The sequence below is a fragment of the Clostridium yunnanense genome (assembly GCF_016595795.1).
Classification (GTDB): Bacteria; Bacillota; Clostridia; order Clostridiales; family Clostridiaceae; genus Clostridium_AR; species Clostridium_AR yunnanense.
This window is the reverse complement of sequence record NZ_JAENHN010000008.1, coordinates 1-57,671: the sequence shown is the minus strand read 5'-3', so window position 1 is coordinate 57,671 and position 57,671 is coordinate 1. Positions and strand designations below refer to the sequence as shown.

The window sequence follows — 57,671 nt, the reverse complement described above, 5'->3', positions numbered from 1 at the left end:
CCTGACCTACCATATCAGCCCCACTCATAACTACAGGTATAGCTAACGCTTGTATTGGTGTAGCTTCAGTGAACCCCATATCACCTATAGCCTTTTTTATCTCGTCTGAGCAATTTAACTCATTAAATATCATTTTTTCCATTCAGTATCTCCTTTTAACTTATTCTAATTTTTTATTTATTTTACGTATTATAATTTATTGCGCACCAAAAAAGGTCGAACTAAAAAAATCCTTTCCATATCTAAGAGGATTTTTCAAGGCGACCAAAATTTCGTTTATACTCTTGAAGTAAATCGGAAAAAAAACCCAAAAACATGTTATAACATATTAATTCTTACGAGACTCTATTGTATCACATGGTTTATTCTCTGTCAAAGTATAAACATAAATATTAAGATTATAATATTTATTTTTAGAATTACATCCCTTTAATTTTAAGTAAGTTTTCATATTGTAGACCTAAAATTATAGTAGCCTTATGAAAATCTTCTATCATTCTCGAACTATTATTTTCATAGCATTCGAATATATTCTTTTTTCAGAAGTTTGTTAGCTCAAATTTTATATACATTATTTTCTTTATTAATTATTTGAAAAGTCCGCTGAATTTATACATTAAATCAGCGGATTTCAAATATAATTTCTAATTTAGTTTTTAAAATAAACCTACAATTTCTCCATTTTCAAGGATATCCATCTTATTTGCAGCTGGAACTTTAGGCAATCCAGGCATAGTCATTATATCTCCAGTCAATGCTACAATAAATCCAGCTCCATTTGATACTCTTATTTCTCTTACAGTTATTTCAAACCCTTCCGGTCTACCTAATAAAGAAGGATTGTCAGATAGTGAACATTGAGTTTTTGCCATACAAATAGGTAACCTATCTAATTTAAAATCTTCTAATTCCTTTATTTGCTTTTGAGCAATTGAGGTATAATTCACACCTTTTGCTCCATATATTTCTTTAGCAATAATATTAATCTTTTCCTTAATTTGAAGTTCTGAATCATAAATAGGACTAAAGTTTGATTGTTCTAACTCTATTGTTTCAACCACTTTTTTAGCAAGGTCAACTCCACCTTCTCCACCTTTTTCCCAAACTTCAGTAAGAGATACCTTAACATCTATGGAGTCACAAAACTCTTTTACAATTCTTATCTCTTCATCTGTATCTGAAATAAATTTATTTATTGCAACTATAACTGGAACTCCATACTTCTTAATATTTTCTACTTGTTTTTCTAAATTTTTAATTCCTTTTTCTACCGCTTCTATATTTTCTTTATTAAGATTATCTTTCTTAACTCCGCCATGGTGTTTTATCGCTCTAATTGTTGCTACTAAAACTACACAATTTGGCTTTAGTTTACCATATCTACACTTTATATCAAAGAATTTTTCCGCCCCTAAGTCTGCTCCAAAACCAGCTTCAGTTACAGTATACTCGCCTAATTTCATTGCTGTTTTAGTTGCAATTATTGAGTTACACCCATGTGCTATGTTTGCAAAAGGCCCTCCATGTATTATAGCTGGTGTATTTTCTAAAGTTTGAACTAAATTTGGTTTTATAGCATCTTTCATTAGCAACGCCATAGCACCTTGTATACCTATCTCTTTTGCATAAACAGGCGCCCCTTCTAAATTGTAAGCTACGAGTATATTACCCATTCTTTCTTTCAAGTCTTTTAAATCTTTCGCCAAACATAATATAGCCATTATTTCTGACGCTACTGTTATCATGAATCCATCTTCTCTAACAAATCCGTTTGCTTTGCCTCCCATGCCTATCACTATATCTCTTAACGCTCTATCATTCATATCCATTACTCTTTTGAAAATTATTCTTCTAGAATCTATCTTTAATAAATTACCTTGATGGATATGATTATCTATAGCAGCACACAGCAAGTTATTTGCAGTAGTTATTGCATGCATATCTCCAGTAAAATGAAGATTTATATCTTCCATAGGAACAACTTGTGAGTACCCGCCACCTGCCGCTCCTCCTTTCATACCGAAAACAGGACCTAATGAAGGTTCTCTTAAAGCTATCACAGCATTTTTCCCTATCTTATTCAACGCTTGCCCAAGTCCTACAGTAACAGTTGATTTACCTTCCCCTGCTGGGGTTGGGTTTATAGCAGTGACAAGCACTAATTTTCCAAATTTATTTTCTTCCTTGTTGTTAACAACATCAAGAGATATTTTACATTTATACTTTCCATAAAGTTCAATATCATCATCAGTTAACCCTAACTTTTCTGCTATCTTTATTATTGGTTCTATTTTCGCTTCTTGAGCTATTTCTATATCTGTTTTCATAATAAAATTCACTCCTTCAGTTTAATGTTCTTCAATATATGATTTTTTCTTTCAATCAAACCAACTAATATTAATAAAAAAATCACAACTTATACAACTAGAATATTTATACGTACCCCTAGTAACATAATATTATTATTTGCCATAGCATTATTAACATGTATATTATACCATTTTAAAATATAAAATAAATATAAATTCGAATGTTTTTATTTAAACCCTACGAATGATTCGCTAATATACATATTATTATCACAATATTATTTATAACCATACGTGTTATTAACTTTTTTAATTTTATTTCATCTTCTTTTTATAAGCACAACCACATCTAGTTTATAAATCCAGTTTTAAAATCAAAAATTAAGTATAAGTGCTCTTAATTGATTTTTACCACAAAAATATCTACAATTCATATAAAATAAGGTAACCACATTGTCTGCGGCTACCTTATTATTATTGTGCATTGTTAAATATTTCTTCAAACTCTTCAGCTTCAAGCTTTTCCTTTTCTAGAAGAGCTTGAGCCACTGCATGTAACTTACCAACGTATTCAGTAAGCAATGATTCAGCTTTTCCATAAGCCTCATCTATTAGACCTTTAATTTCTTTGTCAATTTTAGATCCAATTTCTTCACTGAAGTTTCTACTTCTTCCGATATCTCTTCCAAGGAAAACTTCATTATGGTCGGTTCCGAAGGATATAGGACCTACTTCATCACTCATACCATATTCCATCACCATGCTTCTAGCAATATTACTAGCTCTATCAATATCATTTTTGGCTCCAGTACTTATATCACCCATTATCAATTTCTCTGCTACTCTACCACCAAGAAGCCCTACCATTTCATCTTTTAATCTAGACTTAGATGTATAACTTCTATCTTCTGCTGGTAAATGCATTGTATATCCACCAGCCATTCCTCTTGGAATTATGCTTATTTGATGAACTGGATCCGCATTTGGTAATAGCTTAGCTACAACCGCATGACCTGCTTCATGGTAAGCTGTGAGTTTTCTATCATGTTCACTGATAACTCTACTCTTCTTTTCAGGACCAGCAATGACCCTTGTTATAGCTTCTTCCATTTCATCCATGCCAATTATCTTCTTACTTCTTCTTACTGATAGAAGTGCTGCTTCATTAGCTAAGTTTTCAATATCAGCTCCTGTAAATCCAGGAGTTCTCTTTGCTAAAACTTTAAGCTCTATATCATCAGATAAAGGCTTATTTCTTGTATGAACCTTAAGTATCTCTTCTCTACCTTTAACATCAGGAGCTCCAACTACAATTTGTCTGTCAAATCTACCTGGTCTTAATAGAGCTGGATCTAAGATATCTGGTCTGTTAGTAGCAGCTATCATAATGATTCCTTCATTAACTCCAAAACCATCCATTTCAACTAGCAACTGATTAAGTGTTTGTTCTCTTTCATCATGGCCACCACCAAGTCCAGCACCTCTTTGTCTACCTACAGCATCTATTTCGTCTATAAATATTATACATGGCGCATTTTTCTTTGCTTGCTCAAATAAGTCTCTTACTCTTGAAGCACCTACTCCAACGAACATTTCTACGAAATCTGAACCTGATATACTAAAGAACGGTACTCCAGCCTCTCCTGCAATTGCTCTTGCAAGAAGAGTTTTACCAGTTCCAGGAGGTCCAACTAAAAGAACACCCTTTGGAATTCTGGCTCCCATTTCTATATATCTCTTAGGTTGCTTTAAAAAGTCAACTATTTCTTCTAGTTCAGCCTTTTCTTCATCAGCACCTGCAACATCTTTAAATGTAACCTTCTTCTTATCTGGAGTAGCCATCTTAGCTCTACTCTTGCCAAAATTCATTACACCTCGGCTTCCGCCTCCACTTTGAGATTGTTGCATAAATATAAAGAAAAATGCTACAAATAAGAAAACCACTAAAACTGTTGGTATTATCTGTACCCATACAGATATATTTGTTGGAGGTTCAAACGCAACTTTTACATTTGGTTTATTATTATTAGCAAGTAATATATTTAATGTTTCAACAGGAACTACAGTATTAAAAGTTTTGTTATTGGTTAAGGTACCCTCAACAGTCATTTTATCCTGTTTCACTTGTATACTCTTAACTTGGTCACCAATCCACTTTTGTTGAAAATCGCTATATGGTATAGTACTTCCTGCTTCTGAACTTCTCACTAGAAAAAATGCAGAAACTACAACCATTATCATTACCACAACCCAGGCCGTTAAGCTAGAAACTTTTTTCATGATAGGCCCCCCTCTCTTACTAGTTACTATAAAATTTTACCATATGATTTTTTCTATTACAATATAGTTACATCACTTATTATATACTTCCTCTTTTAAAGAAGCTATAAACGGTAAGTTTCTATATTTTTCGGCATAATCAATGCCATAACCAACTATAAATTCGTCTGGAACTTCAAACCCATAATACTTCACATTAATATCTGTTTTTCTTCTTACTGGTTTATTAAGTAAAGATACTATTTCTATACTGTTAGCGTTTCTATCCTCAAAGTACTTCAATAAATAGCTTAGAGTAAGACCTGTATCAACTATATCTTCTACTATTATGACATCCTTACCAGCAACATCATTGTCTAAATCTTTTAAAATTCTAACAACTCCTGAAGTTTGTGAAGAATTTCCATAACTTGATACAGCTATAAAGTCTAACTCACAAGGTATTGATATATACTTTAATAGTTCAGAAGTAAATATCACAGATCCTTTCAGAACTCCAACTACAAGTAATTCTTTTCCCTTATAGTCTTCGCTTAAATTTGTTGCTATTTCTTTAACCTTGCTAATGATAGTATCTTCAGAAAACAGTACTTCTTTTATGTCTTCTCTCATGTTAACTATTCCCTTTCTATAAAACTTATTTGTAAAATATTTTTTGTATTCTTATTAACTTTAAATAAATCGCTTATCTTTAAACCTACAATCCAAGAAATTTGGTCATCAAAACAAACCAAAGGGATTTCATCTCTTAAATTATTAGGCACTTTATTATCAATGAATATATCTTTTATCTTTTTAGTGCCTGTCATACCTAAAGGTTTAATTTTATCACCATTTTTTCTATTTCTAATAATTATTTTTTGTTTTATTTTATCATAATCAAAATATTTGATTAAGTCACTACTATTCAAGTTAATTTTGTTATTATTCTGTTTCACCTGTAAAACAGCATCATAACTTAACCCATCTAATCTTAGATTTTCTACTTCCTTTTCATCAAGTTCTTGTTTAGATATTATAAATTCTATACTTCTGTGTCCCTCAAACTTTCTCATTGAGATAATTATATCTCCATAAGAATTTTCTGCAACTATATTATTAGGAAGATTTATGCTTTTTCCTGTTTTTCCTTTTTGTAATAGGATAATATCATAAATATGTTTCATTTCAAAATTATATGTAGCTCCAGAAACATAAAATATAGATTTTCTTATAAGCCTTGTCAATAACGCTTCATGTATATTAAAAGCCTCTTTATTTATTATTATAGTTCCTATTTTCTCTTTGCAAAACTTAAAATACATGTTTTCAGAACTTTTATCAATATACTCACTATCAACATTCGCTAATGAAGCAAGCCTATTAAGAGACTCCACAATGTCTTTATTAAAATTATTTTTTATAAAAGGAATCATTTCAAGTCTTACCTTATTTCTAGAATATATACTTTCTAAGTTAGTTCTATCAATTCTAGGATTAAGGTTATTACTTACGCAATAATTTTCTATCTCTTCTCTGGTTATGCAGAGTATAGGACGTATATATACGTCATTCCTCACTGGCCTAATGCCAACCAATCCATCTATACCCGTTCCCCTCATAACCCTCATCAATATAGTTTCTGCTTGATCATTTGCATTGTGAGCTATCGCAACCTTATTGAACCCTTCTTTTTTTATTATTTCGTTAAAGAATCCGTATCTCGCCTCTCTACCAGCCATTTCAGACGATATACCTTTTTCTTTCGCCATAGATTCAATATCTACTCTTTTTGTAAAACAAGGGATTCCAAAGTTAGCGCACATTTTTTCAACATAACTTTCATCTTCAAAGGAATCATCTCCTCTAAGCAAATGATTAACATGTGCCGCTCCAAGAGAAATATTAAGTTCCTGTCTCATCATGTATAAAACATGCAATAAGCAGACTGAGTCAGGACCTCCTGAAAAAGCAACCAAAACCTTATCTCCATTTTTTATCATATGATGTTCTCTTATAAAATTTATAACTTTATCATTCAAGTTAGAACACTTCCTAATCAAGTTTAATAACTTATTATAACATATCATTAAACTCTTATTAATATAAATTATTACAAATTCACTAAAACTTAAACAAATCGTATATTATTAATTAATACTTCTACTGATAATCACAACCAAAACCCTTACCATTTATACATAAAAACGACTATGAAACTAAATCAACATTAGTTTCATAGTTAGTATTCATTTTATACAGTTTTAATATCAAAATTGTATTTTGACCATAAATGATTTATTTTATTACTCATATAAATTACAAAAAGCGCTTGTACCTAGTATATCGCAAACACCTTGGATACTACTACTGTCATATCATCTTTTATCTTAGCACCACTTATTTCTTTAGCTTTATCTAATATTTCTAGAGAAAGCTCTTTAGGATTCTTATTATTAGTTGTACGTAAAAATTCAGTAAGCCATTGACAACTTCCATCGCCATCTTTACCATATAATATTCCATCACTTATGGTAACTATCAAATCTCCATTAGACACTTTTTTCTCTACAATATCAACATCTGTTGTATCCAGTATTCCAAAAGGCAATGTTTTTGATTTTACTAGTTCAACCTTATCACCTTTCTTGATAAAACTTTCCACAGCTCCAACCTTCATAAACTTAGCATTTCCTGTATATAAATCAATGTTTTGAAGATCCAGAGTTGCAAATTTTTCATCTTCGCTAAACTTCATAGACATTATAGAATTAACAGTATTTATGGCCGTTAATTCAGAAAATCCAACTTGTGTAAACTTTTCTATAAGTTCGACAGCTGCTTTACTCTCTGCACCAGCCTCAGGCCCAGATCCCATGCCATCGCTAACTAAAACCATATAGTTACCATCCTGAGTTTTTCCATAACTATAACTATCACCTGTGTACTTTTCTCCATCTTTACAAGCTATTGCCGCATATGATGATACATGATATTTAGGCGTTTCCTCAATATATACTGAACACTTATTAGTATTTGGATCTATAGAACAGCCATCTCCACCTATACTCATAGTCTTGCCTATAGATTTATTTATTACTGGTAGAACATCTTTTATACACACTTGTCCACCACCGCAACTATCCATAGTTACTTTTATATTTAATCTACCATTTTTATCGCTATAACACAAAATATCATCATACTTTATGCTTTCTTTATTCAATGCTCTTTTTATAGTTCTTTCTACATCATTGCATATAACTATATCTTTGCTAAAATCATCTATTAATTCCCCAATTGTGACCGCCATATTGTTTATATGACCTGCTAAAAGCTTTCTTCCCTCTCCAAGTCTTCTTTTAAGCATTTCATCTTGAATATAATTACCTACTATCTCTTCTGTATTCTTTACTAGAGCATATTTTTTGATACACTTTTTATCCAATTCTAACGGAAAACTTGATTTCCCATCCTGATTACTTCTTATCAATTCAGAGAATGAATTGTAAGTAGTATGCAATTCTCTCTTCCAACAAGTATATCTCATATCACAACTGCTACACACTCTGTCTGCTAAGTTTTCTATAAGTGCACTGCTTTTATTTTTCAACAACAACCTATCATTATCAACCAAATTATTTAGAGTAACTGATATTGTTGATAAAATTTCTGTAAAATCAACAAGTCTATTAGTAAACTCTTCTTTAATCTTACAAAAATGCAAATCACCTAAAGTATCCTGTTTTCTTTCATTATCTAATTCAAGAGATAACTTATTATAAAACTTAAGCGGAACTACACAAAATAATACTGCTACTATCAAAGCCTCTATAACCTTAAAATCATCAAATTTCTTCGAATACATTGACAGCACAAAATACACCACAATATAAGCGAGCATAGTAAACCATTTGCCTGTATCTTTAAATATACCAACCATTAATCCGCATATACTGTATACACTTATATAAAGCATCATATTATTAGTAGAAAGACCTACTATTATCCCCATTGCAACACCTGCTGCCGCTCCCACTGAACTGCCTAAAGAAAATGCTATTATTATTACAAAAAATAACGCAACTACATTTCTTATGCTAACACCAAAAAGTGCTACACTACCTATACCTGAAATTATAAGACAAAATAATAAGGCCATAGATATAAGTTCTTCACTTGTAAAAAAGTGATTTGTTTTTATATCATCTAGGCATGTTAGTGCATATTTTATAATATAATATATTGGATAAACTACAACACATTGCACTAACGATGTCACTATATTAATCCATAGACTTATATTAGAACTAAAAGCTCTATAAAAAATCATCGACAACATGAGCATCGAAAAACTCATTATCAAACTAACTTTCTCCTTCAACTTAAATGGAAGGTTAGTAAATATAGATATAATGGCTGCCGACAAAATGTAAATACCAATATTAGGCGTGCTACCTAGAAGAGTTGCGTATCCCAATAGAACTCCAACTGCAGCGATTATTCCTTCCTTCTTACTTTCTTTATTCAAAAACGACAGTATGAAAGCTATCCCGAAAGGAGATAACCCCTCTATACCCGCTCCATTTGCATTTATCGTTACTCTACTTATCAAAAAAGCTCCTATAAAATTAAATAGTAATCTATAAGGAGATCCTATAATCTTAAGTTCTTTCTTATCTTTTTTTCTATCACTTATTCTTTTATATGTAGTGACATCTACTCCATATTGCATTTGTAAACCCTCCTATTTTTCTAAAGCGTATTTTTATTATAGCAAAGTCATTTGGAAATATATGTCACTTGATGCTTGTTGAAAATATTTTTATTCGGACATTTATCACTGTATTTCTTTATATTATTTATATTGATTTTTACCTGACTTATTGTAAAAACACATTTCTATTACAATTAGCCGCACAAAGTTGCAAATATACATTTTCATAGAAAAACCTCCTTATTTGTCGTTGTAGAATAGTCCTTGGAAATTTATAAGGATATTTTTTATGCATATAATTACACCTTTAGTTTTTATGTCAAAAAAACAAAATTAAATACACTAATGAAAATAGACCTTTTATAAATACATCACTTCATATCTATACGATTTTATTTTATACCTTTCTCAATACATATAAAAAAGCTCGCTGAAGCGACCTTCTTCAGCGAGCTTTTTTAACGAATTTGCCTTTGCGAATATATATGGGGAAACTTACAGGCGAATAAGTTTTATTTTTTATATAACAAAAAAAGAACTCATATATTATGAGTTCTTTTGGTGCTGAAGACCGGAATCGAACCGGTACGATGTTTTAGCATCGCAGGATTTTAAGTCCTGTGCGTCTGCCAGTTCCGCCACTCCAGCAAGATGTATTTAATTCAAAATGGTAGCGGAAATAGGACTTGAACCTACGACCCTTCGGGTATGAACCGAATGCTCTAGCCAGCTGAGCTATTCCGCCATATTATGGTTGCGGGGGCAGGACTTGAACCTACGACCTTCGGGTTATGAGCCCGACGAGCTGCCAACTGCTCCACCCCGCGATATTATGGTGCTGAAGACCGGAATCGAACCGGTACGGTGTTTTAGCACCGCAGGATTTTAAGTCCTGTGCGTCTGCCAGTTCCGCCACTCCAGCGAGTATTGTGTTTAATTTAAAATGGTAGCGGAAATAGGACTTGAACCTACGACCCTTCGGGTATGAACCGAATGCTCTAGCCAGCTGAGCTATTCCGCCATGTTATGGTTGCGGGGGCAGGACTTGAACCTACGACCTTCGGGTTATGAGCCCGACGAGCTGCCAACTGCTCCACCCCGCGATATTATGGTGCTGAAGACCGGAATCGAACCGGTACGATGTTTTAGCATCGCAGGATTTTAAGTCCTGTGCGTCTGCCAGTTCCGCCACTCCAGCGAGTTTTTTTCTGTCCGCCTCTCAGCGACAAGTTTTATTATAAAGTATGATATGTTTACTGTCAACACTTTTTTATTTTTTTATATATATGTTTTAATAGTTTGTGTATTTTACAAAAGATACTCTATCCCATAATAGTTTAGATCTTAGTTATAGATGATAAAAACCGGATGTCTCCATCCGGCTTTTTCTATCTGAATACTTTATATTAACCTAAATTTTTTCTTCCCTTTGACTTGAACTCTTGATGTTTTTTTACATCAGCAAGTTTTTCTTCGCTATCTTTAAGGAACTTTGACATTATATCTTCAAAACTATTTGAAGAAGCCTTCTTCTTTTCTGAGCTCCAGTCAATCTCTGCAGGCTTAACTGATTTCTTTTGAACATTAGCTTGCTTTATTGAAAGGCTTATCTTTCCATTGTCATCTACTGATATAACTTTTACCTTTACCTTATCTTGCTCTTTTAGGTGCTGTCTTATATCTTTTACAAATGAATCTGCTACCTCCGAAATGTGTACAAGTCCAGTTTTACCTTCCACTTCTACAAACGCTCCAAAGTTTGTGATGTTAACCACTGTGCCTTCTAAAATGTTTCCTGCCATTAAGGTCATGTTAAAAATGTTCCTCCTTAAAATAATTAGAATAATTAAATCTATGTTATTTTTATAATAACCTATTTTGTAGAACTTGAATCATTACTTGTTAAAACTTTCTTTTCACCTGGTTTAATCATACCTAATTTCTCTCTAGCCATCTTCTCGCTATAAGCATCAGTTTTTGACATGTTAACTTCATCTTTTAATCTATCATTAACTGCCTTCACTTTATTAAGTTCTAATTGCCTTTCACTTACCTGCGTACTAATTTTGTGCATAGTAATTTCTTGTCTTATAAAACTAAATACAAATATTGATACAATTAGGAGTATAGCTATATTTTTAAGAGTAAATTTCTTTTTCATGACTAAAGCCCCTTCGATTTCCAAAAAAATTCATTTATACTCCTATTTTAATAACTATTCATTTTTTATTCAAGTTATTTTTTTATCTTACTACTTATTAATCCTATTCCTGAAGAATATAAGTTTAAATATATACGATAAGTTCTTAAAAAATATTCTAATACCTTTTCCTACAACTCTCTCAGCTTTCTTTTCAGTTTTGAGCACTTTCTTACTAAATAGCTTGATATAAATAAATGCCCCTATTATTATAAATAGATATACATACATCCCTAAGAAAGCGTAATTCACATAGAGAAGAAATGTAAATATTATTATTGCAGTTAATATCCAGAATAAAAAATCCTCTATAAAAACAATAAACTTAGGTGTTCCAATGCCTCTTACAGCTCTGTAAATGTCAAAAAGCACACCAGTTAACATTCCAGCTGCAAGGCTAAATATTACAATCTCAAATTGAATTTTTAATGGAAGCAGCATCATATCACCTACTTAAATATCTTCTTGAAGATATTTTCCTTTTCCTTTTTAACTTCTCCTGTATATATCATAGCTGATATTTTCCCTATTATAACTACATCTCCATTCTGTACATCTAACTTATTCATCTTAAGCCCCTCACCCTTTACTGTAAGCATGCCTAGACATGTATTTAATAATATTTTTTCTTCATCAAAACTTAGAACTTCCACAACTCCTGTCAAAACAATCTTCTTTCTATTTTCCAGTGCTAAGTTGCTCTTTCTTTCTTCAACTTTAAGCTCCTTCTTATTCTCCATAATATCCTCCTATATGTTTTTATAATAAAATATATGACTATAAATTTTGATATATTCAAAATGTAGCTATTTTATTTAAATACCTGATCATAAGTGACTACACTATTTTTATGTAGTTGCTATTATGGAAACTTGTATAGATTTATTATATAGAACTTATAGAAATTAATATCAACTCTGTGATAGTAAACTATTTAGACTCACTTTACATTTATAAAACAATATAAAATGACAAAAGGTCTCCTTGACTATTCGTCAAAGAAACCTTAAATTTCATCTTGATCTTCTTCACCTTCTAATATCTCATACATCTGCTTTGCATTTTCTTTTTTTACATGCTCCGCAATATTAGTTATCTTAGCTTTCAGTTTTTTGTTGGCAAACACTATTTCAATTACATCCTCTTCTTTTACCTCTGTAGAAGGTTTTGCAACTTTGCCATTAATAGATACTCTTCCGCCTTCGCATACTTCTTTAGCCACGGTTCTTCTCTTGATTATTCTAGATACCTTTAGATATTTATCTAATCTCATAATATATCTCCTTATAACTTTAAGAACCCGAGATACCTCGGGTCCTAAAATATATATCTATTACTTGTTAACTTTTTCTTTGAACTCTTTACCAGCTTTGAATACTGGAACTTTTGAAGCAGGTATTTGAATAGTTTCCTTAGTTCTTGGGTTTCTTCCTTCTCTAGCTGCTCTTTCTCTAGTTTCGAAAGTTCCAAAGCCAACTAATTGAACCTTTTCTCCATTTTCTAAAGCTTCTTGAACACTGTCAATGAAAGATTTTAATGCAGCTTCTGCATCTTTCTTAGTTAACTTACTCTTCTCAGCCATGCTTGAGATTAATTCTGCTTTATTCACTTTTACATCCTCCTTAAAACTCTTATGGTATGTTTTATGGTACCCTGATTATAATTATGTATTATAATCTACATTAACATATTATATAACCACTTTTTTATATAGTCTATAGTAAATTACTTATTTAACAGTACAAATATAATATGGTAATGATTGCTCACTCATGCTATATATTCTTCATAAAAGGGAAATTTCCTTCTTTGCCCCTAGTTTTTTTCAGTTTTTTTTGCTTTATTCCACAAATTATCCATTTCCTCAAGGGACATATTCTCCAAATTTTCTCCTTTTTTAGAGGCTTCTTGCTCAATATAAGAAAATCTTCTTATAAACTTTTCTGTTGTTTGAGTTAAGGCAAGCTCACCTTCTACCTTAAGGAATCTGGCAACATTAACACAGGCAAACAATAAATCTCCTACCTCTTCTACTATCTTTGCCCTATTTTCTCCATTATATACCTCTCTTATTTCATTTAATTCTTCTTCTACCTTAAGCATAGCGTCTTCTACCTTATCCCAATCAAACCCAACCTTTTTAGCCTTATTTTGCACCTTTGTGGCTCTGATAATTGAAGGTAAGGACTTTGCTATAGCCTTTAATTCATCTGTAATGCTTTCAAATCCCTTTTCCTCTTTCTTGATATCTTCCCATTTTTCTAACACTTCACCAGATGATTTTAATGATTGATTACTAAATACATGCGGATGTCTATTTATCATTTTCAAACAAATTCCTTGTACTACATCATTTATGTTGAAGTACCCTTCTTCCTTAGCAATAGAAGAATGGAATACTATTTGCAGTAATACATCCCCTAACTCTTCTATCATTCCAGCATCATCCTGGTTATCTATTGCTTCCAAGACCTCGTAACACTCTTCTATAAGAGCTTGTTTTAAACTTTCATGCGTTTGTTCTCTATCCCAAGGACATCCACCCTCACTTCTTAAAGTATCTATTATACCTACTAAATCATAAAAATCTTTTTTATTTTCCAAGTCCTTCGGTACATAGATTGAAGTTAAATAATCTATATCTTCCTGCATATCAATTTCATAAAGAGGCATTTTTCTTATACTTTCTTGATTTTTTATGCCTGCAGCTCTAACAAAATATACTTCTGTATCGTCATTAAATTCTTCTTGAAGCTTTAACTTTACTTCTGAAGCAATAAATTGGTTATATACCTGAGTTATTATAATCCCAGCCCTCTTATCTAGAATCTGGTTTTCAATATCAAATGCATCAACAATTTTAAGACCTTCCACAGGATCTATTTCTAACGCTTCCATCATTACATCAATGAAGCTAACTGCTGGTAAGACTTCATACGGAAGACCCTGCTCTTTGCACATGTTTACTAGATTTAAGACGGATCTTTCTGCCACTAAAGGATGCCCAGGAACAGCATAAATAATATCATTAAGTTTTTTATGTTGCTCAACTAAATCCAAAGCAATGCTTTCATACACTTGGTCAAATGTATCAGACTTCTCATAAGCATCATCATAAGTATTAAACTTTACTCCCTCATCAACTAAATACTGAACGGTAGGGTGCTTTTCTGTTCTAAGGAATACATTATCACACCCTTTTAATTCTCTTATAGCTCCTAAAGTTAAGGCTTCCTCAGATCCAGGTCCTAAGCCGATTATCTTGATCATGTTTTTTCTCCTTTTATCTATGTCTTTTTAAAAACTTACTTTTTATATAATCATATTTAAAGACACCAAGAATTACTATTAGTATTACATATATAATAATACCCAAAAAAACAGAAATCAAGCAAGCTATTCCATTACTAGACGTTCTATTAAATATATTAATATAGGTTATTAAAACTACTAATATCATTATAGTAGCTGCAGCTAACGGTTTCATCACTGCTGCGCCGTAATCTATTCTAACTTTAAGCTTTAAATGGAGATATATTAGATTTAGCATAGAAGCCGCTATATATGCCAATATTGAAGCTGCTACAGCTCCATATATATTTAACCACGATATCGGTATAAGATATAATGTCAATACTACCTTTATGAAGCATCCTATAAGAAGATTTATCACAGGCATAGCATAAGATCCAGTAGATTGCAATATAGCTGTGGTAGTTTGTGCTAATATTATAAATGGAATAGAAATAGCTAGATATTTCAGTATCTGATAGCCCTCATATCTTCCCGGAAATATAAGCATCATTACAGGCTCTGCTAAGAAATATAAGCCTAATGTACAAGGTATAGCTATTACCATTGACATTCTTATAGCAGAATCTACCTTAGAAGCAACTTCTCTTATATTTTTCAATATATAATTTTCTGCAATTATAGGTATTAAGGAAGTACTTAAAGCAACAGATAATGTTAATGGTATATTGACTATCACTGAAGCTTTACCTGTCAATTGAGCATAAAGAATAGTAGCTTGTCTATAATCAAAACCCGCGTTCAAAAGTTGTCTTGGCACTAATATAGAATCAATCAAACTAGCTATGGTTCCAACCGCACCACCTAAAGATATTGGTATCGCTATTCTAATCAACTTAGCAAGAAGTTTATCATTTGATTTTACTTTCCTTACCCCAAAGCTTTTCTTGACTTTAAAATACTTTCTTATCAAGTATATTCCACCTAAAAAACCTCCTGCAGCTGCACCAAAGGCAGCTCCACCTGCAGAATATTCTATTCCATAAGGGAGTAATATAACAGCTAGTCCAACTCCTATGACTACTCTTCCTATTTGTTCAATTATCTGCGAGATTGCAGATGGGTTCATATTTTGGAGTCCTTGAAAGAACCCTCTAAAAGCGGACATTATAGATATACATATAGGAGCAAAGGCAACTCCAATAATAGAATAATAAGATTTCGAATCCCATCTTAATGCTGACATTATAGGTTTAGCACCTAAGAATAAAAACAGCGACATGCCTGTCCCTAAAATTATCATTAAAATAAATGATTCTTTCATTGTTTGAAAGGATGTATCCAAATCTCCAACTGCATTACTTTCCGAAACCATCTTAGAAACCGCAACCGGAATCCCTGCTGCTATAGCTACATAAAACATATACAAAGGATAAGTCATTTGATAATATCCTATACCCTCGTCGCCTATAAGCATTATTAAAGGCCAACGAAAGAATATTCCTAGGAATCTTGTGAATATTCCAGCAACACCTAGTATTATACTTCCTTTTATAAGTGATTGTTTTTTCATAAAATACCTCCAAATTTTTTAACTACTTAATCTTTATTGCAAATTTGGAGGTATTATTACAGAATTTTTTATATCTAAATGAATAAATCTTTAAAACCTAGTCAATAATTAAAATGGTTTTGGGATGCAAGTCCTAGGAGATATTACTGTTCCATTTGTTTTCCTAGGAATGCTGCAGCTGTTTCAGCAAGCTTAATTTCTAAGTCTCCAAACTTTTCTCCAGCTTGTTTAGATAAAATCAAAACAGCGCCGATTGCATCCCCCTCTGATATTATAGGCGATACTACTTGACATGAATATTTATCTTCAGCTGTATCTTCACTATATATTGGTATTACTTTAGCCCCAGTAGCTCCTAAACATACGGTTTTTCTTTCATCCATTATCTTTTCCAATTCATTGCTTATCTTCTTTTCCATAAAATCTTTTTTAGAAGCTCCACTTACTGAAATGAAAGCATCTTTATCTGCTATTAAAACTATATGACCTATTGCTTGTTGAAGACTTTCTGCATATTCTTTGGAAAAATCTGTTAGTTCTCCAATTGGAGAATATTTCTTTAATATAACTCCACCTTCTCTATCTGTAAAAATTTCTAGAGGATCTCCTTCTCTAATTCTCAAAGTTCTTCTTATTTCTTTTGGTATAACTACTCTACCTAAATCATCAATACGTCTAACAATACCTGTAGCTTTCATTATTATATTTACCTCCTTATATATCTTTCACTTAAAACTTTCGTTATTATTATTTTTCAGAATAGAAATTTTATACATGCTTTGGCTATAATTATCTTTTTGTATAATTTCAATCCAATAAAGTAAAAACTCACATAAACTTGCGAAAACAAATTCATGTGAGTTTTATTATGTCATAAAGACCAAATTTTATTCAATTAATTAAAGCTTATCTTCATATATTTCAACTTTTAATTCTTTTTTCCATTCTTCATACTTAGCTTTGAATATTTCATTTTTCTTATTTGTCTCTAATGTCTCCTTAATCGAAGCCTTAACAGCTGATAACTCTTGAGTCTTTGATGTAGTTTGAATTCCAGTAACCTTTATTATATGCCATCCATATTGAGTTTTAACTGGACCTGATACTTCACCTTCCTTAAGCTTCTTTGCAGCTGCTAAAAAGTCCTTATCATAGTTTTGTGCATCAAAAGCAACGTATCCTAAACTTCCACCTGAGTCTTTTGTACCATCTGTACCATTTTTAGCTGCTAAGTCTTCAAACTTTGCACCTTTATCTAACTCTGCTTTTATAGCCTTAGCCTTATCTTCACTATCTACAAGGATATGGAACATATTTGCACCAGGTTGTTGTGTATATTGAGTTTTATTTTCGTTGTAGTATTTTTCTATGTCTGCATCAGTAATTTTTAAATCTTTAAATAGATGTTTATCAAAAACTGCTTGCATCTTTATTTGAGTAGTTAAATATTCTTTTAATGTATCTAATGTATAATTTGCAGATTTTAGAGCATTATTGAACTCTTCATCTGTTTTATAAACCTTCTTTATATCAGCAAGTTTTGACTCAACTTCCTTGTCTAACTCAGCCTTTTCGGGTATCAATTTTAAGTCAGCTGCCTTCTTTAAAACTACCTTTTCTTGTATAATTTGCTCCACTTGTGTTTTTCTTTGTTTCTTTAATTCAGCCTTAGCATCAGCATTCTTTTCCAGATCATTACCAAATTGTTGTTTTAATTGATCTATAGTAGCCTTCATTTTTTCATCAACACTACCAAGTGTGATTTTCTCACCATTAACAGTTGCTACTACAGTCTTGCTTATAGCTTCTGGCGTTTTTTGTATCATCTTACAGCCTGATAGTGATAATCCAATAACACCAATCAAAGCTATTGAAACTAATTTCCTTATGTTCTTCAAATTTCTTACCTCACTTTTCTTAAAATTAATTCCCCTTTATAACCAAAAATCAATAGACATAAATTAGTATATCAATTTATAACATTAATTTCAATTTATATTAGGCAATTTTATTCATTTATTAACATAATTTGGTTTATATAAATTATTTTTATTATCATTATACAGCTAATTCAGTTAATTTGCATTTAAATCCCAGTTATATTTAAACATTTTTATTTAAACCATCTAACATGTTTTTAAGCGCAGGTAATATATCCTCTCTTTTTATATCTTTTAGTTTATATCCAAAAGAAGGTTTATCACCCATTCTTATTATTATATTATTCTTATACTTCTCAAGCAACTTTTTAAATATATCCTTATCTACTTTATCTCTACTTTGGAATTGGAATAGAACCTCTCCATCTTTTTCTTTAACATCTTCTATCCATAAATTTCTAGCCTTACTCTTAATATAAGCTATATCCATGAGATTATATACCGGATCAGGAATTTGAGAAAATCTATCTTCTAACTCCTCTTTTACATCCATATAATCGTTTATACTTTCTATTGCTGCAATCTTTTTATATATTTCGATCTTCTGTAATTCATCTTCAATGTATTGAGAATCAATAAATGCATCAACTTTAATATCAATAGATGTTTCTATAGGCTCTTGCTCTATCTCACCTTTTATTATTTTTATTGTATCTTCTAACATCCTACAGTATAGATCATATCCAATGGTAGCCATATGTCCATGCTGGGCTGATCCCATCATATTTCCAGCCCCTCTTATTTCTAAATCTCTCATGGCAATCTTAAATCCTGAGCCCAGCTCAGTGAAATCTTTAAGGGCTCTCAATCTTTTTTCAGCTACTTCAGTTAATATTTTATCTTTTTTATATACAAAATAGGCATATGCTATTCTATTACTTCTTCCAACTCTTCCTCTCAATTGATAAAGCTGCGACAACCCCATCTTATCTGAATCATATACGATTATGGTATTTACATTCGGTATATCTATACCTGTCTCAATTATTGTCGTACATATAAGAACATTATATTCATTATTCATAAATGACATCATTTCATTTTCTAGTTGTCTCTCTGTCATTTGACCATGAATCACTATTGTTTTACATTCTGGCACAAGATTTTGAATATAGTCAGACATTTCCATAATATGTTCAACTCTATTATATACAAAGAAAACTTGCCCTCCTCTATTTATCTCCCTAAGAATGGCATCTCTTATAAGTTGATCATTTTGCTCTACTACATAAGTCTGTATAGGATATCTATCTTCTGGAGGAGTCTCTATTACCGAAATATCCCTTGCTCCAGTAAGAGACATATGAAGAGTTCTTGGTATAGGTGTAGCACTCAAAGTTAATACATCCACATTCTTTTTTATATTTTTTATTTTCTCTTTTTGCGTTACACCAAATCGTTGTTCTTCGTCCACAATAAGTAATCCCAAATCTTTAAATTGTATATCCTTTGATACTAACCTATGGGTTCCTACAAGAATATCCACATTTCCTTCTTTTACTGCCTGTAAAGTTTCCTTCTGTTGCTTAGATGTTCTAAACCTAGAAACCATATCTATTTTTATAGGAAAATCCGAAAATCTCTTCTTCATATTGCCATAGTGCTGCTCTGCAAGTATAGTTGTTGGAACAAGCAATGCAACTTGCTTACCATCCATCACAGCCTTAAATGCAGCTCTTAATGCAACTTCAGTCTTTCCATATCCTACATCTCCGCATAACAGTCTATCCATGATCTTTCCCGATTCCATATCTGCCTTTATTTCTTCTAATGCTGTCAACTGGTCTGGTGTCTCTTCATAAGGAAATTCTTGTTCAAACTGATTCTGCCACTGAGTATCATTTGAAAACTTATGTCCTTTTAAAGTGGTCCTAGTTGCATACAACTTAACTAAGTCTTGCGCTATCTCGTTTATAGACTTTTTCACCTTAGCTTTAGCTTTTTGCCAATCACTTGATCCAAGCTTGCTTATTTTAGGTGACTTTCCTTCACTACCAATATATTTTTGAACCAAATCTAATTGATCCACAGGAACATACAGTTTATCCCCTTTAGCATACTCTATATCCAAGTAATCCCTTTTATGACCACTAACATCAATTTGTTTAATTCCTTTATATACTCCAACACCATGATTAGCATGAACTACATAGTCTCCCAACTTTAATTCTGCAAAACTCTTTATTTTTGAAACGCCCTTTTGCTTAGGAGCTTTTCTCACTGATTTTCTTTTAGCTTCTCCAAACACTTCTTTATCTGATATAACACAAACCTTTAGATCTGTGAACTCAAATCCTTTTAATTGATTTCCAAAAGTTATTATAACTTCACCAAATTGTATCTCATTTATTATATCTTTATAAACACTCTCAATATCTCTATCTCTTAATGTGTCTACCAGCCTTTCTCCTCTAGGCCTCGTTCCTGATAATATAATAGTTTTATATCCATTTTTCTTCTTTTCTTTTATATCCTCTATCAACATATCAATTCTTCCATGATAGCTATTCAAGGTTACTTGAGAAAAAGGTATAGATTCAACATTTTCAATAAAATCGCTATTCTTAGCAAATGCATTTATTGTTATTAGTCTGGATGAATTAAACTTTTGTACTAAAATATCTTTGCCAAGTATCAAGTTTCCTTGCGACGGCAAAATATCTCCTCTTTCAAGGAATGAGGAGTAGTTCTCTTCAAATTCATATATAACACTATCTAATTTACCATTGCATCTTTGATCATCATCCATAATCATTATATAATCTTCAAAATAGTCAAACAAACTTGATACTTTTTGAAAGAAAAAGGGCAAATAACTATCAATTGTTTCAAAGGACCACGTTTCTTTAAGACTTTCTATATTAAATCTAATATTTGATTTTATCTTTGATATTATATCTTTGTCACTACCATCTCTAGATTTTATAAAATTTAATAATTCCTCATTAATTTTACTTATAGCCTTCTGTATAGTCTCATCATCTAGTATCACTTCTTTTGCTGGAAATATTTCTATTTCTTTAACTTTATCTATACTTCTCTGACTTTCTAAATTAAAAAATCTTATAGAGTCAATCTCATCACCAAAAAGTTCTATTCTATATGGCAACGCAGTATTAGGAGGATATATATCTAATATACCTCCTCTAACCGAGAACTGACCTTTCCCATCAACAATATCCATTCTCTCATATCCGCACTCTATCAATCTTTTAGAAAAGTCTTTAAAGCTTATCTCATCTCCAACCGCAATTTTAAAGGTATGACTTATGTATAAATCCTTAGGCGTATATACGGTTGCAAAGCTCTCAATTGATACTACTATTATCTTTTTTCTGCTATCTAAAATCTCTTTTAAAACTTTTAGTCTAGCCCATCTTAAATCTCCTGAAATAGCGTCAATATTATAAAAAACTATTTCTTTTGAAGGGAAGTAGTATACATCAGTAGTATATAGTGATAGGTCTTCGTATAAATTTTTAGCTTCAATATCATTATGAGTTATTACAACTATAGATTTATCACTATTTTCAAATATACCACTTATCAGATAACCTTTTCCTGATTCAGACACACCGTAAGTAGAAAAAGGATATCGATCTCTATCAATATTTGATTTAACTTTCTGAAAATTAGCACTATTATTCAACGGCTCCATTAGGCCATTTAATCTCATAGAAACACCACCTGTAATACATTATTATTCCGCTTTAAATCCATTAAATTTATTCATCGCTTCGCTAATATCATTTTTTACTATAACCTCAACAGCTTGAACAACAGCTGGTAACGTTTTTTCTAAGATCTTATTTTCTTCCTCACTGAACTTTCCTAAAACATGAGAAACGAGATCATGTTTAGGTTGTCCTACTCCAATTTTTATTCTTTGAAATTCTTCTGTTCCTAAATTTGCAATTATACTCTTTATTCCATTATGACCTCCAGCACTGCCTTTAGGTCTTATTCTAAGTTTTCCAACTTCCAAACTTATATCATCATACAACACTATGATTTCATCATTAGCTAACTTATAAAAATTCACCACATCTCTTACGCTTTCTCCACTAATATTCATATATGTTGTTGGTTTTAGCAGTATAACCTTACTATTATTTATAAATCCTTCACCATAGACACCTCTAAATTTTTCCCTATTTATTTCTATATTATACTTATTAGCAATATAATTAATTGCATCAAATCCTATATTATGTCTAGTATTAACATACTCTTTCCCAGGGTTACCAAGCCCTACTATCAAATACATACGTTTGCCTCCATTAGATGAATTTTATCTTTTACAGCGAGTTCACTTGTACATCTCTTATTTATATATAAAAATTTATATTTTGAATCTAATGCTCCAAGTGCTTTATTAAAATACAAGAAAACTCATCGAGTTTCAATTGTTAAAAACACGATTATTATTGCTCTAACTATCAATAATATTTTAATTATAAATCTAGATCTTATTTAGAACTAGTCTATCTCTATAATACAAATATAAAATAAAAAATGCAACAAAGCATGCATTTGCTACATATTATAGCAAGCATGCTTCATATCACAACTTTTGTAAAAGCTGCATAGTTAACTCTACTGTATTTTTTCCTCTTAGTACTTTACATGATATATTATCTCCAATATTATGAGAATTAATTACATCATTAATCTCAGTCAATGTTTTTATCTTCCTGCCATCCATCTCTATTATAATATCAAAAGGCTTGATTCCTGCAACATCAGCGCTTCCTTTAGGTACTATACTTTCTACATATACCCCTTCAATATCTTTATTTTGCTTAGATGTGAGACTCCATCCTCTAAATCCAAAGCTAACAAGTTTCACTTCATTATCGCTTATTATTGAATCTAGTATCTTCTTTGCATCTTGAATGTTTACAGCTATTCCTAGTCCTTGAGAAGAATATTTATTAGTTATAGGTAAATTATTTATTCCTATTACCTCTCCAAATACATCCGTCAAGACTCCTCCATTATTTTCTCTATTTATTATTGCATTAGTTTGAAATGTTCTAACAGCTTGTTTACCTAAGTCTGCACTTTCAACATTGAATCTTATATTGGTTGAAGTAATTATTCCAGATGCAACAAACCCTATATAATCATCCCCTATACAGTTGCCCAGAGCTATTACAATGCTTCCCTCTCTTACATCCGATAGATCTGATATCTTTACAGCAGGCAACTTATCTGAATCAATCTTAACCACAGCCAAATCAGTTGTTTTGTCGTATCCAATCATTCTACCTTGCTCAATCTTGATACCAAGACCTGCTCTTTTTACTAATATCTTATCAAATGTTGATATCGCGCTATAATTTGTTACTATGTATCCATCTTCTTTATATATTATTCCTGTTACATTTGTATAGCTATTTATATTAAAGTTTTCTTCTTTATTGCTTATACTTACTATAGAAGTAGAAACATTTGAAACAACCGAACTAATTTGATTATCCCCTGAAGTGTTGGAGGTTCCTCTAGTGTCTATAATTTGAAATATTGTTTTATTGCTATCCTTCAACTTTAGTCCATATTTTCTTTCAACAATGTAAGCACCTGATATAGCCCCTGCTACTGACGCAACCAAGATTATTATAATACCTTTTGTTAATCTCTTTATATTATTTCTTCTTTTATTTTCTTTAAACCTTATCATTCCTTCTAAACTATTAGTATCATCCTTTTTAGAAGATTTTTCGATGCGTATAGTTTTATCCTCCTTCTCCATGTAGCACCTCCTACGGTATTAAAACCATACAATTTATACTTTTTTCAGTGAAAATGTGAAAACTACTCCTTTTTCCGACGCCTTATTTTCTACCCAAATGTCTTCACCATGTAATGAAAGTATATGTCTAACTATAGGCAATCCTAAGCCAGTACTAATCTTATTTGTTCTAGATTTATCTGACTTATAAAATCTATCCCAAATATAGGCTTTTTCTTTTTCTGATAGTATAGGTCCATCGTTATATATACTAATTAATGCTTTACTGCCTTTTGATCTAGTGGTTATCTTTACATTACCACCTTCACTGCAATATTTAATTGCATTATCAATAAGATTATTTACTACCTGGATTATCCTATCTTTATCACCAGCTACATAAAGATTTTGCCCTTCTAATACCACATCTACTTTTAATTTCTTCTCTTTTATCTTTTGCTCAAGGCTTATGGTACAATGTTTAATTATTTCATTTATATTTATTTCAGAAACATTCAGTTTTAGCTTACCAGCTTCCATTGCTGATAAGTCAAGCAAATCATTTATAAGCCTTGTAAGTCTCTGTATTTCCTCGTAAGCTATACCCAAATAATACTTTTCCTTATCTATAGGAATGATACCATCCAAGATACCAGCAATAAATCCCTTAATGGAGGTTATTGGTGATCTTAATTCATGAGATACATTAGAAATGAATTCTCTTCTATTTTTCTCAACTTCCTCTAAAGACTCTGCCATTATATTAAACGAATCAGCCAATTCACCTATTTCATCCTTGGAACTTATATAAACCCTATTTTCTATATCACCTTTTGCTAATCTTTTTGCCCCAATATTTATCTTGGCTAATGGTATTATAAGCATTCTATTACACACGTAATATATTATTATGCTAGATAATATTAAAGCGATTAAAACGGATATCCATATAATTGCATAAACTTGCTTTAATTGACCTTTTATCTGCTCCAAAGGTGTAATCATAACTATAGCACCTTTAAAAGTATCTCCATTCATTACTGGTTTGTAATAAATGTATTGTGATTCCCCAAGCATCATACTATCTGTATTTCTCACTTCAATGGATATACCATTCTTAAGTTCATTAAGACTTTTACTATCTATAACTTGCATTCTCATTAAATTGCTCTTATCTTCACTATATGCTTTGACTATCCCATATAAATCTGTAACCAAAATATCAGATTTTATAGATTGACCACTATAATTTATAAATTTCTCCAATTCATTGAAAGTAATTTCCTGATCTTCAAACTTAGCTTTTTCTTTTGCTATTAAGCTAGCCTGTATATCCATCTGTTGCTTCTTTTGAGTAAAATGATAGTTTTCGAACCAAACAGATAAAACTATTGCTATTATTATTAAGCACCCTGCTATTATCAAAGTAAACGTTCCTAAAAGCTTAGAAACTAAACTGTTTCTTTTCATCTACTTCACCTCAAACTTGTACCCTACACCCCATACAGTTTCAAGCTGCCAATTAGAACCTCCATGTAATTTTTCTCTAAGTCTCTTAACATGAACATCAACAGTTCTAGAATCCCCTGGATAATCGTATCCCCAAACCTCACATAGTAACTGTTCCCTAGTAAACACTCTGTTTTTATTAGACGCTAGATAATATAACAATTCAAACTCCTTAGGTGGCATCTTTATCTCATTACTTTTATAAACAACATTATAAGAGTTTGCATCTATAACAAGCTCTGAAAAATATAAAGTTTCCTTGTTAGTTGAATCCACATTATATCTTCTCATTACAGCCTTTACTCTAGCAATCATTTCCTTAGGTTCAAATGGTTTTACAATATAATCATCTGCCCCAAGTTCCAATGCAAGTACCTTATCAAATGTTTCGCCCTTTGCCGTAAGCATTATTATAGGCGTTTCATGTTCTTTCCTAATCCACTTTAGAACATCAATGCCATCTATATGAGGTAACATCATATCTAATAACACTAAATCAGGTTTATAGTCTAAAAATAGTTCTTCTGCTATTCTTCCATTGCTAGCAACTCTAGTATCATAGTTTGCGCTCTGTAAATACATCTTAATTACTTCACATATATTTTCATCATCATCAACAATGAGTATCTTTCCTAATAATCCATCCATAACAAACACTCCTCATTTCTTTATATATTAAATTTAACACACTTATACTATTCTTTTATATATCTTTTCAAAAATGTTACAAATTATTTACTACATATATATTATTTAATTGAATTTTTCCAGTAAATACATCAATTATAGTAAGAGTTATTACAAAAAAAAGACACCATCTTATTTATTATTGCCAATAAATAGATAGTATCTTTCATCTACAAACATATCATAGAAGTATTTTTTTATTTATGTATAAATAAGCTTATCCTTCAAACAACTTACTTAATGGCTTGTCGTCATATATTCTATTTATAGCTTCAGCAATAAGTGGAGCTACTGATAATGACTTAAACTTATGTAAATCTTCTCTTTCAGGAAGAGCTATGGTATTCAGCATAACTAACTCTTCAATAGCTGAATTATTTATTCTTTCAAATGCAGGGCCTGAGAGAACTCCGTGTGTACAACAAGCATATACATGTGTTGCTCCTAAGTCTTTTAGAGCATTTGCAGCATTTGCTATTGTTCCTGCAGTATCGATCATATCATCTATAAGTATGCATCTCTTTCCCTTAACTTCACCAATTATGTTCATTATTTCAGAAACGTTAGCTTTAGGTCTTCTTTTATCAATAATTGCAATAGGTGCATGAAGTCTGTCTGCAAATTTTCTAGCTCTAGTTACGCTACCCAAATCTGGCGATACCACAACTACATCATCTCTATCTATTAATCCCTTTTCTATGAAGTACTTAGACAGTATAGGCGCTCCCATCAAGTGATCCACAGGTATGTTGAAATAACCTTGAATTTGCGCTGCATGTAAATCCATAGTTAACACTCTTTCTGCTCCAGCAGCAGTAAGTAAATCAGCTACCAATTTTGAGGTAATTGGATCTCTTGATTTTGCTTTTCTATCTTGTCTTGCATACCCGTAGTAAGGTATAACAGCTGTTATTCTTCCAGCTGAAGCTCTCTTAAATGCATCAATCATTATAAGTAATTCCATAAGGTTATTATTAACTGGAGCACTTGTAGATTGAACTAAAAAAACGTCAGCGCCTCTAACAGTCTCTCCAATATCCACCGAAATTTCTCCATCACTAAATGTACCTACCTTTGCAGTACCTATAGGTAATCCTAAAATACTTGCAATTTCGTGTGCTAATTGAGGGTGTGAATTTCCAGTAAATATTTTGATATTCTTTCCATGGGTTATCATATTGTGAAGACCTCCTTAAAATTTGGGGTAGCTAATAAAACTATTTTTTTAGCCCTTTTTTATCTACCCAACCTTCTATGTTGGTTTGCTTTGCTCTAGCTATAGCAAGACTTCCTTCAGGAACTTCTTTAGTTATAGTAGAACCAGCAGCTATATAAGTATTATTTTTAACTTCCACAGGAGATACTAAATTGGTATTGCAACCTATAAAAGAATTATCTCCTATGATAGTTTTGTTCTTATTCTTTCCATCATAATTTACTACTACGGTTCCACATCCAAAGTTGCAGTTTTTACCAACCTCAGCATCACCTATATAAGTCAAATGTGAAACTTTAGTATTGTCATCTATTGTGGATTTCTTTATTTCTACAAAGTCACCAATTCGCACTTTACTTCCAATCTTACTTTCAGGTCTAATATATGCGAACGGCCCAACAGTAGTCTCATCTCCTATTATACTATCTAATATTACAGAAGACTGTATCTCAACACTATTACCTATAGTACTATTGCTTATCCTTGAATTTGGATATAGTATACACTCTTCTCCTATTACAGCATTTCCTTCTATATAATTACCTGGGTAAATTATAGTATCCTGTCCAATTGAAACATCTGCACCTATATATGTGCTGTTTGGGTCAATCAATGTAACCCCGTTATCCATATGAAATTTGTTTATTCTATCCCTAAGTATATTTTCAACCTTAGCTAATTCAACTCTAGAGTTTACACCTATTGTTTGCTCAAACTCTGTGATCATTGCGCCAACCTTTTTGTTTTCGCTCTTGAATATTTCAATGATATCTGTAAGATAATATTCACCTTGAGCATTTTCATTAGATAATTTCTCCAATGCTTCGCTTAAGCTTTGTATATCAAAACAATACATCCCTGCATTAATTTCATTCACCTTAAGCTCTGCTTCATTACAATCTTTATGCTCAACTATCTTTTCTACACCTTTATCACTTCTTATAATTCTTCCATATCCACTTGGATCATCAATTACTGATGTCAAAAGTGTAGCATAATTATTTTCTTTTATATGGGTTTCCATAAGGTTTTCTACAGTACGATTGGTTATTAATGGAGCATCTCCTGTAAACACTGCCACAACACCATCTTTATTCTTAAAAAAGTCCTTTGCACATTTCACTGCATGCCCAGTTCCTAGTTGTTCTAATTGCATTGAGTAAGAAACTTCTCTGCTTGCTGTTCTTTCTTTAACAAGCTCAGCTCCTTTTCCTATTATTACATTAATATCAACTACTCCGGCATCTCTTATAGTATCAATAACATGGTTAACCATTTCTTTTCCAGCAACTTTATGCAAAACCTTAGGTAAGTTTGATTTTATTCTTTTCCCTTGACCAGCGGCTAAAATTATAGCACATTTATACATTAAATCACCTCTTTATGAGTTACATTGAATTAATAGCATATTCAATTATTTTAATAATCTGAGCTTAACGCCTATTATATTATATTTTAAATGAATCACTATTTCAACTTTTTATAAAAAAATCAAATATTATTAAGCAAAAAAATAAAAGGAAGTATCAACTTCCCTTTATCTACACTACTCAGCATCTTCAGTATCTGCTTCTAATGCCTTTTCATATTCAGTTAAAATAGCTTCTTGAATCTTTTCTCTAGTATCTGTATTTATTGGATGGGCTATGTCTTTGAATTCTCCATCTGGAGTTTTTCTACTTGGCATAGCAATAAATAGACCATTTTGACCTTCTATAACCTTTATATCATGAACTACGAATTCATTGTCAAAGGTTACTGAAACTATTGCCTTCATTTTTCCCTCAGCAGCTATCTTTCTGATTCTAACGTCTGTGATTTGCACTTCACTACACCTCCAGTTGCTTTATTGATTTATAAATTCTTCAAAAATTACTAAATTCCTCTTTTTTTAATTAAATTTTTTGAAAATTTTTTATTGTTTCTAAAATCAGTCTAATATATAACACCAATTATTATAGAACATATCATATATACATATGCCAGTTCCATACTTTAAAACTAAGTTAATAATTTATATTACACGTTAGATACAATATAGATTTAGATTTCACTTGGAATTAGTATATCTTTAATAATTATTATTCAATTCTATTGGAATAGAATAGATGGATTCATTACAACCTCACCAGTTTCCTCTACTCCTTTTAGCTCTGCTATTGCAACATAATTACTTATAAGTTTTTTGTTAGTACCTACGTTATCTACTAACACTCCTATACCAATTAGATTACTATCAAATTCTTTTAACAAATCAGTTATTCCTTTTGCCGTTCCTCCACCTTTCAAAAAGTCATCAATAAATATACATTTACTTCCTGTCTTTAATGATCTTTTCGAAAGAGACATTTGTTGTAACCTACCTGAAGATCCAGATACATAGTTAATAGTAACCGTTGGGCCTTCAGTGACCTTACTATCTCGTCTCGCTATTACAAGCTGAACGCCAAGGTTTCGCGCAACTTCGTATGCTAAAGGAATACCTTTTGTTTCCACAGTAACTACATAGTCTACTTCATCTTTATTGAAAAATGAAGATAAAATCAATCCTGCCTTACTGATTATTTCAGGATTATACATTACATCTGTCATGTATATAAAATTACCTGGGACTACCCTATTAGGATCTTTTAACATTTCACATAACCTATTTGCAAAATCCTTTTTTGCTGTTTCTCCTATTTCAGCTATATATCTGATACCACCAGCTGCTCCTGATATAGTTTCAACTCTTCCCATATACATTTTCTCTAAAAGTTCTCTCACTATCACTATATCCTCACTTATTGTGGACTTAGCTGCATTAAGCAATTCAGAAAACGTATTCAACCCAATAACTTTATTAGGATTTTCTATTAAATACTTAGTTATAGCTGCAATTCTACCGTTTCTACTTATCTTCTCCAAAATATCACCTACATCATATACTTTACGAATTATCTATATAAATTTTAATACTATCATTCATATTGTATTCAATATTATATCCAGAATCAATCTTTTTAACCATTTTATTATATATTGTACCCTATACGAACAAATTTATTGTAATATAATTGATGTTTTTGTAATCTTTAATCTAATTTTTTTGTATTTTATACAAATCCTATTAATTTTTCTATTAAATTCTAATATAATTAGATATATTAACCGATATATAAATATGTAGCTTTATAATTAATATTTTATGATTTTTTACGCTTACATAAAAAATATATAATTGCAAATCAAAATCAATTAATTCATTAAAGTATCAACTCAAAATATGTTGTCCATCGTTATTAAAGGAAGGGATCTAATTATGAAGATTGTTCAAGAAATCTCATCTCGTGAATTACAAAATGGTATGATTATAGCTAAAGATCTAGTTGTTAACAACTCTGTGCTTTTAACCAAAGGAACAGAAATTTCAGAAAATCTAGCTGAAAAAATAAAGGTTAATTTCCCACTTATACGCTTAGTGATTTATACGGAGACAAACCCTAATAATTCAGTTCTCTTTGAAACTCGAAATTCTGTTAAGAAGGTTAAAATAGAAGAGTCTTTCAACAGAATGTCTTCAGTCGCAGAAAATATTTTTAACTCTATCAGAGAAAGCGATAAGTTTAACATGTCAGAGGTAAGAGAAATATGCGATGGTGTAATGGATGAATTGAGCGAAACTGGCCTAGTCATAAAAAATATAATCGGCGAAAGAGAGGAAAACTTATATCTTACAAGACATTGCGTAAATGTTGCTGCTATAAGTTCTTTAATTGGCAAATGGCTTGACTTAACTAAAAAAGAAATAGTCTTCTTAACCTACTCTGCACTACTACATGATATAGGGAAGGCGAAGATAACCCCAAGTATACTTAATAAGAAGACCAAATTAACCAATGAAGAAATACATCAATGCCACTCACACTCTGCTCTAGGATATGAAATTGCTAAAAAGATACCTTACATAGATCAGTCAATACTCTTCGGAATACTATTTCATCATGAAAGAGAGGATGGATCTGGCTATCCACTTAAGGTAAAAGGATCACAAATACCTAAGTTTGCAAAGATAATAGCCATTGCTGATATATTCGACGCAATGACTTCTAATAGAGTTTATAAAAATAAAGAATGTGCACTTGTGGTTTTAGAGGAAATAAAAACTGAGATATTCGGGAAACTAGATCCAAAAATAGGGACAATCTTTATAAATAATATATTAAATTATTATATAGGAGAGTTAGTTTTACTTAATGACGGAACGATAGGAAAGATAGTAAAAATAGATCTAAATTCCATAACAAAACCTTGGATATCTATTAATGATGAAGTTATTAACTTAATGTCTAATCCAGATTTAAAGATAGTTGACCTTTTATAACATTATTAAGATTCAGCTAAAACTATATTTTGATTTTAGCTGAATCTTATATTTTACTTTATTGGTTCACCATTGAGATTTTGATACTGAGGAATATTTTTTGCATCTCCCTTATTGTTTTGATCTCTATGGAGTTTTTGTCTTCTTTTCCCATCATCAGTTACATTGTTTCTTATTTTATTAGACATTTTCATCAACTCCTTTCAAAAATATTTTTCATCAATACATCTCTTTTTATTCTTAGTAATATCTTTGAAATTAACCCTTATTTATAATATAAGATTAGTAGTTCCATCTATAATGCCCATCTATAGGGCACTTAAACCAAGAAAGCTTAACTTCACTAGCATTTGGATTAGTGTTATGAATAACATAAGGAATTCCGTCCTCGTCTCTTTTATCAGAAACTATAGCTACATGTTCATAATCTTGCAAAAAAACTACAATGTCACCTGGTTGCCATTGCTGTAAGTTTTCAGAATCTCTTTCCTTAAGTTCCGTAGTAACAGAAATGCATTTTTTCTGAAAAAACACATTTTGGTTTGGAACTCTCCTAAAATCTATATTAGGGTCTGGAGTTTGACCAACTCTTATATAACTCTTCTTGTTTTCTTTTATGTCCTTATCCATAAGAGTTTTCAAATCAACTCCAGCACCTTTCAACCCTCTCCATATTACATCTGTACAAACACCTTCACCTTCCGGAGGATATCCTCCATAATAATAATTACTTTTGTACTTTGTCTTCATTTCTACTTCCTTCCTTGCTGAACTCACTATATCAAGAGGATCTGCTATTCCATTATTATTTCTATCAACATTAGAATATTTGTCAGGCACCTTAAAATCACTTTTGAAGAAGAACTTTGTTAGGTTATTTTCTAATAACTCTTTATACTTATTTTCTATAAGATTAACAGCATAATACATGGAAACAATAGCTAAAATAATCAGTGAAATTAACATATATTTTTTAAATATGCTCAAATAAGTCACCTCTTTCAAAAACTATACGTAAAGGAAGTACACTTAGTATCACTTTATATGTTTATGTAGCAATAAATTTTTATACTTTTCGTATACAATAAAAAGAGCAGTTGACAAACGAACTAGTTTTGTTCATTTTGCAACTGCCTTTTTATATAGGTTCACTAAATCAACTATCAAATTAAGCTTGTTCAATATAAGAGCCCTTAACTACGCTTCTAGTAATTCATTAATCATAGTAAGGCTTTTGGAATACTTATAAATATATCCTTTATAAACTAATTCTTTATTAGGAATCTTTATTATATCATCACTTTTAATAAGCTCCGACTTTTTATCAAACTTATATATATTGCTATTTGATAATACTTGCGAAACAAACTGAGTGCAGAAATAATGATTTTTCCTCTTTATAGGTTTATTAAACCAAACACCAAATAGGCCTATAAAATTATACTTAAGTTCACTCTTAGAAGTAATAAACTTATTGATTTCTGATATAATTTGATCATATTGTTCTTCTGAAACCTTTATCCTGTAAATTATGCATTCACTATCTTTAAATATACTATATACACCTTCATATAAATTTTCTTGTACAAATCCTCCAGAAAAGGGATTTCTAGGCCTTGTTCTTCCGAAGGAATACATCTTAGTGAAAGTATCATCAATACTCAGCGAAGAGTGGGCATACTTGTTTTTTGTGATTAGGTATATTATCTTAGAAAGCCATGTTCCTGTCTTTGAAAAAACCAAATATATATATCTATCTTCCATAATTTATGCGCGATCTCCTTTACTTAGGTTTCATTAAATAAACCTTTCTAGGCTTTAATCTTTCAACTCTAAAAATTAAAAACATTGAATTTAAGTGTATCTACTATGAATTGTAATTATAAATATAATTATAAATATAAATTATTTAGAATTTATGTTATATATATTAATTATTTCTTAATTTTATAGACATGTATCACTTCATAGTAAAATGTAATATAAGCCATGGTCTACTTATGTATGGGGTCCATTTATGTGTTCTTGAGTTATGTACATCAGAAAAGCATGCGCCTATGTCATTCAACACATCTAACTTACTACTTGAAGTTAAGTTCCTATAATGCTTTACTCAAATCAATGTAATTAATATAAAATTCAATTTTTCAAACAGAGTTCTTTGAGAATTCAAAATTTAGAAAGATATCACCTTAATATTTAGATCACAGATAAGATTGTCTACTATAATAAATCATACATTATTATCTCATTAATAACAACAATTTGATTTTTTTAAATAACAGTAACATATTTAGCCTTTTTTCATAAAATAATTATGAATTATGTTTTCATACGTGTTCAATTTAAAAAAAATGTATATAATTATAGATGGTAACTTATAAAGGAGTTGATATCTTGTCATTTAATTTTATAAAAGATAAAAATAAAAAAGTTCATTTTATAGGTATCGGTGGGATAAGTATGAGTGGTCTTGCTGCTATTCTATTAAGAGAAGGATACAAAGTATCAGGATCAGATGCTAAAGAATCCGAAATAACAAACAGGCTTAAAAACGAAGGTGCAGAAATTTACATAGGGCATAATAGTGAGAATCTTAAGAATGTAGACTTGGTGGTATACACTGCTGCAATTCCTTCAGATAATCCAGAAATATTAGAGGCTAAGAGATCAAATATAGCATTAATGGATAGAGCTGAGTTCCTAGGTAAGATAATGTTAGGTCATAAGTATGGTGTTGCTGTAGCTGGTACTCATGGTAAGACTACATGTACATCTATGATTTCTCATATAACGTTAAAAGCAGATTTAGATCCAACTATATTGGTTGGTGGAGACTTAGATATTATAGATGGTAACTTTAAGATAGGAAATAGTGAATATTTCATAACAGAAGCATGTGAGTATAAAGAATCATTTTTAAAGTTCTCACCATTTATAGGTATTATATTGAATATTGATGCAGATCATCTTGATTACTACAGAGATATTGATCATATTCAAGAGACATTCCAGAAATTTTCATCAATAATTCCTGATGCCGGCTATCTAGTGGGTTATGCAGATGATCCTAGAGTAATGTCAGTAATGAACAATTCAAAATGTAATATTTTAACCTATGGAATAGACAGCGGTGATGTAACTGCAAAAAATATATCATTTGATGAAAATGGTTGTGCTACCTTTGACGTATTCAAAAATAGTACCAACCTATTTTCCGTTAGTTTGAATGTACCTGGAAAGCATAATATTTTAAACGCTCTTTGTTCAATATGCATTGGACTTATATTTGAATTGCAGCCTAAAGATATAATAGACGGGCTATTTGCATTTAGAAATGCTCATAAGCGATTTGAACTTAAAGGAAAAAAATCAGGTGTTACAGTAATTGATGATTATGCTCACCACCCAGTAGAAATCAAGGCAACGTTGAGCACAGCAAAGAATATACCACATAAATCAGTTTGTTGCGTCTTTCAACCACATACTTATACAAGAACCAAGAGTTTATTCAACGAATTTACTGAAGCATTCAATGACGCTGATGAACTGGTTCTTATGGATATCTATGCGGCTAGAGAAAAAAATACTGGTTTAGTAAGCTCAGATGAATTGGGAGATGCTATAAGATCTAAAGGAATATCCTGCGTGAATGTGCACTCTCACGAAGAAGCTGTTAATTACGTAAAAAATAAAGTTTCTAACGGAGATATTTTAATCACTGTTGGTGCAGGAGATGTTGTTAAGGTTGGAGAACTATTCTTAAAATCATAGACAATTTAAGTCATAATAGATATTTATAAATATAATAGAGATAGCCTACTTCAATTATTCGGCTCAAAATACTGTTTTCGCTAAAGCTACGGAGCTTTATTTTGATAACCTTCAATATGAAGTACTATCTCTATAGGTGTACCACTCAATAATGAAGCTTATATTTGTAAACTATCCTGTCAGAATGTATAGGAATTTTAAAAATAATTTTCATATTGAAATGGTACACCTTAAATTTTACAGTAGTCTGCTTTATGCCCTATCAATCTAGTTTAAATATCCTAAAGGCCACTTTCTAGAATGACGGGCTTATTTACAAGTTCATGTTTTCCGTTGACAATCGATACAGGGCTATTGTCTATAATATTATTATAAACCCCATCCCTCAAAGGTACTTCTATATTACCTTTTTTCTTTTCTAAGTTGAAAATACCCACTAATATTGAATCTTCATATTCATAAGATCCATATACTACACCATTCTCTAAATAATCAAGTGCATAAAATCCTTGTGCTACTATTTGCCTTTTCTTCAAAACCGCTAACCTTTTCATCAGCTCCATGTACTCATCATTTATATTATTCCACTGAATTTTATCCATATCAAATAAACTAGGACATTTATCATCTAGTACTTCTTGACCTGCATATATTAAAGTTGTTCCTTTTTGAAAGTAAAGAAAACCGGTCCAAATCTTTAATGTTTCTTCGTCAGGTATTAGTTTTTTTGCTCTAGGCTGGTCATGGTTTTCTAAAAATCTAAGCTTTACATAATTATCTGGATACATGGCATCCTGCATTTTCACTTTATCTATATAAGCTCTTAAGTCGTTATTTCCATTAAAATACCCCGTATATTCTACATTTACATCATAATCATAAGTTATATCAAACGCTTGATATATCTCGCTATCAGATAATCCTACAAATCCATTCTTTCTCATCTCAAGTAAAAAATGAGGGTGTACGGTCTCAGAAAGCCATATATGATCTGGATTCACTTGTGCAACCGCTTGCCTAGCAGACAACCAAAAGTCTAATGGAACTAGTGGAGCTACGTCACATCTAAATCCATCTACCCCTACTGATGCCCAATATTTTAAAGTTTCTATCTGATAGTTCCATAAATCTTTATTGTTATAATCTAAATCTACTATATCAGTCCAATCACCAACCTTATTACCCATTTTTCCATCAGGCTTCTTGTAAAAATACTCCGGATGATTGTCCACCAGCCATGAATCAGGTGAAGTATGATTATAAACTACATCTATCATACATAACATATCTAGAGAGTGAATCTTATCTATCAAGCGTTTAAAGTCTTCCAACGTTCCATACTCTGAATTCACACCTCTATAGTCCTTTATAGCATAAGGTGAACCTAAAGAACCTTTTCTATTTTTTTCTCCTATAGGGTGTATAGGCATGAACCAGACTATATCTGTACCTAATTCTTTTATCCTTTTAAGGTCATCTTCTACATCTTTGAAAGTTCCACTTTTACCATGATTCCTTACAAATACTGAATAGATAATCTTATTTCTTAAATTCTTTTTTGTATCTCTAGCCATATTTACCTCCTTAAAATATTAATGTAGTATATCAAAATATTAAACTATATAACTACTTTACTTCACTTTCTATAATATAGCAATATCGTTTACATTTATTTAATAACCGATTATCTTAGCTATTTTACTATACAACAAAAAGATCAGGCAACATTAATCCTGTCCCTGACCTAAATTTTCACATAATGGTTTTAAAGCTCTTCTTCTATGAATTTATTTATTTCGAGATCTAATTTAATCAACTTATTTTGATCTTCTTCTATTTTATATTGAAGTCTATTTGCACAACGTTCTACTTCCGCCCTTAGATTTTTAAGCTTATAATAGCTATCTTCAATCTTCGACTGCACTGCTATATCGGTAAATATATTATCAAAAAATATATCAAAGGTTTTAGTAAAAGAAGAGAAAGTAATAGTTTGTGAGATTTCATTTGAAACTACAGATACATCAGACAATTCTTTTTTAAACTTATCTACGAGGTATGGGATGTTATTAAGTTTAGCCTGAGCATCATCAATCTTTTGATGTTTTGCCATGGAGATGAACATACTGTCCATAAATATATCAGCTTTTCCCCAATTCATTGCACTGGATATACTTTCATTTGCATTGTCGATGGCTCCAAGTAATCTTTCGCCTGCAGAAATTGCTTCGCTTAGTTCTTTTATACTTGCAGAGAGATTTAATCTATCATTCTCCATAATATTTAATTTCTCTTTTGTTGCCCAACTTCCAAAGTTTTTCATATCAGCTTCTTTTTCTTCAATAAGATTTTTGTACTTAACAACTGCATTACTAACTACACTAAATTTTTCTTTAAGTAACTTTAAATCATCTTTTACAGCTTTTATTTTTTGCTCGCATTGATCAAATTTTATCTTAGCTTCAATATATTCCTGCTTCTCTTTATCTAATTTTTCTTCTTTGTTATGAAAAAGTAAAGCTAGGAAGTTTGATAAAGTTATTCCTTCAAATTTTTTTATATCCATTTCTTCTTTATGAAGTCTTGCTTTAATATCTTTTAGCTCTCTTTCATATTCTGTTAATAATTCTTCAGCTGAATTAATCTTTCTCTCAATATGTTCTTTTTCCTTAATTTCCTCTTTAGCGTTTCTTATTTTCTCATTTAACTCCCAATACATACCTAACACTCCAATACTTTTTATAATAAACTATCTTACTATTAGATCCTTAATTATACCTGGAATTTCTCTAATAGCACCATATATTTCATTGGCAACATATGCTTTAACTAATACTCCTTTATACGTAGCTGAAATCTTATTTCTCTTGCATAAAATCTGAGCTCTCCTAAGATGAAACTCATTGGATACCACCACTGCACTATTAAAGTTGTTTAACTGCATTATTTTAGATGTAAATTTTATATTTTCAGCAGTACTAGTTGACTTATCTTCCATGATTATTTTGTCTTCATCTATTCCTTTACTTAATAAAATCCTTTTCATTCCTTCTGCCTCAGAAATACTTTCTCCCTGTCCCTTTCCCCCAGAAACTATTATATATTTACCATAACCATTTTTAAAAAGTTCCGCTGCTTCTTCGGTTCTAGCTGTTAAGAAAGCACTTGGTGTCTCACCTCTTATTCTACATCCCAATACTACTATGGCATCACTCTTATCAGGTGTTGTAAAAAGTGGAATCCAAAATATAAATATTTCTACTGCTATAAACACTAATATAATTATAGAAAGAAACATCTTAATCCTCTTTTTCATTATTAATACTCCTCTCTTTATTAATAGTAATAATTTTCATTATTTGTGCATACAATTAACGGCAACTTATATAATAAAAATCCTTCGCTAATTTGCAATCTATATCTATATCACTTCATTGATAAAATTTATTTTTTTTAATTTTCTCACCAGAACGCATAATGTTTTTAAAAATAGATTTCAGATCGAACTGGTGCATCTTTGCTTGTATATTCAAGATTATATACGAAATTAAAAGTATAATAGTTATTTTTAGGTTACGTATTTGGAAAAGTTTAAAATATTGGTTTAAATTCTAAAACTCTACTATATGTTTATAGAAACTTTTGGATATTATTATAAATTTAAAAATATTGGAAAAAACCTTTGACACTTTCTGAGTAATCCGTATATAATGTTATTAAAGTAATTTCATTAAATAAATTTTAACGAAAAGGAGGTAGGACCATGTTGGTAGTAATGTTTAATTTTATGAACGGCAAATTTAGAAAATCAAATAACTTAATAACTATTAACAGTAGCCCTATCTCTACGAGTTTTATTGTCGAGTAATTATTGACAATTCAGAGCTTTGTATGTATTTAGGTCATGGGCTATTGCTCATGACTTTTTATATTGTGTTTTTATGCAAAAAAGGTCGTGGGATATCCATGGCCTTTTTTTGCATAAATGGGCATCATGTACAAACAAAAAAGGGGGGAATAGATTTGAGAAGAATCTTAAATTATTTATTTAAACACAAAGCTGTACTAATTGTAGGCACTTTGGCCATGATTATAATTATAGCTGTAGACAACATTACACCTTATCTTCAAAAGATAATAGTTGATAAAGTAATTACAGATAAACAGTATTCACTTTTATATCCAGCACTTGGAGGAATCCTAGCAATTACATTATGTAAGGCCCTTCTGGGATATGTTAAAGAATTTCTCTTTGACTTTATTGCAGCAAAAGTGCACAGAGATATTAAAAATGAATTATTCGAGCATATTCAAACTATGGAGTTTAAATATTTCGATAATATGAACACCGGTGAACTGATGTCTAGAATCGGTGAGGATATAGAAAACATCTGGCAAACCATTGGATTTGGTTTAAGACTTTTTGTAGAAAACATTATATATTTTATTATCGGTACCGTTATATTACTAGCATTAAGCTGGAAGCTTGCTATAGCATGTATCGTAATAATGATCCCTATAGGATATATGGCTATAAAATTAGAAAAAGAGTTTGGATCAGTATACAGCAACATAAGTGACCAAACAGCAGAAATTAATACAACAGCTCAGGAAAATATAGCTGGAGTAAGACTTGTAAAAGCCTTTACTAGAGAAAAACATGAAATTCTTAAATTCTTAAAAATGAACAGAACTTATTATGATTTAAATATGAATCAAGCAAAAATTGTAGGCAAGTACTTTCCTCCTATGGAGTTCTTAACAAATATCTCATTAATAATAATGATTATTCTTGGTGGTGTCTTTGTTATAAAAGGTGAGATAACAATAGGAACCTTAGTAGCATTCAGCGGTTACTTAAATTCCCTTATCTGGCCGATGAGAAACCTTGGCTGGTTAACTAATATGCTTGCTCAAAATCAAGCATCTGCAAAGAAAATTTTTGAGATACTAGATAGAAAACCTGATATTGCAAGCAAAGAAGATGCTATATCACCTGACGAAATAAAAGGAGCTATAACCTTTAATAATGTTAACTTCAAATATAATGATGAGTTAGTTCTTAAAAATGTAAATTTAGACATCCCTGCTGGAAGTACGGTAGCTATAATGGGTACTACTGGTGCTGGTAAATCATCCATACTCCAATTAGTTGGTAGATATTATGATGTAGCCTCAGGTGAAATTTTAGTTGATGGAATTAACGTTAAGGATATTGATTTAAAAAAGCTTAGAAGTAATATGTCTGTAGTACCACAAGATACCTTCTTATTTTCTGATACTATCGAGAACAATGTGAAGTTCGGAAATAAGAGTGCGTCAATGGAAGAAGTTATAGAAACTTGTAAAACTGCTTGTTGCTATGATTTTATATCTTCTTTCGAAGAAGGCTTCGATACTGAAATAGGCGAAAGAGGTATTGGTCTTTCAGGTGGTCAAAAGCAAAGAATATCAATTGCTAGAGCTCTTCTAAGAAAGGCTCCAATTCTTATCCTTGATGATTCTACATCTGCTTTAGACATGGAAACAGAATACGAACTTCTTAAGAATCTTAATGATAAAGAACAAAAAAGTACTACTTTTATAATTGCTCATAGAATATCCGCTGTTAAAAATGCTGATATGATACTGTTTGTTGAAAACGGTGAAATTAAAGAAGTAGGAAATCACGCTGACCTTCTCACTAGGAAGGGTAGATACTATGATATTTATTGTGAACAATTTAAAGATTTCGATTTAATTGAAAGCGAGGTGGTATAATGGCTAAAAACACAGTAAGTCGTGATGAAGAAGGAACGCAAAGAAGTAAAACTGAACTTACTATAAGGCTTTTAAAATATTTAAGTCCATATAAACTCAATGCAACAATAGTTATTATACTTCTATTATTTGTTATGATTTGTGGAATAATAAATCCTTATCTATTAAAGATAGCGATAGATAGTTATATTGGAGACAGTAATATAAAAGGTTTAATGTACATTGGTGCCCTACTACTAACATTGAATATTTTATCTATGATCGCTTCTAAAATAAGAATTGTTATGATGTCCGCAATAACCAATAATATATTGGTAAATATACGACATGAGCTTTATACTCATATTCAAAAATTATCATTTTCATTTTTTGATAATAGACCCGTAGGAAAAATACTAGCCAGAGTTATGGGAGATGTTAACGCTCTTCAGAACTTATTTAACCAAAGTATACAAACTCTTATCCCCGAACTAATGAGCTTAGTATGCGTTTCTATAATGATGCTTTTCCTAAACTTTAAGTTAGCACTGGCTGCTATTGCTATTTTACCTTTTCTAGCATTAGCAATGTTCTTTATAGAAATCCAATCTAGGAAAAGATGGGAAGTATATAGAAAGAAACGTTCAAACTTGAATGCATATAACCACGAAGATTTCTCCGGAATTAAAGTAGTTCAAGCTTTTGCAAAAGAAGGAGATACGCTTTCTAAGTTTAAAAACCTAGTAAACGAGCTAGTACGCTCTTTCGTTGCTGCTGTTAGATTTAATGACTTCTTCTGGCCACTAGTTGAACTTTCATGGGGTGTAGGTATTGTAATAGTATTCTATGTTGGATACTTATTAGTAAGATCTAACGATGTTACTATAGGTACTCTAGTAGCATTTTCAATGTATATAGGTATGTTTTGGAGACCTATCATGAATCTTTCAACCTTCTATAATACATTGATCACAAATTTCTCTGCTGCAGATAGAATATTTGATATTATGGAGATTGAACCAGACATTGTAAGTGCTATAGACTCTATAAAGATGCCTAAGATAAAAGGTTCCGTTGAATTTAAAGATGTGACTTTTGCTTATGATGAAGGTTCCGTGGTACTAAATAACGTGAATTTTAAAGTTACTCCTGGAGAAACTGTAGCATTAGTTGGTGCAACAGGTGCTGGAAAGACTACTATCGTATCTTTACTCAGCAGATTTTATGATCCTACCTCTGGTGAAGTACTAGTAGATGGAAAAAATATAAAAAATGTAGAATTAGAATCCTATAGAAGTCAGATGGGTATAATGCTTCAAGACACATTCCTCTTCTCTACTACTATTAAAGAGAATATAAGATATGGTAAACTTGATGCAACTGACGAAGAAGTAATTGCTGCTGCTAAAGCAGTAAATGCTCATGGTTTTATAATGAATATGGAAAAAGGTTATGATACCGAAGTTAATGAAAGAGGCTCAAGACTTTCCTTAGGACAAAGACAGCTTATTTCCTTTGCAAGAGCACTACTTGCTAACCCAAGAATATTGATATTAGATGAAGCTACTTCAAATATAGATACTCATACTGAAAAACTAGTTCAAAAAGGTATAGAGAAGCTTTTATTTGGAAGAACCTCCTTTGTTATAGCTCATAGATTATCTACAATAAGAGATTGTGATAAAATTATGGTAGTTGGTGATGGAAATATAAAAGAATGTGGAACTCACGATGAACTTTTAGCACTTAAAGGAATTTATTATAACCTTTATAATGCTCAATATAAGTTCTTAAATGAAGGAGCATAAAAATCGACTTAAATTTAGATTAAAAGTGGTGAGGATTTGTTATCCTCACCACTTTCTGTTAATTATAGCTATATAAATATATATTTATATAGCTACTTTACTCTATTTCATTATCCCTTCACCTAGTACTGAAAAGGCCTTAAGCATCATATATACCTTTATATCCATTTTATGATTAGCTTTAAGTATCTCTTTGGCCTCAAGCTGATCAATCATATGAACTTCGATATCTTCATCTTCCTCCAAGTAGTCGCTGCACACCTCTCCATCACAGTAACAATAAACTAAAGCTATGGATTCGTCCGTCATTCCTACTGAGACATACAAAGCTTTTATATCATCTTTATTTACAATATCTATTAAATTAAGGCCTGTTTCTTCATGAAGCTCTCTTCTTACTGCATTATTTATTTCCTCTTCACCATCTATAAGACCAGCCGGAAGTTCATATACATAATCATTGATAGGAACTCTAAACTGCCTTATCAAAACAAGTTTCTTACTCTCTTTATGCATAGCTATTATTATTACTGCATCAACCTTTTCATCTCTTTCTTTTTGTATCTGTAACCTTAAAGTTTCTAGGTCTTTTCTAGATGCTATAGTCCAACTTTTAGTATTACCTTTTTTATTTGTATATTCAGCATCATATAAACTGAGATATTTAGTCTCAGCTAATGTTTCTATATTATTAATCTTAGGTCTTAAATTTTTCATGTTATCACCTTCATTTAATAAATTTGGTCATTTATTTAAAATTACATATGTATAATTCTATATGAAAAAATATTCAATTTCAATTAACTTATAATAATCAATATTATTCTCAAATAATTTAGTTTTTTTATTTAGGCTTCCTGTATATAAACTTAATTCAATATAGATTCTATGTTATCTTAGGATTAATTCTATACATCTTATGTACTTTCACTACACACATATGAAAATTAAAGGTATAATTAGAAAAAAATAGATTTAACGAGATAGTATTATTCAACAGATTGTAAACCCTAAGAAACATTTAATTGTTATCCTAAACGCTTTTTGCGTTATTTAATACCACATAATATAATTACATCATGAGTTAAGTCTTTAAGAAAAGATAAATATTCATACATTATCTTATTATTAAAGTTTAGCAATAATAAAATTATTAAGGGGAGAGGTTTGTATGAACCACGAAACAATACTATTATTAATAAAAATAGGAATCGGAATTGTAGCTTTCTTTTTCTTAGTTTGGTTATCCGGTTTTAGGATTATTCCTAACTCCAAAGTAGCTATCATAGAAAAATGGTGGTCCTCAAAAGGTTCACTTAAAGAACAAATCATAGCATTAAACGGTGAAGCCGGATTTCAACCAGTTGTTTTAAGAGGTGGTATTCACTTTTTAAGTCCTTTAGTTTATAAAATCCATACAGTTCCACTAGTAACCATCCCTCAAGGAAAGATAGCTTACGTATTTGCTAGAGATGGTAAACCACTAGAACCAACTCAAACCCTTGGAACAATAATCCATGAAGGCAATAACTTCCAAGATGTTAGAGGCTTTATAACAAATGGAGGACAAAAAGGTCCTCAAAGAGGTATAATCCGTGAAGGTACTTATGCCTTTAACTTAGCACAATTTATAATAATAACAGAAACCAAGACTTATTACCTTCCAATGGGAAATGATACTGAGCAAAAAACTATTATGGAAATGGCACAAAAAATCAGTTCAAGAAATGGCTTTGATCCTGTAGTTATTCAAGGTGAAAGTGATCTAGTAGGTATAGTTACTATACATGATGGTCCTTCTCTAGGAAAAGACAATATAATCTGTCCTACTGTTGGTGATGAGCCTTCTGATCCAAATTATCATAATAACTTCCAAGACCCTGAAAAGTTCTTAGCTGCTGGAGGTTACAGAGGTAGACAATATCAAGTCCTTGCAGATGGTACTTACTTAATAAACAGATTGTTTGCCACAATTGAATATATACCTAAAACAGTTATACCTGTGGGTTATGTAGGTGTAGTTGTTTCATATACTGGTATGAAAGGAACTGATTCATCTGGAGATGATTACAAACATGGCGAACTAGTACAAAAAGGGTTTAGAGGAGTTTGGAGCGAAGGTCTTATGCCTGGTAAATATGCCTTCAACACTTATGCAGGAAGCATCATAAAGGTTCCTACTACTAACGTAATCTTAAAATGGATAAGCAATCAAAATGGTAATCATCGATATGATGAAAATCTTAAAGAAGTTAGCTTAATCACAAAAGATGCTTTTGAACCATCATTACCTTTATCTGTAGTTTTCCATATAGATTACAAAAAGGCTCCTATGGTAATTCAAAGATTTGGAGATATAAAGATGCTTGTTGATCAAACACTGGACCCTATGGTATCTGCATATTTCAAAAACATAGGACAAACCAAAACATTAATCGAATTAATACAACAAAGAAATGAAATACAGAATCAATCTTCTGTAGAAATGAAGACAAAATTCTCTCACTATAATCTAGAATTAGAAGAGGTTCTTATAGGTACTCCTACAAGCTCAAAAAATGATACAAATATAGAACAAATTTTAACTCAGCTTCGTTCAAGACAAATAGCTAAGGAACAACTTGAAACCTATTCAACTCAACAGGCAGCTGCTGAAAAAGAAAAGGAACTAAAAGAAGCTGAAGCAGTAGCTAAGCAACAAACCTCACTTACTGAATCAGATATCAACATCAAGATTCAAGAAAACCAAGGTAAAGCTGATCTTATGAAATCAAGACAAGATGCAGAAAAGATACAAAGACTTTCAGAAGCTGATGCCTACAAAGTTAAACAACAAGCTGAAGCAGAAGCTTATAGATTAAAACAACAAGCTGAAGCAAATGCATATCAAGTTAAACAACAAGCTGATGCAGAATCATTTAGACTTAGACAAACAGGTGACGCTGAAGCCTTTAAAATTAAAACAGTTGGTCAAGCAGATGCTGATAGAGAAGCTAGAGTTGGTATATCTAAAGCTATAGCTGCAAAAGAACAAGTAAATGCTTTTGGTGGTGCTCAATACAAAGTAGTCCAAGAGATAATGAATAACTTTGCTGATGCTATTAAAACATCTAAGATTGATATAGTGCCGAAGACTCTTATAACCTCTGGATCAAACGAAGGGGAAACAGGTCTTCACAATGCATTCGAAAATTTAGTTATGTTATTATTAAGTGATAAACTAACCTCTCAAGCTTCTAATGTTACTGAATTATCCGAGGAAGCTGAAATCTTAAAAAAAGAAATACTAAATAATGTTTCTCCTTCTGATATAAAAAATAATAAATAACATTAAGATAGACAAACTGCTTTTAGCAGTTTGTCTATCTTTTAAATTAAGTAGTATATTTTATTGCCTCATATACAACCGAACTTTTATTTTCTTCAGCTAATATATACAATTTGTTCATTGATTTAAATCTAGTTTCATCATCAAAATGTAAAACTATATATCTACTATCTTCTAACCTAACAATTTCTTCTCTTACTGTTCTAAATTTCTTTTCGTTTTTATGTTCTACAATTGATATAATTGCATTTATATCTTCTCTTTTAGATGGAGCAACTTCCCATACAGATTGTGTATCCTTTAAATTCAATTGCTTTCTTATCATCATTAAGTCCGACATAATATAGCTACTGTAAGCATTATCTTTGCTATTTAAAATTCTATCATCTATATAATTATTTATCTTAACTACATTCTGTGAAAAAGTTCCGGTTATGAGACCTGAACATTCATATACTTCATCAGTCATTCGTATCCAGAAGGTAGTTCCTGCAACCTTTCTGATCCTATGTTCAATTATCCCTAGCTCAGTTTCAAAATTTATATCTCTGTCTATTAAATCAAATATAAGCACTACCTTTTGAGCAAAATCCATTAAAACTACATATCCTTTAAATTTAACTTGATATACTTCACGTTCAACATTTTCAACTACCTTTAGAATCTCAGCTTTTACCCCTTCACTAAGTGAAAATAACTTCAAATTATTTACCCCCTTAAAATCAAACTACAATAATAGTTCATATCTTTGGTTATATTAATCTTTGCATTATCAATTCTTATGTACAAACGTATCACAAAATTTATATTCTTAATTATACTTTTAAATTTCATATGAGTTCTAAGGAATGTTTCCATTTAAAATTATGTACCATTAAACATACACAATATACATTATACATTTTTGTAAATCATATACAACATTTCTTTATGTTATTTTATAATTTATACCTTGTTTTTTTCAATCAACTTCAAAACAAGTAACTTTACAAGAAAATAATTTATAAAGAATAAATAATATTTCTATTTATATATTCATCTTTATAAATTATAATATATATATAATTAGTTATTAAATGAGTGTTTCCCAAGTTTTATCGAAAAATAGCAGTTCTATTATTACTAAAATGTTTTTATATAAATAGACATATATATCTTATGATCTATTTTAGCTTTAGACATTTAGGTAAGCGCTTTCACATTGTGTACTACTAATTAATTGACTAATGGATACAATATATAATATATTATTTTGCGAGGTGTTTTACTATGATAAAAAGAGTTATATGGGTTGTACTTGATAGTGTTGGCATAGGTGAGCTTCCTGATGCTGAAAAATATGGTGATGTAGGTTCAAACACACTTGGTCATGTAGCTGAATTTAACAACGGATTAAGACTACCTAATATGGAGAAGATTGGTTTAGGAAATATAACTGGTATGGTAGGTTTAAATAAGCACACTTCTCCAACAGGTTGCTATGGAAGAATTCATGAAGCTTCAAATGGAAAAGACACCGTTACAGGACATTGGGAAATGGTAGGAGTTAAATCAGAGATTGCCTTCCCTACTTATCCTGATGGTTTTCCAAAATCCGTAATAGACAAATTTGAAGACTTTACTGGAAGAAAGGTTATAGGTAATAAATCTGCTTCTGGTACAGAAATATTAGATGAACTTGGTGAAGAGCATATGAAAACAGGTGCTCTAATAGTTTATACTTCTGCTGACAGTGTATTTCAAATAGCTGCTCATGAAGATATAGTTCCTTTAGAAGACTTATATAAATACTGTGAATTCGCTAGAGAGATGCTTACTGGCGAGGAATCTGTAGCTAGAGTAATTGCTAGACCGTTTTTAGGCAATCCTGGCAGCTTTACAAGAACTCCTAATAGAAGAGATTATGCAGTTCTTCCTCCTCATGATACCTTATTAGATTTATTAGATAAAAAAGGCTTAAATGTAATGGCTGTAGGTAAAATCGAAGATATATTCTCTGGTAGAGGAATAACAGAAGCTATTCATACCAAGGATAATATGGACGGAGTTGATAAAACTCTAGAGTATATAAAGGAAGATAAAGATGGTCTTATATTTACTAATCTTGTTGACTTTGATATGAAGTGGGGCCACAGAAGAGATGCTAAGAGCTATGGAAAAGGTTTAGAAGATTTTGATGCTAGACTTCCAGAAATACTGTCTGCTATGAAGGATACTGATGTATTATTCATAACTGCAGACCACGGATGCGATCCTACCTTTAAAGGAACAGATCACACTAGAGAATATGTACCTTTCTTAGCTTATGGCGCTCAATTAAAGAAAGGATTTGATCTTGGCACAAGATTTGGATTCTTTGATATGGGGCAAACAATAGCTGATATATTTAATATTGGTGAGATAAAAAATGGTGTAAGCTTTCTAAACGATATAAAATAACAATTAATAATAATTAAACAATATTACTTGAGGTGAAATTATGGATTTAACAAAAAAAATACAAGATGCTTCTGAATTTATCTTATCTAAAAGCAAATATAAGCCGCAAATAGGACTAATCTTAGGATCTGGCTTAGGCGCTATTGCTGATATGATAGAAGATGCCGAATATTATAATTATAATGAGCTACCTAACTTTCCAGTCTCAACTGTAGAAGGTCATGCCGGCAGATTAGTAATAGGTATGTTTCAAGGAAAACAAGTGGTTGCTATGCAAGGTAGGTTCCATTATTATGAAGGCTATGCTATGGAACAGGTAACTTTTCCTGTAAGAGTTATGAAACTTTTAGGTATAGATACAATAATCGTAACTAACGCAGCAGGTGCTGTAAATACAAACTTTAAACCTGGTGATCTTATGATTATAAATGATCATATAAATCTTTCAGGAACTAATCCTTTGATAGGAAAAAATCTCGATTCATTTGGAACCCGTTTTCCAGATATGTCTGAAGCTTATAACGTTGAACTTATTAATAAAGCAAAGGAAGTTGCAAATTCATTAAATATAGATATAAAAGAAGGTATATACGCTATGTTTAGTGGACCAACTTATGAAACTCCTGCTGAGATAAGGATGGCAAGAATCTTAGGTGGTGATGCAGTGGGTATGTCCACCGTTCCAGAAGTAATAATAGCAAACCACAGCAAAATAAAGGTTCTAGGTATTTCTTGTCTTACAAATATGGCCGCAGGAATATTAAAACAACCATTAAGTCATGTAGAGGTAATGGAAACTTCTGCACTAGTGAGAGATAACTTCATAGCACTTATGACAAATATAATAAAGAATCTATAATAAAAAGCTTCTGAAAACATTGAAAGATCTAAGTTTTATATCTTGAAAATTTTATAATTTACTATACAGAAAAAAGGTTGATGGCTACAATTAATGCCATCAACCTTTTTGTTCATTGGGTGTTTTATTTATAAATCTATTGTATATATTTAGTGCATCGTTAAATTCATTGCCAACTTCTATTATATCTTGCGATACAAGATCTTTTTCATTCGCTTTAATTAAGTTTTCCAATCTCTCTCTAATATTAGTTATGTTGTTTAATAAAGTCTTCTCGTCCATCTAACTAACACCTCCATCTATATTTTTTACATTTAATGTAAAATTTAAACATAGCGGAGTAAGTTTTATTTTATATTATATTATTAAACCACAATTAAATCTTTCGGATAACTATTAAGTACTTCACATCCATCTTCTGTTACTAATACTAAATCTTCAATTCTAACACCAACATTATTATGAATATAAATTCCTGGCTCAATTGAGAATATCATACCTGGCTTTACTTCCTCTTTATTAACAGAGCTTACATCACCAAAATCATGTACTTCAATACCTATAGAATGCCCTGTTCTATGAGTGAAGTATTTTCCATAGCCATAGCCATCTATAACATCTCTAGCAGCTTTGTCTATATCACAAAATCTAGTGCCTGGTTTAACTTTTCTTATACCAGCCAAGTTAGCTTCAAGCACAATTTCGTAAACCTTTCTTGCTTCCTCAGAAGGCTCTCCACAAAAGAAAGTTCTTGTCATATCTGAACAGTAAAATTCATTTCTACAACCAGTGTCTATTATTATACTATCACCTAACTTTACCATAGATGAGTCTGTTTCATGATGTGGATCTGCCCCATTAGCACCATATGCTACTATTGGTGTAAAAGAAAACCCTTGAGTTCTTTCTTCTTCATATAGTTCGGCTAGTATGCTACTGATGGCTTTTTCACTTTTATCCTTTGAAAATCTGTTCACTATTTTGCCCATAACTCTATCATTTATAGCAGACGCTTTTCTCATAAGCTCAATCTCTTCTGCATCTTTAATTGTTCTTGCTTTGTCTATAATAGGTGATCCATTTACAAAGCCTGCTGCTGCACTGTTTTCCATAAGTCTAATCAAGAAATGTGCCTGCCAGTTCTTATCAATCCCTATAGAGTATGACTTATCTATAATATTGCATAATGCTGAAATTGGATCTTGCGTATCATTGTACCAAACCAAATCTACTCCTAAGTCTTCATGTAGAGGAAAAAGTTCATTGATTACAAGCTTTTTCTCACCTTTTGTATTTATATATAAAGCCAATAATCTTTCACCTGACTCTATCCATTTACCAGTGAGATAAAACACTGCAGCTGGTGAGGTTATAATCATCTGATGTAGATTCTCTTTGTTCATTTCTTCTAATATTTTATTTAATCTATTTTCTTTCATTCTGCTCTCTCCTTCTATAAATATGAAACTCTCATTTATATGTTTTTGCACTATGTTTATTTATATAGTAACTTGCGTATTTATTTTTATTTAAGCTACATATTAATTATATACAAAAAAGACTGGATAATCCATTAACTTAAATCATACATAGTATATATAGGTAGAATTTTGCATAATACTATATCTTCACATATTACAGGATTATATTCTCAAAAGATATTTTATTATCAGCCACTAATATGTTTTATATAATAACAATCTTTAACACTTTATTAATATTGAGCAAATGAAGATGTGAATATACATTAAGTGGTATAATATATTAATAGAAATATACTTATGTTTTTTAATTAGGAGGAAACTAAATGAGAATTGCAGTTATATCAGACATACACAGTAACCTTTATGCTCTTATTAGAGTTATTGAAGATATAGATAGCCAAAATGTAGACACAGTTATTTGCCTAGGAGATTTGGTTGGTTATGGTCCTCAACCAAATGAAGTTATAGCTATGGTAAAAAGAAGAGCTTTTTTATGTATAAAAGGAAATTACGACACATCTGTTGTCGACAATGGATTCACATATATACGAGATACAAATATAAATTCTTTTTCTCTACCTTGGACAGTAGATGAATTAAGAGCGTCGAATAAATACTATCTTGAAAATTTACCGGACAGTATCTCTTTAAAAATTGATAATAAAAAAATTCTTTTCGTACATGGAAGCCCAAATAAAATAGATGAGTACTTATATGAAAACAATCCTGATTTAGATACTATAGTAGAAAGAATCGATGAGGATATATTGGTATGCGCCCACACACATATACCTATGGTAAAGCAATTGAATAATAAGATGATAATAAATGTTGGTAGTGTAGGCAAGCCAAAAAATGGTTCTCCAGACTCAACTTATGCAATAATAGATATATCTAAAGGCAGAAGCGCTCGTGCAGAAATAAGAAAAGTAAGCTATGAATATAAAAGAATAATGAAAGATATGGAGATGAAGAAATTCCCTCCAACTTTAATACATTCTTATGAAACTGGTTATGAATAAATAGTTGAGCTAGGAACTCTATAAACTTCTCATCATAAAGCTTCAATTAGCTTGAAAAATCATTAAAATTTCTAGATTTAGTTAATTTAAAATTTATGTATTTTACTCTATAGCAAAAATGTGATCATGATATCTAATTATATATCATGATCACTTCGTTTAATCTCTTAGAACACCAACAATTCTTATATTACTCAGCAGTTGCTTGCTAAGTTTTCCTGAATTAAACTGTTCTGAAAGGTCAGTTCCTGGTCTAAAACCAGTAGCTACTATCTGGTTTAGTGCCTTCTCTCCGGTGATATCATAAACTGTTCCATTAACAGCTATGTAAGCAGGGTTATCGCCTACGCCATTATATGCGGATAATTCCTTCATTGTAAACTCTCTAGTTCTAAAAGAAAAAACTGTTTCTATAGTACCTTTTTTCAGTTGTTTTTCTGTATTCTTTTCCTTATAATACTCTAATATACCTTCAATCTGTATTGTTAACCTTTCAATATCCTTTATAAGTCCTAAGCTATTTTCTTTTGTACTTAGCAAAATCATTTTTTTATAAAAATTTATCTTATTATACTTTTGTAATAACAACTCTTCACTGGAACTAGTCATCAGCATTCCTCTTAAATATCAATATATCTGTATATTTTATGAGGGAATAATTGCATTTATTAAACTATTAGTGTAAAATAAATATTATTTAAGGGTTAAAGTGTTAAAATTACTAGGCTTAACCGGTTAAAACCGTTATATTAAAAGCACATTTGTGCTGTATTCAAAGTCATCTATTATGACAAATTAGATGGTACCGTGGAAATATAGCCTTTCGTCCATAATTATGGATTGATAGGTTTTTTTATTTTAGTGTTAAATGTAAACTATACCTATAAAATACAATAGAAACGTAAATAATATAATTAGAAAGTGAGGTCATATAATGAACACTACATTAGTTAGAGCTCTATATAGAAACACAGAAGAGCATATTGAAAAAAGTGTAAAAATTTCAGGTTGGATAAGAACATTAAGAGCATCAAATGCTTTTGGGTTTATAGAAGTTAATGATGGCTCATTCTTCAAAAATGTTCAAGTGGTATTTGATAATAAGATTGCAAACTTTAAAGATGTATCTAAATTACCGATAAGCTCATCAATTTCAGTTGTAGGTAAATTAGTGCCAACACCTGATGCAAAACAGCCTTTTGAAATACAAGCTGAAGAGGTAATAATAGAGGGAATGTCTTCTTCTGATTATCCTTTGCAAAAAAAGAGACATACTTTTGAATATTTAAGAACAATAGCTCATTTGAGACCTAGAAGTAATGCATTTTCAGCTGTATTCAGAGTTCGTTCAGTAGCTGCTTATGCAATACATAAGTTCTTCCAAGATCAAAGCTTTGTCTATGTTCACACTCCAATAATAACTGGTAGTGATTGTGAAGGCGCTGGAGAAATGTTTAGATTAACAACTATGGATTTAAACAACATTCCAAAAACTGAAGAAGGAAATATTGATTTCAGTGAGGACTTTTTCGGTAAAGAAGCTAATCTTACTGTATCAGGTCAGCTAAATGGAGAATCTTATGCTTTAGCTTTCAGAAATATATATACTTTTGGACCTACATTTAGAGCAGAAAACTCAAATACGGCAAGACATGCTGCTGAGTTCTGGATGATAGAACCTGAAATGGCTTTTGCTAATCTTGAAGATGACATGGAATTAGCAGAACAAATGCTTAAGTACGTTATAAAATATGTTATGGATGAATGTCCTGAAGAAATTGACTTCTTTAACCAATTCATCGATAAAGGCTTAAAAGAAAGATTAGACCATATAATCAGTTCTGACTTCGGAAAAGTTACTTATACAGAAGCAGTTGAATTACTTAAGAACTCAGGAAAGGCATTTGATTATCCTGTTGAGTGGGGTATAGACTTACAGACTGAGCATGAAAGATATTTAACTGAAGAAATATTCAAAAAACCTGTATTTGTAACTAATTACCCTAAAGAAATCAAAGCTTTCTATATGAGATTAAACGAAGATGGAAAAACAGTTGCTGCAATGGACTGTCTAGTTCCTGGTATCGGTGAAATCATAGGGGGAAGCCAGAGAGAAGAAAGACTTTCAATGCTTGAGTCAAGACTTGAAGAACTTGGTCTTAACAAAGAGGATTATTGGTGGTATCTTGAGTTAAGAAAATATGGTGAAACTGTGCACTCAGGTTTTGGTCTAGGATTTGAAAGATTAATAATGTACATCACTGGTATGTCAAATATAAGAGATGTAATTCCTTTCCCAAGAACTACTGGGCAAGCGGATTTTTAAGATAATCATATGTCAGTTTAAAAGAATCCCCAGCAGAACTTCTGCCGGGGATTCTTTTATTTATTTTCATTACTTTTTAAATTAGGTTTACTATTATATTATTTATTTTTATTTCCATTACCGTTGGTCTTATTTTCACTTGTATTCTTATTAGTTTTGTTATCTAAGCTTCCGTTATCTTGTTTTGTTTCCTTATTTAATTGATTTGAATTATTGTTTTTATTATTATTATCTTTTTTATTCTCATTACTATTTATATTATTTCCTTTATCAACTTCATTAGTAGATTTTTTATCTTCATTATTTGAAGGTTTATTTTCTTTATTCTCTGTTTTATTGTTTATAGAATTGTTATCCTTATTTAAATTATTGCCACTATTATTCTGATTATTTTGCTGATCTTTTTGCTTAATCTTATCTTCTCTTATCTCTTGTTTCTTTAATTCATTTATATCTTCATTAACTTTTTCAATATCAACAGTCCCCTTAACTGGTGTTATATTTATATCCGAATAGGAATCTATTAAATTCTCATTCTTAGCTTCACTTACAACCTCTTTTACCGCATCACCTAAAATCATATTATTAATCTTAGCTTTATCAATCATTGCTTTAAGTTTTTCATCATCTACTTTAACTTTAACTACCCTATTCCAACGATTAGCTTGTATCAATATCTTTGATTTTGCATCTAATTCAACAGCTTTTACAGGATTATAATAATCTATTATTCCAAAGGTAAATATCATTAAGAAGGTGGCAGCTAAAACCGCAAGCCTTTTTATTGTATTGTGACTACCAACAAGATTACCTTCATAGACTTCACCTTTTATAGGTAAAATATTAGAAGCTTTTACAAGCGCAAACTCTCCAGTCTCAGTTAGTAATATAACTTTACTTCCTTTTGTTTCAACGACTACTCCATTCTTCTTCATTATACTACTGCTCCTTCCTTCTTATATTTAGGTATGACTTGAGGTATATGTATTCATTACTAGAAAGTAGAATTATTAATGATATCATATATTTCCTCCACTTTTCTATAAACTTCCTATTCCTACCCGTAAGTTCAATAATTTGTACTATAGGTAACTTTTTCGTTTCATATAAAATATTCATTATTTCTTTATTTCTAGAGCACAACAGGGCTGCATTAAGCACATCTTCTCTAGTATCCTTATGACTAGGCGAACTTTTGGAAAGTTCATAGAAATTTATTTTAAATTCTTCCAGCTTCTCTCTATACATATTTATCTCTTCTAATCTACTTTTTTGCTCTTGTTCTCTATCATATTTATCCAAGGATATTGTATTATCTATATCTTTCATGCCTTCTTCTTCTTCAAAATACAAAATAGGCACATTCTTAGAATTTCTAAAGAAATCAATTAAAGAATTTCGTATCACTATCTTAGCGTAAGAAAAAAAATTCCCTTTTTCTTTAGAAAAATTATCGCATGCTTTATTAAAAGCCCCTATGGCTATGCTGAACTCTTCATCATTTCTCCTATCTAACTGCTTTTTACATATAAAAGAAGCAGTTTTATATATGAAACCTAAGTTTTCCTCTATAAACTTGTTCTTATCTTCAATCAAAAACTCTTCTATCATAGTTTTTCACCATCCTGCTTGAGTTCATAGTTTTTAAAGAGTTCTGTACTTATTTATACGTAAGAGCTTTAACTTTTAAGGGGGCAATTGCCTACCCCCCTAAAGCTTTTTTACGTGTCGTAAATTAATATGCAAGGCTAATTGCTAGCAAACAATTAATTATATCAAAATTTAGTCTTAAATAATATTATTTGAAATTAAGAGGAGAATTACTCATGAAGAAAAAATATGTTTTAGCATTATCATTAATATTTTCATTATCGTTTTCTGTTCCAGCTTTTGCAGCAGATACCAGTACTGACAAGACTACAGATTATAAATCTTATGCTGGATTAACACCAAACAGTATGTTCTATCCTTTAGATAAGGCAATAGAAAATATTAAGCTAAGATTCACGAAAGATCCTAATAAAAAAATAGAGAAATTACTAGAGATTCAAAAGGAAAGACTAGGAGAAATACAAACCTTAGTAGAAAAAGATAAGACAGACTTAGTTCCAACAGCTCTAGAAGGTTTGGAAGATGTGACCTCACAGACTCAAACAGAGGCAGCTAAAATTATCACTGATACCAATATTATAGGAGCTCCCACTGATTTAGATACCACAGTTAATGATACTAACGCCACTGCCGATACCCCATCAGAAGAAATCAAAGAAATAGATGTTATTGAGTCAACCAGTGATGCCATTGAAGATACTAATACAGCTTCTATTGAAATTCTTGATTCAATAAAAGATCAGCTACCTAAAGAAGCACAAGATAAATTAGCTTCAGTACTCGAAATGCAGAAGCAAAAGAAAGAAGCAGTTAAACAAATGGTAGCTGCTATACATGATCTTAACACCGCTAGAAAGCAACTAATAGAAGCAAGCAAATCCTTAAAGGATGCTACTAAATCAGGTGATTTAGATGCAATAGCTAATGCACAAGAAACATTAAATGTAGCTAATGATACTTTTACGCAAAAACAAACCGCTCTTGAAACAGCAAAGACAAATAAGCAATCAGTTATACATCAAGCAAAGGCAGGCAAAGTCACTGATGATACACCAGCTACAGAACCGACAACTTTAGATAATAATAGCACTGAAGATTCTTCTAATACACAAATTAATTCAACTAGTATTATTCCAAATGCACAAGCAACAGCTTCAACTGAAGACAACAAAGCTTCTACTACTGAAGTAAAAAAAGTAGAAGCTACTAAAAATAAAGAAACTAAAGCTACAGAAAAACAAGTAAAAAAGGCTGAACACTCGACTCAAGAAGATAATGCAACAAAGAATAAAGGCAAAAACAATTAATAACACATTTAATAAAATAATTTTACAAATACACACACAAACAATTAAAATAATCTACAAATACGCTCAAAAAAAGCACTACCTTAAATAGGAGGGCACTGAAAAACTTTAGTTTTTCAGGAGCGATTTATTTAAATAGTTTAAAAGTAGCTGATAAAACTAAGAGTTTTTAGTTTTATCAGCTGCTTTGTTTTAAAAACTGCTTAAGTTAATTG

At 31.0% G+C, this 57,671-nt stretch carries 47 protein-coding genes, 7 tRNA genes and 1 pseudogene (1 of these 55 running past the window's edge); 10 read left to right on the top strand and 45 right to left on the bottom strand.

Going from position 1 to position 57,671, the window contains the following annotated elements:
- From JHL18_RS02970 to purR, 32 genes and pseudogenes are all read right to left on the bottom strand, one after another.
- Positions 1 to 142, bottom strand: the 5' end (the start) of a protein-coding gene (locus JHL18_RS02970) for a DEAD/DEAH box helicase (RefSeq protein ID WP_200266147.1). Its footprint begins 1,532 nt before the window's first position; the window shows 142 of its 1,674 coding nt (coding positions 1–142); the start codon lies at positions 140 to 142; its stop codon lies off the left edge, out of view.
- Positions 143 to 656: 514 nt separating this feature from the next.
- Positions 657 to 2,327: a formate--tetrahydrofolate ligase gene (locus JHL18_RS02965; protein ID WP_200266146.1), complete on the bottom strand. Its 1,671-nt coding sequence runs from the start codon at positions 2,325 to 2,327 to the stop codon at positions 657 to 659.
- A 456-nt stretch (positions 2,328 to 2,783) separates the two neighbouring features.
- On the bottom strand, positions 2,784 to 4,589 hold the full coding sequence (gene ftsH / locus JHL18_RS02960) for an ATP-dependent zinc metalloprotease FtsH (protein ID WP_200266145.1): 1,806 nt from the start codon (positions 4,587 to 4,589) through the stop codon (positions 2,784 to 2,786).
- Between the two features lie 72 nt (positions 4,590 to 4,661).
- A complete protein-coding gene (gene hpt / locus JHL18_RS02955; RefSeq protein ID WP_200266144.1) occupies positions 4,662 to 5,201 on the bottom strand; it encodes a hypoxanthine phosphoribosyltransferase in 540 nt (179 codons plus the stop codon).
- Positions 5,202 to 5,206: 5 nt separating this feature from the next.
- On the bottom strand, positions 5,207 to 6,610 hold the full coding sequence (tilS, locus tag JHL18_RS02950; protein WP_200266143.1) for a tRNA lysidine(34) synthetase TilS: 1,404 nt from the start codon (positions 6,608 to 6,610) through the stop codon (positions 5,207 to 5,209).
- A gap of 296 nt (positions 6,611 to 6,906) precedes the next feature.
- The gene (gene spoIIE, locus JHL18_RS02945; protein WP_200266142.1) at positions 6,907 to 9,303 is read right to left on the bottom strand and encodes a stage II sporulation protein E; all 2,397 of its coding nucleotides are present in this window, start codon (positions 9,301 to 9,303) and stop codon (positions 6,907 to 6,909) included.
- Between the two features lie 541 nt (positions 9,304 to 9,844).
- Positions 9,845 to 9,933, bottom strand: a tRNA-Leu gene (locus JHL18_RS02940).
- A 20-nt stretch (positions 9,934 to 9,953) separates the two neighbouring features.
- Positions 9,954 to 10,030 (bottom strand) — tRNA-Met (locus tag JHL18_RS02935).
- Positions 10,031 to 10,036: 6 nt separating this feature from the next.
- Positions 10,037 to 10,112 (bottom strand) — tRNA-Met (locus JHL18_RS02930).
- A gap of 6 nt (positions 10,113 to 10,118) precedes the next feature.
- A tRNA-Leu gene (locus tag JHL18_RS02925) sits at positions 10,119 to 10,207 on the bottom strand.
- 22 nt (positions 10,208 to 10,229) lie between these two features.
- Positions 10,230 to 10,306: transfer RNA gene (locus tag JHL18_RS02920), tRNA-Met, on the bottom strand.
- Positions 10,307 to 10,312: 6 nt separating this feature from the next.
- A tRNA-Met gene (locus JHL18_RS02915) sits at positions 10,313 to 10,388 on the bottom strand.
- Between the two features lie 6 nt (positions 10,389 to 10,394).
- Positions 10,395 to 10,483, bottom strand: a tRNA-Leu gene (locus tag JHL18_RS02910).
- 208 nt (positions 10,484 to 10,691) lie between these two features.
- Entirely contained in the window at positions 10,692 to 11,096 is a 405-nt protein-coding gene (locus JHL18_RS02905) for a S1 domain-containing RNA-binding protein (RefSeq protein WP_183279279.1), read from the bottom strand.
- Positions 11,097 to 11,158: 62 nt separating this feature from the next.
- Positions 11,159 to 11,446 carry an FtsB family cell division protein gene (locus tag JHL18_RS02900; protein ID WP_200266141.1) on the bottom strand — a complete coding sequence of 96 codons (288 nt, stop codon included), beginning with the start codon at positions 11,444 to 11,446 and terminating at the stop codon, positions 11,159 to 11,161.
- A 90-nt stretch (positions 11,447 to 11,536) separates the two neighbouring features.
- Positions 11,537 to 11,929, bottom strand: coding sequence for a spore cortex biosynthesis protein YabQ (yabQ, locus tag JHL18_RS02895; RefSeq protein WP_338025437.1), 393 nt, complete (start codon positions 11,927 to 11,929; stop codon positions 11,537 to 11,539).
- A 5-nt stretch (positions 11,930 to 11,934) separates the two neighbouring features.
- Positions 11,935 to 12,225 (bottom strand): sporulation protein YabP, encoded by a 291-nt coding sequence (gene yabP, locus JHL18_RS02890; protein WP_200266140.1) that lies wholly within the window; start codon positions 12,223 to 12,225, stop codon positions 11,935 to 11,937.
- Between the two features lie 266 nt (positions 12,226 to 12,491).
- Entirely contained in the window at positions 12,492 to 12,758 is a 267-nt protein-coding gene (locus JHL18_RS02885) for an RNA-binding S4 domain-containing protein (protein WP_200266139.1), read from the bottom strand.
- A gap of 60 nt (positions 12,759 to 12,818) precedes the next feature.
- Positions 12,819 to 13,121, bottom strand: a pseudogene (locus JHL18_RS02880) (HU family DNA-binding protein); the annotation flags it as partial.
- Between the two features lie 179 nt (positions 13,122 to 13,300).
- The gene (yabN, locus tag JHL18_RS02875; RefSeq protein WP_200266137.1) at positions 13,301 to 14,755 is read right to left on the bottom strand and encodes a bifunctional methyltransferase/pyrophosphohydrolase YabN; all 1,455 of its coding nucleotides are present in this window, start codon (positions 14,753 to 14,755) and stop codon (positions 13,301 to 13,303) included.
- A 13-nt stretch (positions 14,756 to 14,768) separates the two neighbouring features.
- Complete coding sequence (locus JHL18_RS02870) at positions 14,769 to 16,310, bottom strand: putative polysaccharide biosynthesis protein (protein ID WP_200266136.1); 1,542 nt, start codon at positions 16,308 to 16,310, stop codon at positions 14,769 to 14,771.
- A gap of 143 nt (positions 16,311 to 16,453) precedes the next feature.
- Positions 16,454 to 17,008 carry a stage V sporulation protein T gene (spoVT, locus tag JHL18_RS02865; RefSeq protein WP_200266135.1) on the bottom strand — a complete coding sequence of 185 codons (555 nt, stop codon included), beginning with the start codon at positions 17,006 to 17,008 and terminating at the stop codon, positions 16,454 to 16,456.
- 201 nt (positions 17,009 to 17,209) lie between these two features.
- Positions 17,210 to 18,208 carry a peptidylprolyl isomerase gene (locus tag JHL18_RS02860; protein WP_200266134.1) on the bottom strand — a complete coding sequence of 333 codons (999 nt, stop codon included), beginning with the start codon at positions 18,206 to 18,208 and terminating at the stop codon, positions 17,210 to 17,212.
- A 205-nt stretch (positions 18,209 to 18,413) separates the two neighbouring features.
- Complete coding sequence (mfd, locus tag JHL18_RS02855; protein WP_200266133.1) at positions 18,414 to 21,926, bottom strand: transcription-repair coupling factor; 3,513 nt, start codon at positions 21,924 to 21,926, stop codon at positions 18,414 to 18,416.
- 24 nt (positions 21,927 to 21,950) lie between these two features.
- Positions 21,951 to 22,517, bottom strand: a complete 567-nt coding sequence (gene pth / locus JHL18_RS02850; RefSeq protein ID WP_200266132.1) for an aminoacyl-tRNA hydrolase — start codon at positions 22,515 to 22,517, stop codon at positions 21,951 to 21,953.
- A 297-nt stretch (positions 22,518 to 22,814) separates the two neighbouring features.
- A complete protein-coding gene (locus tag JHL18_RS02845; protein WP_200266131.1) occupies positions 22,815 to 24,005 on the bottom strand; it encodes a S1C family serine protease in 1,191 nt (396 codons plus the stop codon).
- Positions 24,006 to 24,038: 33 nt separating this feature from the next.
- Entirely contained in the window at positions 24,039 to 25,454 is a 1,416-nt protein-coding gene (locus JHL18_RS02840) for a HAMP domain-containing sensor histidine kinase (RefSeq protein ID WP_200266130.1), read from the bottom strand.
- Positions 25,455 to 26,141 (bottom strand): response regulator transcription factor, encoded by a 687-nt coding sequence (locus JHL18_RS02835; protein WP_200266129.1) that lies wholly within the window; start codon positions 26,139 to 26,141, stop codon positions 25,455 to 25,457.
- Positions 26,142 to 26,397: 256 nt separating this feature from the next.
- Complete coding sequence (locus JHL18_RS02830; RefSeq protein ID WP_200266128.1) at positions 26,398 to 27,357, bottom strand: ribose-phosphate diphosphokinase; 960 nt, start codon at positions 27,355 to 27,357, stop codon at positions 26,398 to 26,400.
- Between the two features lie 40 nt (positions 27,358 to 27,397).
- On the bottom strand, positions 27,398 to 28,765 hold the full coding sequence (gene glmU, locus JHL18_RS02825) for a bifunctional UDP-N-acetylglucosamine diphosphorylase/glucosamine-1-phosphate N-acetyltransferase GlmU (protein ID WP_200266127.1): 1,368 nt from the start codon (positions 28,763 to 28,765) through the stop codon (positions 27,398 to 27,400).
- A 177-nt stretch (positions 28,766 to 28,942) separates the two neighbouring features.
- Entirely contained in the window at positions 28,943 to 29,221 is a 279-nt protein-coding gene (gene spoVG / locus JHL18_RS02820; RefSeq protein ID WP_183279295.1) for a septation regulator SpoVG, read from the bottom strand.
- Positions 29,222 to 29,487: 266 nt separating this feature from the next.
- The gene (gene purR / locus JHL18_RS02815; protein ID WP_200266126.1) at positions 29,488 to 30,303 is read right to left on the bottom strand and encodes a pur operon repressor; all 816 of its coding nucleotides are present in this window, start codon (positions 30,301 to 30,303) and stop codon (positions 29,488 to 29,490) included.
- A gap of 394 nt (positions 30,304 to 30,697) precedes the next feature.
- On the opposite strand from purR, the gene JHL18_RS02810 reads away from it, so the two are divergent.
- The gene (locus JHL18_RS02810; protein ID WP_200266125.1) at positions 30,698 to 31,759 is read left to right on the top strand and encodes an HD-GYP domain-containing protein; all 1,062 of its coding nucleotides are present in this window, start codon (positions 30,698 to 30,700) and stop codon (positions 31,757 to 31,759) included.
- 53 nt (positions 31,760 to 31,812) lie between these two features.
- Here the strand turns inward: JHL18_RS02810 and JHL18_RS26155 are convergent, their stop codons facing one another.
- The 3 genes from JHL18_RS26155 to JHL18_RS02800 all read right to left on the bottom strand — a co-directional run bounded on the left by JHL18_RS26155 (position 31,813) and on the right by JHL18_RS02800 (position 33,523).
- Entirely contained in the window at positions 31,813 to 31,947 is a 135-nt protein-coding gene (locus JHL18_RS26155) for a clostri-philic family protein (RefSeq protein WP_261853048.1), read from the bottom strand.
- A 94-nt stretch (positions 31,948 to 32,041) separates the two neighbouring features.
- Positions 32,042 to 32,746, bottom strand: coding sequence for a DUF1287 domain-containing protein (locus JHL18_RS02805; RefSeq protein WP_243277769.1), 705 nt, complete (start codon positions 32,744 to 32,746; stop codon positions 32,042 to 32,044).
- A 210-nt stretch (positions 32,747 to 32,956) separates the two neighbouring features.
- Positions 32,957 to 33,523, bottom strand: a complete 567-nt coding sequence (locus JHL18_RS02800) for a hypothetical protein (protein WP_200266123.1) — start codon at positions 33,521 to 33,523, stop codon at positions 32,957 to 32,959.
- A 633-nt stretch (positions 33,524 to 34,156) separates the two neighbouring features.
- On the opposite strand from JHL18_RS02800, the gene murC reads away from it, so the two are divergent.
- Positions 34,157 to 35,533, top strand: a complete 1,377-nt coding sequence (gene murC, locus JHL18_RS02795; RefSeq protein ID WP_200266122.1) for a UDP-N-acetylmuramate--L-alanine ligase — start codon at positions 34,157 to 34,159, stop codon at positions 35,531 to 35,533.
- 281 nt (positions 35,534 to 35,814) lie between these two features.
- Here murC and JHL18_RS02790 read toward each other — a convergent pair whose 3' ends face one another.
- The 3 genes from JHL18_RS02790 to JHL18_RS02780 all read right to left on the bottom strand — a co-directional run bounded on the left by JHL18_RS02790 (position 35,815) and on the right by JHL18_RS02780 (position 38,849).
- Positions 35,815 to 37,107, bottom strand: a complete 1,293-nt coding sequence (locus JHL18_RS02790) for an alpha-amylase family glycosyl hydrolase (RefSeq protein WP_200266121.1) — start codon at positions 37,105 to 37,107, stop codon at positions 35,815 to 35,817.
- 191 nt (positions 37,108 to 37,298) lie between these two features.
- The gene (locus JHL18_RS02785) at positions 37,299 to 38,252 is read right to left on the bottom strand and encodes a hypothetical protein (protein WP_200266120.1); all 954 of its coding nucleotides are present in this window, start codon (positions 38,250 to 38,252) and stop codon (positions 37,299 to 37,301) included.
- Between the two features lie 30 nt (positions 38,253 to 38,282).
- On the bottom strand, positions 38,283 to 38,849 hold the full coding sequence (locus JHL18_RS02780) for a YdcF family protein (RefSeq protein WP_200266119.1): 567 nt from the start codon (positions 38,847 to 38,849) through the stop codon (positions 38,283 to 38,285).
- A 707-nt stretch (positions 38,850 to 39,556) separates the two neighbouring features.
- Between JHL18_RS02780 and JHL18_RS02775 the strand changes: the two genes are divergently transcribed.
- Together JHL18_RS02775 and JHL18_RS02770 are read left to right on the top strand one after the other, a co-directional pair.
- Positions 39,557 to 41,293, top strand: coding sequence for an ABC transporter ATP-binding protein (locus tag JHL18_RS02775; protein WP_243277768.1), 1,737 nt, complete (start codon positions 39,557 to 39,559; stop codon positions 41,291 to 41,293).
- Positions 41,293 to 43,080 carry an ABC transporter ATP-binding protein gene (locus JHL18_RS02770; RefSeq protein ID WP_200266118.1) on the top strand — a complete coding sequence of 596 codons (1,788 nt, stop codon included), beginning with the start codon at positions 41,293 to 41,295 and terminating at the stop codon, positions 43,078 to 43,080. Before JHL18_RS02775 ends, JHL18_RS02770 begins: the two co-directional genes overlap by 1 nt.
- 102 nt (positions 43,081 to 43,182) lie before the next feature.
- Here JHL18_RS02770 and JHL18_RS02765 read toward each other — a convergent pair whose 3' ends face one another.
- Positions 43,183 to 43,797, bottom strand: coding sequence for an NUDIX hydrolase (locus tag JHL18_RS02765; protein WP_200266117.1), 615 nt, complete (start codon positions 43,795 to 43,797; stop codon positions 43,183 to 43,185).
- 454 nt (positions 43,798 to 44,251) lie between these two features.
- On the opposite strand from JHL18_RS02765, the gene JHL18_RS02760 reads away from it, so the two are divergent.
- Positions 44,252 to 46,408, top strand: coding sequence for an SPFH domain-containing protein (locus tag JHL18_RS02760; RefSeq protein ID WP_200266116.1), 2,157 nt, complete (start codon positions 44,252 to 44,254; stop codon positions 46,406 to 46,408).
- A gap of 46 nt (positions 46,409 to 46,454) precedes the next feature.
- Here the strand turns inward: JHL18_RS02760 and JHL18_RS02755 are convergent, their stop codons facing one another.
- A complete protein-coding gene (locus JHL18_RS02755) occupies positions 46,455 to 47,111 on the bottom strand; it encodes a hypothetical protein (RefSeq protein WP_200266115.1) in 657 nt (218 codons plus the stop codon).
- Between the two features lie 566 nt (positions 47,112 to 47,677).
- On the opposite strand from JHL18_RS02755, the gene JHL18_RS02750 reads away from it, so the two are divergent.
- Positions 47,678 to 48,847, top strand: coding sequence for a phosphopentomutase (locus tag JHL18_RS02750; protein WP_200266114.1), 1,170 nt, complete (start codon positions 47,678 to 47,680; stop codon positions 48,845 to 48,847).
- Between the two features lie 40 nt (positions 48,848 to 48,887).
- Complete coding sequence (locus JHL18_RS02745; RefSeq protein ID WP_200266113.1) at positions 48,888 to 49,706, top strand: purine-nucleoside phosphorylase; 819 nt, start codon at positions 48,888 to 48,890, stop codon at positions 49,704 to 49,706.
- 99 nt (positions 49,707 to 49,805) lie between these two features.
- Here the strand turns inward: JHL18_RS02745 and JHL18_RS02740 are convergent, their stop codons facing one another.
- Together JHL18_RS02740 and JHL18_RS02735 are read right to left on the bottom strand one after the other, a co-directional pair.
- Positions 49,806 to 49,988, bottom strand: a complete 183-nt coding sequence (locus JHL18_RS02740) for a hypothetical protein (RefSeq protein WP_200266112.1) — start codon at positions 49,986 to 49,988, stop codon at positions 49,806 to 49,808.
- Between the two features lie 83 nt (positions 49,989 to 50,071).
- Positions 50,072 to 51,145 carry a M24 family metallopeptidase gene (locus JHL18_RS02735; RefSeq protein ID WP_200266111.1) on the bottom strand — a complete coding sequence of 358 codons (1,074 nt, stop codon included), beginning with the start codon at positions 51,143 to 51,145 and terminating at the stop codon, positions 50,072 to 50,074.
- A gap of 368 nt (positions 51,146 to 51,513) precedes the next feature.
- Here JHL18_RS02735 and JHL18_RS02730 point away from each other — a divergent pair, with 368 nt between their 5' ends.
- The gene (locus JHL18_RS02730) at positions 51,514 to 52,212 is read left to right on the top strand and encodes a metallophosphoesterase family protein (RefSeq protein WP_200266110.1); all 699 of its coding nucleotides are present in this window, start codon (positions 51,514 to 51,516) and stop codon (positions 52,210 to 52,212) included.
- Between the two features lie 159 nt (positions 52,213 to 52,371).
- On the opposite strand, the gene JHL18_RS02725 is transcribed toward JHL18_RS02730, so the two are convergent.
- Positions 52,372 to 52,821 (bottom strand): cytochrome b5-like heme/steroid binding domain-containing protein, encoded by a 450-nt coding sequence (locus JHL18_RS02725; RefSeq protein ID WP_200266109.1) that lies wholly within the window; start codon positions 52,819 to 52,821, stop codon positions 52,372 to 52,374.
- Positions 52,822 to 53,146: 325 nt separating this feature from the next.
- Here JHL18_RS02725 and asnS point away from each other — a divergent pair, with 325 nt between their 5' ends.
- On the top strand, positions 53,147 to 54,538 hold the full coding sequence (gene asnS, locus JHL18_RS02720) for an asparagine--tRNA ligase (protein ID WP_200266108.1): 1,392 nt from the start codon (positions 53,147 to 53,149) through the stop codon (positions 54,536 to 54,538).
- A gap of 98 nt (positions 54,539 to 54,636) precedes the next feature.
- Here the strand turns inward: asnS and JHL18_RS02715 are convergent, their stop codons facing one another.
- Positions 54,637 to 55,473: an anti-sigma factor domain-containing protein gene (locus JHL18_RS02715; RefSeq protein ID WP_200266107.1), complete on the bottom strand. Its 837-nt coding sequence runs from the start codon at positions 55,471 to 55,473 to the stop codon at positions 54,637 to 54,639.
- Between the two features lie 4 nt (positions 55,474 to 55,477).
- Entirely contained in the window at positions 55,478 to 56,149 is a 672-nt protein-coding gene (locus JHL18_RS02710; protein ID WP_200266106.1) for a sigma factor, read from the bottom strand.
- Between the two features lie 215 nt (positions 56,150 to 56,364).
- On the opposite strand from JHL18_RS02710, the gene JHL18_RS02705 reads away from it, so the two are divergent.
- On the top strand, positions 56,365 to 57,456 hold the full coding sequence (locus JHL18_RS02705) for a DUF5667 domain-containing protein (protein WP_200266105.1): 1,092 nt from the start codon (positions 56,365 to 56,367) through the stop codon (positions 57,454 to 57,456).
- Positions 57,457 to 57,671: the final 215 nt, after the last annotated feature.

Excerpts from the sequence above, each read along its gene's own strand:
- JHL18_RS02965 (WP_200266146.1), bottom strand. The coding sequence starts at position 2,327 with ATGAAAACAGATATAGAAATAGCTCAAGAAGCGAAAATAGAACCAATA.
- ftsH (WP_200266145.1), bottom strand. The coding sequence starts at position 4,589 with ATGAAAAAAGTTTCTAGCTTAACGGCCTGGGTTGTGGTAATGATAATG.
- hpt (WP_200266144.1), bottom strand. The coding sequence starts at position 5,201 with ATGAGAGAAGACATAAAAGAAGTACTGTTTTCTGAAGATACTATCATT.
- spoIIE (WP_200266142.1), bottom strand. The coding sequence starts at position 9,303 with ATGCAATATGGAGTAGATGTCACTACATATAAAAGAATAAGTGATAGA.
- JHL18_RS02905 (WP_183279279.1), bottom strand. The coding sequence starts at position 11,096 with ATGACCTTAATGGCAGGAAACATTTTAGAAGGCACAGTGGTTAACATC.
- JHL18_RS02900 (WP_200266141.1), bottom strand. The coding sequence starts at position 11,446 with ATGAAAAAGAAATTTACTCTTAAAAATATAGCTATACTCCTAATTGTA.
- yabQ (WP_338025437.1), bottom strand. The coding sequence starts at position 11,929 with ATGATGCTGCTTCCATTAAAAATTCAATTTGAGATTGTAATATTTAGC.
- yabP (WP_200266140.1), bottom strand. The coding sequence starts at position 12,225 with ATGGAGAATAAGAAGGAGCTTAAAGTTGAAGAAAGAAAGAGCAACTTA.
- JHL18_RS02885 (WP_200266139.1), bottom strand. The coding sequence starts at position 12,758 with ATGAGATTAGATAAATATCTAAAGGTATCTAGAATAATCAAGAGAAGA.
- yabN (WP_200266137.1), bottom strand. The coding sequence starts at position 14,755 with ATGATCAAGATAATCGGCTTAGGACCTGGATCTGAGGAAGCCTTAACT.
- JHL18_RS02870 (WP_200266136.1), bottom strand. The coding sequence starts at position 16,310 with ATGAAAAAACAATCACTTATAAAAGGAAGTATAATACTAGGTGTTGCT.
- spoVT (WP_200266135.1), bottom strand. The coding sequence starts at position 17,008 with ATGAAAGCTACAGGTATTGTTAGACGTATTGATGATTTAGGTAGAGTA.
- mfd (WP_200266133.1), bottom strand. The coding sequence starts at position 21,926 with ATGAGATTAAATGGCCTAATGGAGCCGTTGAATAATAGTGCTAATTTT.
- pth (WP_200266132.1), bottom strand. The coding sequence starts at position 22,517 with ATGTATTTGATAGTAGGGCTTGGTAACCCTGGGAAAGAGTATGTTAAT.
- JHL18_RS02845 (WP_200266131.1), bottom strand. The coding sequence starts at position 24,005 with ATGGAGAAGGAGGATAAAACTATACGCATCGAAAAATCTTCTAAAAAG.
- JHL18_RS02840 (WP_200266130.1), bottom strand. The coding sequence starts at position 25,454 with ATGAAAAGAAACAGTTTAGTTTCTAAGCTTTTAGGAACGTTTACTTTG.
- JHL18_RS02835 (WP_200266129.1), bottom strand. The coding sequence starts at position 26,141 with ATGGATGGATTATTAGGAAAGATACTCATTGTTGATGATGATGAAAAT.
- JHL18_RS02830 (WP_200266128.1), bottom strand. The coding sequence starts at position 27,357 with ATGATAACCCATGGAAAGAATATCAAAATATTTACTGGAAATTCACAC.
- glmU (WP_200266127.1), bottom strand. The coding sequence starts at position 28,765 with ATGTATAAATGTGCTATAATTTTAGCCGCTGGTCAAGGGAAAAGAATA.
- JHL18_RS02810 (WP_200266125.1), top strand. The coding sequence starts at position 30,698 with ATGAAGATTGTTCAAGAAATCTCATCTCGTGAATTACAAAATGGTATG.
- JHL18_RS26155 (WP_261853048.1), bottom strand. The coding sequence starts at position 31,947 with ATGTCTAATAAAATAAGAAACAATGTAACTGATGATGGGAAAAGAAGA.
- JHL18_RS02800 (WP_200266123.1), bottom strand. The coding sequence starts at position 33,523 with ATGGAAGATAGATATATATATTTGGTTTTTTCAAAGACAGGAACATGG.
- JHL18_RS02790 (WP_200266121.1), bottom strand. The coding sequence starts at position 37,107 with ATGGCTAGAGATACAAAAAAGAATTTAAGAAATAAGATTATCTATTCA.
- JHL18_RS02785 (WP_200266120.1), bottom strand. The coding sequence starts at position 38,252 with ATGTATTGGGAGTTAAATGAGAAAATAAGAAACGCTAAAGAGGAAATT.
- JHL18_RS02780 (WP_200266119.1), bottom strand. The coding sequence starts at position 38,849 with ATGAAAAAGAGGATTAAGATGTTTCTTTCTATAATTATATTAGTGTTT.
- JHL18_RS02770 (WP_200266118.1), top strand. The coding sequence starts at position 41,293 with ATGGCTAAAAACACAGTAAGTCGTGATGAAGAAGGAACGCAAAGAAGT.
- JHL18_RS02765 (WP_200266117.1), bottom strand. The coding sequence starts at position 43,797 with ATGAAAAATTTAAGACCTAAGATTAATAATATAGAAACATTAGCTGAG.
- JHL18_RS02760 (WP_200266116.1), top strand. The coding sequence starts at position 44,252 with ATGAACCACGAAACAATACTATTATTAATAAAAATAGGAATCGGAATT.
- JHL18_RS02750 (WP_200266114.1), top strand. The coding sequence starts at position 47,678 with ATGATAAAAAGAGTTATATGGGTTGTACTTGATAGTGTTGGCATAGGT.
- JHL18_RS02745 (WP_200266113.1), top strand. The coding sequence starts at position 48,888 with ATGGATTTAACAAAAAAAATACAAGATGCTTCTGAATTTATCTTATCT.
- JHL18_RS02740 (WP_200266112.1), bottom strand. The coding sequence starts at position 49,988 with ATGGACGAGAAGACTTTATTAAACAACATAACTAATATTAGAGAGAGA.
- JHL18_RS02735 (WP_200266111.1), bottom strand. The coding sequence starts at position 51,145 with ATGAAAGAAAATAGATTAAATAAAATATTAGAAGAAATGAACAAAGAG.
- JHL18_RS02730 (WP_200266110.1), top strand. The coding sequence starts at position 51,514 with ATGAGAATTGCAGTTATATCAGACATACACAGTAACCTTTATGCTCTT.
- JHL18_RS02725 (WP_200266109.1), bottom strand. The coding sequence starts at position 52,821 with ATGACTAGTTCCAGTGAAGAGTTGTTATTACAAAAGTATAATAAGATA.
- asnS (WP_200266108.1), top strand. The coding sequence starts at position 53,147 with ATGAACACTACATTAGTTAGAGCTCTATATAGAAACACAGAAGAGCAT.
- JHL18_RS02715 (WP_200266107.1), bottom strand. The coding sequence starts at position 55,473 with ATGAAGAAGAATGGAGTAGTCGTTGAAACAAAAGGAAGTAAAGTTATA.
- JHL18_RS02710 (WP_200266106.1), bottom strand. The coding sequence starts at position 56,149 with ATGATAGAAGAGTTTTTGATTGAAGATAAGAACAAGTTTATAGAGGAA.
- JHL18_RS02705 (WP_200266105.1), top strand. The coding sequence starts at position 56,365 with ATGAAGAAAAAATATGTTTTAGCATTATCATTAATATTTTCATTATCG.